Annotated in this window: 55 protein-coding genes, 2 tRNA genes and 3 rRNA genes (2 of these 60 cut by a window edge); 23 read left to right on the forward strand and 37 right to left on the reverse strand. The window is 39.4% G+C overall.

The genetic code is table 11. From position 1 onward, the window contains the following. Nucleotides 1–684 carry the 3' portion of an Lnb N-terminal periplasmic domain-containing protein gene (locus AC2G3J_RS17310; protein ID WP_336954541.1) on the forward strand. The gene continues 378 nt to the left of window position 1, outside the view, so 684 of the gene's 1,062 nt are visible here — the last part of the coding sequence; the start codon falls outside the window, past its left edge; it ends in the stop codon at nt 682–684. Nucleotides 685–761: 77 nt separating this feature from the next. After that, on the forward strand, nt 762–1,202 hold the full coding sequence (locus tag AC2G3J_RS17315; RefSeq protein ID WP_483770368.1) for an META domain-containing protein: 441 nt from the start codon (nt 762–764) through the stop codon (nt 1,200–1,202). Nucleotides 1,203–1,541: 339 nt separating this feature from the next. Here the strand turns inward: AC2G3J_RS17315 and AC2G3J_RS17320 are convergent, their stop codons facing one another. Beyond that, nucleotides 1,542–3,554: an Ig-like domain-containing protein gene (locus AC2G3J_RS17320; protein WP_483770369.1), complete on the reverse strand. Its 2,013-nt coding sequence runs from the start codon at nt 3,552–3,554 to the stop codon at nt 1,542–1,544. A gap of 142 nt (nt 3,555–3,696) precedes the next feature. On the opposite strand from AC2G3J_RS17320, the gene AC2G3J_RS17325 reads away from it, so the two are divergent. After that, nucleotides 3,697–5,070 (forward strand): dihydrolipoyl dehydrogenase, encoded by a 1,374-nt coding sequence (locus tag AC2G3J_RS17325; RefSeq protein ID WP_419328697.1) that lies wholly within the window; start codon nt 3,697–3,699, stop codon nt 5,068–5,070. Between the two features lie 139 nt (nt 5,071–5,209). Here AC2G3J_RS17325 and rrf read toward each other — a convergent pair. The 8 genes from rrf to AC2G3J_RS17365 form a co-directional block, all read right to left on the reverse strand. After that, a 5S ribosomal RNA gene (gene rrf / locus AC2G3J_RS17330) occupies nt 5,210–5,324 on the reverse strand. A 182-nt stretch (nt 5,325–5,506) separates the two neighbouring features. Next, nucleotides 5,507–8,397: ribosomal RNA gene (locus AC2G3J_RS17335) — 23S ribosomal RNA — on the reverse strand. Between the two features lie 336 nt (nt 8,398–8,733). Beyond that, nucleotides 8,734–8,809 (reverse strand) — tRNA-Ala (locus AC2G3J_RS17340). A 44-nt stretch (nt 8,810–8,853) separates the two neighbouring features. After that, nucleotides 8,854–8,930, reverse strand: a tRNA-Ile gene (locus AC2G3J_RS17345). A 59-nt stretch (nt 8,931–8,989) separates the two neighbouring features. Continuing rightward, nucleotides 8,990–10,528, reverse strand: a 16S ribosomal RNA gene (locus AC2G3J_RS17350). The 16S, 23S and 5S rRNA genes sit together here with 2 tRNA genes alongside, the layout of an rRNA operon. Before the next feature lie 471 nt (nt 10,529–10,999). Continuing rightward, nucleotides 11,000–12,085 carry a DUF6670 family protein gene (locus tag AC2G3J_RS17355; protein WP_419358891.1) on the reverse strand — a complete coding sequence of 362 codons (1,086 nt, stop codon included), beginning with the start codon at nt 12,083–12,085 and terminating at the stop codon, nt 11,000–11,002. A 34-nt stretch (nt 12,086–12,119) separates the two neighbouring features. Continuing rightward, nucleotides 12,120–12,947: a CDP-diacylglycerol--serine O-phosphatidyltransferase gene (gene pssA / locus AC2G3J_RS17360; protein ID WP_483770370.1), complete on the reverse strand. Its 828-nt coding sequence runs from the start codon at nt 12,945–12,947 to the stop codon at nt 12,120–12,122. Between the two features lie 164 nt (nt 12,948–13,111). After that, complete coding sequence (locus AC2G3J_RS17365) at nt 13,112–13,969, reverse strand: 23S rRNA (adenine(2030)-N(6))-methyltransferase RlmJ (RefSeq protein WP_004717951.1); 858 nt, start codon at nt 13,967–13,969, stop codon at nt 13,112–13,114. A 116-nt stretch (nt 13,970–14,085) separates the two neighbouring features. Between AC2G3J_RS17365 and AC2G3J_RS17370 the strand changes: the two genes are divergently transcribed. Together AC2G3J_RS17370 and AC2G3J_RS17375 are read left to right on the forward strand one after the other, a co-directional pair. Further along, on the forward strand, nt 14,086–14,688 hold the full coding sequence (locus AC2G3J_RS17370; RefSeq protein WP_483770371.1) for a 2OG-Fe(II) oxygenase: 603 nt from the start codon (nt 14,086–14,088) through the stop codon (nt 14,686–14,688). 104 nt (nt 14,689–14,792) lie between these two features. Further along, the gene (locus AC2G3J_RS17375) at nt 14,793–15,320 is read left to right on the forward strand and encodes a hypothetical protein (RefSeq protein WP_336952147.1); all 528 of its coding nucleotides are present in this window, start codon (nt 14,793–14,795) and stop codon (nt 15,318–15,320) included. 130 nt (nt 15,321–15,450) lie between these two features. Here the strand turns inward: AC2G3J_RS17375 and AC2G3J_RS17380 are convergent, their stop codons facing one another. The 4 genes from AC2G3J_RS17380 to AC2G3J_RS17395 form a co-directional block, all read right to left on the reverse strand. Next, a complete protein-coding gene (locus tag AC2G3J_RS17380; protein WP_336952148.1) occupies nt 15,451–15,705 on the reverse strand; it encodes a DUF2789 family protein in 255 nt (84 codons plus the stop codon). A 232-nt stretch (nt 15,706–15,937) separates the two neighbouring features. Beyond that, the gene (locus tag AC2G3J_RS17385; protein ID WP_004717959.1) at nt 15,938–16,924 is read right to left on the reverse strand and encodes a malate dehydrogenase; all 987 of its coding nucleotides are present in this window, start codon (nt 16,922–16,924) and stop codon (nt 15,938–15,940) included. Between the two features lie 170 nt (nt 16,925–17,094). Then, a complete protein-coding gene (locus AC2G3J_RS17390; protein ID WP_419358893.1) occupies nt 17,095–17,754 on the reverse strand; it encodes a ribonuclease T2 family protein in 660 nt (219 codons plus the stop codon). A 38-nt stretch (nt 17,755–17,792) separates the two neighbouring features. After that, nucleotides 17,793–19,766 (reverse strand): lytic transglycosylase domain-containing protein, encoded by a 1,974-nt coding sequence (locus AC2G3J_RS17395; RefSeq protein ID WP_483770372.1) that lies wholly within the window; start codon nt 19,764–19,766, stop codon nt 17,793–17,795. Nucleotides 19,767–20,055: 289 nt separating this feature from the next. On the opposite strand from AC2G3J_RS17395, the gene miaB reads away from it, so the two are divergent. Genes miaB through ybeY form a run of 3 tightly spaced genes read left to right on the forward strand, consistent with a single transcriptional unit; the run spans nt 20,056 to nt 23,152 of the window. Then, the gene (gene miaB / locus AC2G3J_RS17400) at nt 20,056–21,510 is read left to right on the forward strand and encodes a tRNA (N6-isopentenyl adenosine(37)-C2)-methylthiotransferase MiaB (protein ID WP_004717965.1); all 1,455 of its coding nucleotides are present in this window, start codon (nt 20,056–20,058) and stop codon (nt 21,508–21,510) included. Nucleotides 21,511–21,547: 37 nt separating this feature from the next. Further along, entirely contained in the window at nt 21,548–22,657 is a 1,110-nt protein-coding gene (locus AC2G3J_RS17405; protein WP_419358896.1) for a PhoH family protein, read from the forward strand. A 9-nt stretch (nt 22,658–22,666) separates the two neighbouring features. After that, complete coding sequence (gene ybeY / locus AC2G3J_RS17410; protein ID WP_004818840.1) at nt 22,667–23,152, forward strand: rRNA maturation RNase YbeY; 486 nt, start codon at nt 22,667–22,669, stop codon at nt 23,150–23,152. A 121-nt stretch (nt 23,153–23,273) separates the two neighbouring features. Here the strand turns inward: ybeY and AC2G3J_RS17415 are convergent, their stop codons facing one another. After that, entirely contained in the window at nt 23,274–24,125 is an 852-nt protein-coding gene (locus AC2G3J_RS17415) for a PHP domain-containing protein (RefSeq protein ID WP_336952149.1), read from the reverse strand. Nucleotides 24,126–24,169: 44 nt separating this feature from the next. Between AC2G3J_RS17415 and AC2G3J_RS17420 the strand changes: the two genes are divergently transcribed. The 4 genes from AC2G3J_RS17420 (at nt 24,170) to mnmC (ending at nt 27,667) form a co-directional block, all read left to right on the forward strand. After that, entirely contained in the window at nt 24,170–24,784 is a 615-nt protein-coding gene (locus tag AC2G3J_RS17420) for an inner membrane-spanning protein YciB (protein WP_004717972.1), read from the forward strand. Between the two features lie 26 nt (nt 24,785–24,810). After that, a complete protein-coding gene (locus tag AC2G3J_RS17425; protein ID WP_004717974.1) occupies nt 24,811–25,113 on the forward strand; it encodes a YciI family protein in 303 nt (100 codons plus the stop codon). A 4-nt stretch (nt 25,114–25,117) separates the two neighbouring features. Further along, nucleotides 25,118–25,639 (forward strand): SH3 domain-containing protein, encoded by a 522-nt coding sequence (locus AC2G3J_RS17430; protein WP_336952150.1) that lies wholly within the window; start codon nt 25,118–25,120, stop codon nt 25,637–25,639. Nucleotides 25,640–25,738: 99 nt separating this feature from the next. Further along, nucleotides 25,739–27,667 (forward strand): bifunctional tRNA (5-methylaminomethyl-2-thiouridine)(34)-methyltransferase MnmC2/FAD-dependent 5-carboxymethylaminomethyl-2-thiouridine(34) oxidoreductase MnmC1, encoded by a 1,929-nt coding sequence (gene mnmC / locus AC2G3J_RS17435; protein ID WP_483770373.1) that lies wholly within the window; start codon nt 25,739–25,741, stop codon nt 27,665–27,667. 49 nt (nt 27,668–27,716) lie between these two features. Here mnmC and AC2G3J_RS17440 read toward each other — a convergent pair whose 3' ends face one another. Then, the gene (locus tag AC2G3J_RS17440) at nt 27,717–28,031 is read right to left on the reverse strand and encodes a rhodanese-like domain-containing protein (protein ID WP_336952153.1); all 315 of its coding nucleotides are present in this window, start codon (nt 28,029–28,031) and stop codon (nt 27,717–27,719) included. Nucleotides 28,032–28,122: 91 nt separating this feature from the next. Between AC2G3J_RS17440 and AC2G3J_RS17445 the strand changes: the two genes are divergently transcribed. The 3 genes from AC2G3J_RS17445 (at nt 28,123) to AC2G3J_RS17455 (ending at nt 29,836) form a co-directional block, all read left to right on the forward strand. Then, nucleotides 28,123–28,611 carry a YajQ family cyclic di-GMP-binding protein gene (locus tag AC2G3J_RS17445; protein ID WP_336952154.1) on the forward strand — a complete coding sequence of 163 codons (489 nt, stop codon included), beginning with the start codon at nt 28,123–28,125 and terminating at the stop codon, nt 28,609–28,611. Nucleotides 28,612–28,639: 28 nt separating this feature from the next. Next, entirely contained in the window at nt 28,640–29,143 is a 504-nt protein-coding gene (locus AC2G3J_RS17450) for a DUF4442 domain-containing protein (protein WP_004717985.1), read from the forward strand. A gap of 171 nt (nt 29,144–29,314) precedes the next feature. After that, nucleotides 29,315–29,836 carry a nuclear transport factor 2 family protein gene (locus tag AC2G3J_RS17455; RefSeq protein ID WP_336952155.1) on the forward strand — a complete coding sequence of 174 codons (522 nt, stop codon included), beginning with the start codon at nt 29,315–29,317 and terminating at the stop codon, nt 29,834–29,836. Nucleotides 29,837–29,917: 81 nt separating this feature from the next. Here AC2G3J_RS17455 and AC2G3J_RS17460 read toward each other — a convergent pair whose 3' ends face one another. From AC2G3J_RS17460 to AC2G3J_RS17470, 3 genes are all read right to left on the reverse strand, one after another. Further along, nucleotides 29,918–30,286 (reverse strand): acyl-CoA thioesterase, encoded by a 369-nt coding sequence (locus tag AC2G3J_RS17460; protein WP_419327076.1) that lies wholly within the window; start codon nt 30,284–30,286, stop codon nt 29,918–29,920. Nucleotides 30,287–30,360: 74 nt separating this feature from the next. Beyond that, entirely contained in the window at nt 30,361–30,792 is a 432-nt protein-coding gene (gene trxC / locus AC2G3J_RS17465) for a thioredoxin TrxC (RefSeq protein ID WP_056516933.1), read from the reverse strand. Then, a complete protein-coding gene (locus tag AC2G3J_RS17470) occupies nt 30,793–31,689 on the reverse strand; it encodes an alpha/beta hydrolase (RefSeq protein ID WP_336952157.1) in 897 nt (298 codons plus the stop codon). A gap of 126 nt (nt 31,690–31,815) precedes the next feature. On the opposite strand from AC2G3J_RS17470, the gene AC2G3J_RS17475 reads away from it, so the two are divergent. Further along, nucleotides 31,816–32,154: a protein tyrosine phosphatase family protein gene (locus AC2G3J_RS17475; protein WP_151956787.1), complete on the forward strand. Its 339-nt coding sequence runs from the start codon at nt 31,816–31,818 to the stop codon at nt 32,152–32,154. Nucleotides 32,155–32,406: 252 nt separating this feature from the next. Beyond that, nucleotides 32,407–32,928, forward strand: a complete 522-nt coding sequence (msrA, locus tag AC2G3J_RS17480) for a peptide-methionine (S)-S-oxide reductase MsrA (protein ID WP_419327067.1) — start codon at nt 32,407–32,409, stop codon at nt 32,926–32,928. Nucleotides 32,929–33,360: 432 nt separating this feature from the next. On the opposite strand, the gene AC2G3J_RS17485 is transcribed toward msrA, so the two are convergent. From AC2G3J_RS17485 to AC2G3J_RS17505, 5 genes are all read right to left on the reverse strand, one after another. Next, complete coding sequence (locus AC2G3J_RS17485; protein ID WP_004717995.1) at nt 33,361–33,765, reverse strand: ExbD/TolR family protein; 405 nt, start codon at nt 33,763–33,765, stop codon at nt 33,361–33,363. Beyond that, the gene (locus AC2G3J_RS17490) at nt 33,765–34,388 is read right to left on the reverse strand and encodes a MotA/TolQ/ExbB proton channel family protein (RefSeq protein WP_004818829.1); all 624 of its coding nucleotides are present in this window, start codon (nt 34,386–34,388) and stop codon (nt 33,765–33,767) included. Before AC2G3J_RS17490 ends, AC2G3J_RS17485 begins: the two co-directional genes overlap by 1 nt. 27 nt (nt 34,389–34,415) lie before the next feature. Then, complete coding sequence (locus AC2G3J_RS17495) at nt 34,416–35,243, reverse strand: energy transducer TonB family protein (RefSeq protein WP_336952160.1); 828 nt, start codon at nt 35,241–35,243, stop codon at nt 34,416–34,418. Nucleotides 35,244–35,462: 219 nt separating this feature from the next. Then, nucleotides 35,463–36,329, reverse strand: a complete 867-nt coding sequence (gene purU, locus AC2G3J_RS17500; RefSeq protein WP_336952161.1) for a formyltetrahydrofolate deformylase — start codon at nt 36,327–36,329, stop codon at nt 35,463–35,465. An 84-nt stretch (nt 36,330–36,413) separates the two neighbouring features. Further along, a complete protein-coding gene (locus AC2G3J_RS17505) occupies nt 36,414–37,106 on the reverse strand; it encodes a TetR/AcrR family transcriptional regulator (protein ID WP_034611676.1) in 693 nt (230 codons plus the stop codon). A gap of 111 nt (nt 37,107–37,217) precedes the next feature. On the opposite strand from AC2G3J_RS17505, the gene AC2G3J_RS17510 reads away from it, so the two are divergent. From AC2G3J_RS17510 to AC2G3J_RS17525, 4 genes are all read left to right on the forward strand, one after another. Beyond that, a complete protein-coding gene (locus AC2G3J_RS17510; protein WP_483770374.1) occupies nt 37,218–38,666 on the forward strand; it encodes a coniferyl aldehyde dehydrogenase in 1,449 nt (482 codons plus the stop codon). 165 nt (nt 38,667–38,831) lie between these two features. After that, the gene (rpmB, locus tag AC2G3J_RS17515; protein ID WP_000048256.1) at nt 38,832–39,068 is read left to right on the forward strand and encodes a 50S ribosomal protein L28; all 237 of its coding nucleotides are present in this window, start codon (nt 38,832–38,834) and stop codon (nt 39,066–39,068) included. Nucleotides 39,069–39,080: 12 nt separating this feature from the next. Beyond that, nucleotides 39,081–39,236 (forward strand): 50S ribosomal protein L33, encoded by a 156-nt coding sequence (rpmG, locus tag AC2G3J_RS17520; RefSeq protein WP_003654787.1) that lies wholly within the window; start codon nt 39,081–39,083, stop codon nt 39,234–39,236. A 182-nt stretch (nt 39,237–39,418) separates the two neighbouring features. Next, the gene (locus tag AC2G3J_RS17525) at nt 39,419–41,137 is read left to right on the forward strand and encodes a cation:proton antiporter (protein WP_336952164.1); all 1,719 of its coding nucleotides are present in this window, start codon (nt 39,419–39,421) and stop codon (nt 41,135–41,137) included. Nucleotides 41,138–41,372: 235 nt separating this feature from the next. Here the strand turns inward: AC2G3J_RS17525 and AC2G3J_RS17530 are convergent, their stop codons facing one another. The 5 genes from AC2G3J_RS17530 to AC2G3J_RS17550 all read right to left on the reverse strand — a co-directional run bounded on the left by AC2G3J_RS17530 (nt 41,373) and on the right by AC2G3J_RS17550 (nt 46,138). Then, nucleotides 41,373–41,651, reverse strand: coding sequence for a hypothetical protein (locus AC2G3J_RS17530; protein WP_336952165.1), 279 nt, complete (start codon nt 41,649–41,651; stop codon nt 41,373–41,375). 108 nt (nt 41,652–41,759) lie between these two features. Beyond that, nucleotides 41,760–42,263, reverse strand: coding sequence for a DUF6586 family protein (locus AC2G3J_RS17535; protein WP_004718012.1), 504 nt, complete (start codon nt 42,261–42,263; stop codon nt 41,760–41,762). Between the two features lie 221 nt (nt 42,264–42,484). Next, on the reverse strand, nt 42,485–42,736 hold the full coding sequence (locus AC2G3J_RS17540) for an RNA recognition motif domain-containing protein (RefSeq protein WP_336952167.1): 252 nt from the start codon (nt 42,734–42,736) through the stop codon (nt 42,485–42,487). Nucleotides 42,737–42,822: 86 nt separating this feature from the next. Next, nucleotides 42,823–44,814, reverse strand: a complete 1,992-nt coding sequence (locus AC2G3J_RS17545; RefSeq protein ID WP_419358906.1) for an ATP-dependent helicase — start codon at nt 44,812–44,814, stop codon at nt 42,823–42,825. A 187-nt stretch (nt 44,815–45,001) separates the two neighbouring features. Further along, on the reverse strand, nt 45,002–46,138 hold the full coding sequence (locus AC2G3J_RS17550; protein ID WP_336952168.1) for a glycerate kinase family protein: 1,137 nt from the start codon (nt 46,136–46,138) through the stop codon (nt 45,002–45,004). 99 nt (nt 46,139–46,237) lie between these two features. On the opposite strand from AC2G3J_RS17550, the gene AC2G3J_RS17555 reads away from it, so the two are divergent. Continuing rightward, complete coding sequence (locus AC2G3J_RS17555; RefSeq protein WP_419359053.1) at nt 46,238–46,687, forward strand: carboxymuconolactone decarboxylase family protein; 450 nt, start codon at nt 46,238–46,240, stop codon at nt 46,685–46,687. Nucleotides 46,688–46,875: 188 nt separating this feature from the next. On the opposite strand, the gene AC2G3J_RS17560 is transcribed toward AC2G3J_RS17555, so the two are convergent. The 5 genes from AC2G3J_RS17560 to AC2G3J_RS17580 all read right to left on the reverse strand — a co-directional run bounded on the left by AC2G3J_RS17560 (nt 46,876) and on the right by AC2G3J_RS17580 (nt 51,965). Continuing rightward, nucleotides 46,876–47,439 (reverse strand): HdeD family acid-resistance protein, encoded by a 564-nt coding sequence (locus AC2G3J_RS17560; protein ID WP_336952580.1) that lies wholly within the window; start codon nt 47,437–47,439, stop codon nt 46,876–46,878. Between the two features lie 136 nt (nt 47,440–47,575). Continuing rightward, nucleotides 47,576–48,334 (reverse strand): hypothetical protein, encoded by a 759-nt coding sequence (locus tag AC2G3J_RS17565; protein WP_336952169.1) that lies wholly within the window; start codon nt 48,332–48,334, stop codon nt 47,576–47,578. Between the two features lie 70 nt (nt 48,335–48,404). Beyond that, nucleotides 48,405–51,047, reverse strand: coding sequence for a type I DNA topoisomerase (gene topA / locus AC2G3J_RS17570; RefSeq protein WP_419327063.1), 2,643 nt, complete (start codon nt 51,045–51,047; stop codon nt 48,405–48,407). Nucleotides 51,048–51,073: 26 nt separating this feature from the next. Beyond that, nucleotides 51,074–51,523 (reverse strand): ammonium transporter, encoded by a 450-nt coding sequence (locus tag AC2G3J_RS17575; protein ID WP_419819653.1) that lies wholly within the window; start codon nt 51,521–51,523, stop codon nt 51,074–51,076. A gap of 106 nt (nt 51,524–51,629) precedes the next feature. After that, entirely contained in the window at nt 51,630–51,965 is a 336-nt protein-coding gene (locus tag AC2G3J_RS17580; RefSeq protein WP_336952173.1) for a winged helix-turn-helix transcriptional regulator, read from the reverse strand. A gap of 150 nt (nt 51,966–52,115) precedes the next feature. Here AC2G3J_RS17580 and AC2G3J_RS17585 point away from each other — a divergent pair, with 150 nt between their 5' ends. Next, on the forward strand, nt 52,116–52,862 hold the full coding sequence (locus AC2G3J_RS17585; RefSeq protein ID WP_483770375.1) for an SDR family oxidoreductase: 747 nt from the start codon (nt 52,116–52,118) through the stop codon (nt 52,860–52,862). A gap of 103 nt (nt 52,863–52,965) precedes the next feature. Here AC2G3J_RS17585 and AC2G3J_RS17590 read toward each other — a convergent pair whose 3' ends face one another. From AC2G3J_RS17590 to AC2G3J_RS17605, 4 genes are all read right to left on the reverse strand, one after another. Continuing rightward, nucleotides 52,966–54,003, reverse strand: a complete 1,038-nt coding sequence (locus tag AC2G3J_RS17590; protein WP_419327074.1) for a hypothetical protein — start codon at nt 54,001–54,003, stop codon at nt 52,966–52,968. 140 nt (nt 54,004–54,143) lie between these two features. Beyond that, the gene (locus tag AC2G3J_RS17595) at nt 54,144–55,883 is read right to left on the reverse strand and encodes an acetyl/propionyl/methylcrotonyl-CoA carboxylase subunit alpha (protein WP_483770376.1); all 1,740 of its coding nucleotides are present in this window, start codon (nt 55,881–55,883) and stop codon (nt 54,144–54,146) included. Nucleotide 55,884: 1 nt separating this feature from the next. Beyond that, complete coding sequence (locus AC2G3J_RS17600; RefSeq protein WP_336952177.1) at nt 55,885–57,465, reverse strand: 5-oxoprolinase subunit B/C family protein; 1,581 nt, start codon at nt 57,463–57,465, stop codon at nt 55,885–55,887. Nucleotides 57,466–57,484: 19 nt separating this feature from the next. Continuing rightward, nucleotides 57,485–57,671 carry the final stretch of a putative hydro-lyase gene (locus AC2G3J_RS17605; protein ID WP_336952178.1) on the reverse strand. It continues 620 nt past the right edge of the window, so 187 of the gene's 807 nt are visible here — the last part of the coding sequence; its start codon lies beyond the right edge, outside the window — the gene reads right to left on this strand; it ends in the stop codon at nt 57,485–57,487.

Consider the following 57,671-nt stretch of genomic DNA (forward strand, 5'->3'; position numbering starts at 1 on the left):
AACTTTAATTGGCACTCCCCTGATCAATATGACGAACGCTGGGAAACCAGAAGCTACAACTTAGATGAGATTACAGGCGTCAATATCATCACCTCTTATTGGATGGGACCACAGATTGCCCATACCTTGGTTAGCTTTGATTTTTTAAATCAGCGCCCACTCGTTTTTTCCATTGAAATTCGGAAAGAAAAAAATGAAAACTTTTCTGCAATTGGTGGTTTTTTTAGACAGTTTGAGCTAAGTCTAATCGCTGCAGATGAAAAAGATATTGTTTATACACGGAGTAATATTCGAGGTGAGCAGGTTTATTTTTTCCCGATTCAACTACCAAAAGCAGAAACCAAAGCATTGTTTGAAGAGTATCTTTTGAAATCTTCCGCTTTGGCAGAACATCCAAAGTGGTACAACACCCTAACCAGTAACTGTACAACTTTGGTTTTTGATATGGTTCAGGCGATTTCCCCTGAAAAATTACCAACAGATTATCGTTTATTGGCTTCAGGTTATTTACCCAATTATCTTTATGATTTGGGTGCATTAAATCATCAATGGTCAATCAAAGAATGGTATAAAAAAGCACATATCAATCCAAGAACAGCTGAATATGCTCAGTTTAAATATCAAAATAGCGATAACTTTTCTAAAGTGATTCGTTTTGGTTTACCTGATGAACATGCTCAATAATGTATAGCTTTAGTCAGCTCGTCTTTATGGTTTAACTCAATTTTGTTTATATAATCATTAAAATTAGGAGAATACGCATGTTTAAATCCATACTCGCAACCACATTCATCACAGCAACGCTCTTATTTTCTGGATGTGCATCTACACCAAGTGCTGATCAACAAAGCCAAAATTTAAGTTTGTTGCAAAACAAAAATTGGACACTCACGCATATTAGTGCAACAGAATATAAAGCAACACCAAATGCTCACAACGTGCCAAGTATTCAATTTGGTTCAGATTTACGGGTAAGTGGTGCAGATGGTTGTAATCGTATTATGGGTGCATACGCCATCAAAGGACAGCACTTAACCTTAGGGCAACTCGGCTCTACTCGGATGTATTGTCAGGACACTATGAAACTTGCGGCTGACTATACTGAAGCACTCAATAAGGTGAAAGGTTATCAAGTCTATGACAAAACGTTAAAGTTAGTTGATCAATATGGGAATCGTGTTTTGCAATTTACAACGCCATAACATCGTCTAAGCAGTTATTTATATACACAGTTTAAAAGCTTAAAACGTTAGGCTTTTAAACACCTCAGATTATAGAATCCAATATCAACAATGAAATTGAATAAAAATTTTAACTCAATCAATGAAAGACAATAATTTTACTACACACGCTGTCTTATCATTGGGATTAGAATAACAACAACTTAAAATTTGGATATTTCTATGAAATTCATTGGCCTTATCTTGATCTCATGCCTAATTTTATCTGCATGTAGTTCAATGAATGTAAGACCTACGGTTGGGGTAAGTATGGGAACATCTATTAAATAAAAAAACAGCGCCGAAGCGCTGTTTTCCCTATTAATTCAGGCTATTAACCACATTAATTAACGGTTTCGTTATCGTTCCATTAGGTGTTGTTACTGTTATACGAATCTCATCACCTGCAGCACATTTCAGACTACGAACACTGTAAGTGACAATCTTATTATCTTTCTGAGGGAATGTGCCTGGTAAGAGTAAATCCATAATACCTGGAACAGTAAGCGCCCCACCAACAACTTCTGCCTCACAAGTCAAATTATTATCTGTATTATCTTTTGCAGTAGCTGAAATTGTTGTACCTGAAGGCATTGGGACTGTTTTTAAACTATTACCATACATTTGAAAAGTAAAGATTCCAGGTAAAGCTTGAGTCATTGAACTATTCACTCCACTCAGAGCTACAAATGTAGGGGTTTCACTTGAGAAAGCAAAACGTAATTGTTTACGTAATACTGCATCTAGTTGATTATTACACGTACCCTCAATATTTGGCTGAGCGATTGTAGATGGAATACATGTTGCACCTGATGCCCCACGGACATATTTAAATTCACCTTCATCTTTCTGATTATTCTCATTATCATCTAAAAAGAAATCACCAATATTTTGTGTTAATTTATCAATGCCTATCGTATACATATTATCATTATCTACATCCACATATTCTTTATCACCTTCAACAAAAGCTAAAACACTTACTCGACTATCAAGTGGACGCGGATTTTGAGTAGTCAAATTAACCGAACAAACACCATTCGTTGTTGCACAATTTGGAGTAACACTTCCACCTTCCGAAATAAAACTAATTACGGTTCCATCTGGTACAGGGTTACCTACACGATCAGCCATCCGTGCCGTAATTGTTGAAATATCACCATCGCCATCACCAGCTAAAGCTATTTTACTTACAGACAAACTCAAACCATTCTGTGTTACACGACCAGAAGCAACTGCTACTTCTTTAGACAACACAAAAATATTGGTATTACTTGCTAGTGTAGCTTTAATTTCTACTGGTCCAGGTAAGTTACCTGGATAAAGATTTACATTTACTTTACCTGATGCATCACTTTTCACTATTTTGGGAATTCGATTACCATCCGTAACAAAACTTAAATCACTCGGAGCTTTCGTTAATTCTATGTTGACATCTTGGTTCGCTGCAGGCGTACCGTTTGCATACACAGTAAACTCAATTCTTCCAGAAGAAGCTGAACCACTATTTCTAGTGACTAAGTTTACTTTACCAACAGTTGTATAAACTAAAGAATTGGCTGCAATTGCTGCAATTTGTATATCAACAGATTTAGAAACAGAAACATTACTGCCAGTTGCAATAATCTTTTGTCCGCCTTCACACAACTTACCATTTATATCGATTGCTTTATATGTAACAGCAACATCACCTTGATTTGATGAAACCACAGCGTTGTTATCAAAAGTACCGCAACTTGTACTGAAATTCACAGTAATGTTATTTTGATTATTTTTGGTCACTGAGTCTTGTGTTTTAAGCGTTATGATCGTTGAGCCACCAGAATCAAGTGAGGTATTTGCAGCAACCATGTTTTCAAAGGTTATATTTGCAGCTTGTAGAGAATAATTATAAGGCGTTGTTGTCGCAGTTGAATCTTTATGACTCACTGTTGCCGTCAACTGATAACTACCAGTGTCTGTACTATTTTCAGGCTTAACTGAAATACTTGCTTCTCCATCAGCATTGGTTAAAACAGCACCATTTGAAGTACCAAACACCACTCCTGTGCCTTGAAAAGTAACCAATGCTCCACTAATTCCTTTTCCACTAGCATCAGTAACTTTTACTTTTGCTGTAGCACCAGAAACTGTTATTGTGTTTGTAGCTATAGAATCTGTATTCAACAAAGTAATTGGACTAATATTTACAGCTTCAACTGTAGTTCCACCATTACCATTGCCTGTTCCGTTATCATTCTTATCATAATAACCTCCACCGCCCCCACCACAACTCGCTAACAAAATAGAAATTGCAATAGCACTTAACTTTCCAGTAAGTTTTCTAGTATCCATAATTTTACTCAACCTAAGAATCCCCAAAAATTGTTGTAGATTATTTTGAGTGCTATGTAACCATAGTTATCTATATGTGTAAATATGCTATTTCAAAATGTTTTTTAATGTAATTACTATTATTCACAATTAGGTTTATATCATGTACGACATCATCATCATCGGCGCAGGTACAGCAGGTATTAGTGCATATAAAGAAGCAATCAAATATACATCTAACATACTGATTATCAATAAAGGTCCATGGGATACAACCTGTGTCCGTGTTGGCTGTATGCCAAGTAAAGTTCTCATTTCAACTGCAAATCGAATGTATGACATTCAAAATGCTAAAGAAGTCGCTTTAGAGGTAAAAGCAGAGATCGATACACGTCAAGTTATGCAACATGTCAGAAATTTACGTGACCGCTTTGCTCGTGCGACGCTTAAAGATGTAGAAAGTTGGGAAACTGCACATAAAATTGATGGCGAAGCTAAATTTGTAAATGCAAATACGGTTGAGGTCGATGGAAAACATTATCAATCTAAATCATTTATTCTTGCTGTAGGCTCAACACCGACTTATAACCAGGATTGGAAAAATAAAATAGGCAATAAACTGATCACATCGGATGAAGTATTTGAACTTGAGACTTTGCCTAAATCTATTGCCGTAATCGGTAGTGGTGTGATTGCAATTGAAATGGCTCAAGCAATGCATCGCTTAGGCGTAAATACGACTATTTTTGCAAGAAGCAAAAAAGTAGGGGTATTGAGTAGCCCTAATTTACAAGAAATTGCACAAACGGAATTATCCAAAGAACTTAATATAAAATTTGAAGTTTTACCTGATTCAATTCAAGATCTTGAAAATGGTGTTGAAATATCATTTATCGAAAATAATGAGTCTAAATCCATACAGGTTGACTATATTTTAAATGCGACTGGTCGTGCTACAAACTTATCAACCTTATCCCTCGAAAATATTGATCAGGCATTCTCAGATTTAAAACAATTACCGGTTCATCACAACACTAAACAATTGGCTGATTTTCCAATATTTATTATTGGTGATGCTTTCACTCAAACACCTTTACAACATGAGGCTGCGAATGAAGGAAGAAATGTCATTTCAAGTTGTTTAAATTTCCCCAATGTATACAACTTAAATAACCTATCACCTTTAGGTATCGTGTTCTGTAGTCCTGAAATGGGAATTGCTGGTCAAAGCTTTGCCTCACTATCAAAATCAAACATAGATTTTATTACAGGTTTTGCTTCTTATGAAAAGCAAGGTCGTGCATTGGTTTTAGGTAAAAATAAAGGTGCTGCTGAAGTTTATGTAGATCAGCAAAGCAGAAAACTCTTAGGTGCTGAACTTTTTGTTGAATCTGCTGAACATATGACTCACTTACTCTCTTGGATCATTTCCGAAGAACTAACAATTGATGAAGTATTAGCAAAACCTTTTTATCATCCAACTTTGGAAGAAGGCTTAAGAACAGCATTAAAACATGCCCGAAGACAACTTAAATAACGCTTTTACCTGAAGCTCTATTTTGAAGAATAGAGCTTTTATATTTTCTTCCAAACATTTCTATTTCATTATGCCACTAAACAGCGCACATAAAAAAACACCCCGTTCTCTAACGAGACCGGGGTGTTTTAGATTTAAAAGCTGGCGATGACTTACTCTCACATGGGTAACCCCACACTACCATCAGCGCTAAGAGGTTTCACTTCTGAGTTCGGGAAGGGATCAGGTGGTTCACTCTTGCTATTGTCGCCAGCAAACTGTTATGGACTTGTTCGGGTCTTATTTAAATGCCTTACTTCGTACCAAATGAGTTTAACAGAACATTTGAGTTGAATATTTTAACTAGCTTTACAACTAAATCAAGTATGTTTGATCTTTTATGAATCAAATGATGCTTACTTCTTTCGAAGTTCGTATACAACTGCTTGGGTGTTGTATAGTCAAGCCTCACGAGCAATTAGTATTGGTCAGCTTCATGCGTCACCGCACTTCCACATCCAACCTATCAACGTCGTAGTCTTCAACGGCTCTTTAGAGGACATAAAGTCCTAGGGAAATCTTATCTTGAGGTAGGCTTCCCGCTTAGATGCTTTCAGCGGTTATCCCTTCCGAACATAGCTACCCGGCGATGCGACTGGCGTCACAACCGGTACACCAGAGGTTCGTCCACTCTGGTCCTCTCGTACTAGGAGCAGATCCTCTCAAATTTCCAACGCCCACGGTAGATAGGGACCGAACTGTCTCACGACGTTCTAAACCCAGCTCGCGTACCTCTTTAAATGGCGAACAGCCATACCCTTGGGACCTGCTTCAGCCCCAGGATGAGATGAGCCGACATCGAGGTGCCAAACACCGCCGTCGATATGAACTCTTGGGCGGTATCAGCCTGTTATCCCCAGAGTACCTTTTATCCGTTGAGCGATGGCCCTTCCATACAGAACCACCGGATCACTAAGACCTACTTTCGTACCTGCTCGACTTGTGGGTCTCGCAGTTAAGCGCGCTTTTGCCTTTATACTCTACGCGTGATTTCCGACCACGCTGAGCGCACCTTCGTACTCCTCCGTTACTCTTTAGGAGGAGACCGCCCCAGTCAAACTACCCACCAGACATGGTCCTCGTCCCGGATAACGGGACAGAGTTAGAACCTCAATATTACCAGGGTGGTATTTCAAGGATGGCTCCATAGCAACTGGCGTCACTACTTCAAAGCCTCCCACCTATCCTACACAAGTAAGATCAAAGTTCAATGTCAAGCTGCAGTAAAGGTTCACGGGGTCTTTCCGTCTAGCCGCGGGTACACCGCATCTTCACGGCGAATTCGATTTCACTGAGTCTCTGCTGGAGACAGCGCCCCCATCATTATGCCATTCGTGCAGGTCGGAACTTACCCGACAAGGAATTTCGCTACCTTAGGACCGTTATAGTTACGGCCGCCGTTTACTGGGGCTTCGATCAAGAGCTTCGCTTACGCTAACCCCATCAATTAACCTTCCAGCACCGGGCAGGCATCACACCCTATACGTCCACTTTCGTGTTTGCAGAGTGCTATGTTTTTAATAAACAGTTGCAGGGGCCTGGTTTCTGTGGCTGCCAATAGCTCAAGGAGCAAGTCCTATCACCGTCAGCAGCGTACCTTCTCCCGAAGTTACGGTACCATTTTGCCTAGTTCCTTCAGCAGAGTTCTCTCAAGCGCTTTGGTCTACTCGACCTGACCACCTGTGTCGGTTTCGGGTACGATTCCTGTGTAACTGAAGCTTAGAGACTTTTCCTGGAAGCATAGTATCAGCCACTTCGCTAGTAAACTAGCTTGCTATCAGCTCTCAGCATAGAGCACCCCGGATTTGCCTAAGATGCATGCCTACTGCCTTTCACCTGGACAACCAACGCCAGGCTGACTTAACTTTCTCCGTCCTCTCATCGCATTACACAGAAGTATTGGAATATTAACCAATTTCCCATCGACTACGCCTCTCGGCCTCGCCTTAGGGGTCGACTCACCCAGCCCCGATTAACGTTGGACTGGAACCCTTGGTCTTTCAGCGTGCGAGTTTTTCACTCGCATTGTCGTTACTCACGTCAGCATTCGCACTTCTGATACCTCCAGCATACTTCTCAATACACCTTCATCGGCTTACAGAACGCTCCCCTACCACGTATACTAAGTATACATCCGCAGCTTCGGCATATAGTTTTAGCCCCGTTACATCTTCCGCGCAGGCCGACTCGACTAGTGAGCTATTACGCTTTCTTTAAAGGGTGGCTGCTTCTAAGCCAACCTCCTAGCTGTCTATGCCTTCCCACATCGTTTCCCACTTAACTATAATTTTGGGGCCTTAGCTGGCGGTCTGGATTGTTTTCCTCTTGACTACGGACGTTAGCACCCGCAGTCTGTCTCCCGGATAGTACTCATAGGTATTCGGAGTTTGCATCGGTTTGGTAAGTCGGGATGACCCCCTAGCCGAAACAGTGCTCTACCCCCTATGGTATTCGTCCGAGGCGCTACCTAAATAGCTTTCGGGGAGAACCAGCTATCACCGAGTTTGATTAGCCTTTCACCCCTATCCACAAGTCATCCCCTGGCTTTTCAACGACAGTGGGTTCGGTCCTCCAGTTAGTGTTACCCAACCTTCAACCTGCTCATGGATAGATCACCCGGTTTCGGGTCTATACCCAGCAACTAAACGCCCTATTAAGACTCGATTTCTCTACGGCTCCCCTATACGGTTAACCTTGCTACTGAATATAAGTCGCTGACCCATTATACAAAAGGTACGCAGTCACCGAACAAGTCGGCTCCCACTGCTTGTATGCATGCGGTTTCAGGATCTATTTCACTCCCCTCACAGGGGTTCTTTTCGCCTTTCCCTCACGGTACTGGTTCACTATCGGTCAGTCAGGAGTATTTAGCCTTGGAGGATGGTCCCCCCATATTCAGACAAGGTTTCACGTGCCTCGCCCTACTCGTCATCATTATATGTGCCCTTTCGTGTACGGGACTATCACCCTCTACGGTAGCACTTCCCAGAGCTTTCCGCTAAAACACATATAACTTAATGGGCTGATCCCCGTTCGCTCGCCGCTACTGAGGGAATCTCAATTGATTTCTTTTCCTAAGGGTACTGAGATGTTTCACTTCCCCTCGTTCGCCTCGCATGACTATGTATTCATCATGCGATACCTACCTTATGGTAAGTGGGTTTCCCCATTCAGAAATCTCCGGATCACAGGATATTTGCCGCCTCCCCGAAGCTTATCGCAGGCTATTACGTCTTTCATCGCCTCTGACTGCCAAGGCATCCACCACATGCACTTAATTACTTGACTATACAACCCCAAACAGTCGCTAATCCCTACAAGGAGGATCAACAATATGGATTCAACCACTTCTATTTGTTGCCTGTGAATTTAATCACTATACAGCTTCAATTTAATTCATATACCAAAACGCTTGATTCAGTTTTATCGCTAGTTCTCATTTCATTCAATATTAACAATTGCTTGCTAACATCAACTAAAACGAGTTAAACAATTATTTCAACTCAAATATATTCTGTTAATGATTCACTACCGCCTCGTCAGCGAGTAGTTAACTGTGATAAATCACAGAACTTAATAAGCTATCGGCTTACTAAGTTCTGTAATCACTTAGTCTGTAATTAGTGGTGGAGACTAACGGAGTCGAACCGTTGACCTCCTGCGTGCAAAGCAGGCGCTCTACCAACTAAGCTAAGTCCCCAGCTTAAGATCTTAATATATCTGCTCTTCTGTGTTCAGTAGACTTGGTGGGTCTGACAAGACTTGAACTTGTGACCCCACGCTTATCAAGCGTGTGCTCTAACCAACTGAGCTACAGACCCTCAGATACATCAATGAAGAACAACTTGTTGTGGATTCTTACCAATCGTCAATCTTTCGTTAAGGAGGTGATCCAGCCGCAGGTTCCCCTACGGCTACCTTGTTACGACTTCACCCCAGTCATCGGCCACACCGTGGTAAGCGTCCTCCTTACGGTTAGACTACCTACTTCTGGTGCAACAAACTCCCATGGTGTGACGGGCGGTGTGTACAAGGCCCGGGAACGTATTCACCGCGGCATTCTGATCCGCGATTACTAGCGATTCCGACTTCATGGAGTCGAGTTGCAGACTCCAATCCGGACTACGATCGGCTTTTTGAGATTAGCATCCTATCGCTAGGTAGCAACCCTTTGTACCGACCATTGTAGCACGTGTGTAGCCCTGGTCGTAAGGGCCATGATGACTTGACGTCGTCCCCGCCTTCCTCCAGTTTGTCACTGGCAGTATCCTTAAAGTTCCCACCCGAAGTGCTGGCAAATAAGGAAAAGGGTTGCGCTCGTTGCGGGACTTAACCCAACATCTCACGACACGAGCTGACGACAGCCATGCAGCACCTGTATGTAAGTTCCCGAAGGCACCAATCCATCTCTGGAAAGTTCTTACTATGTCAAGACCAGGTAAGGTTCTTCGCGTTGCATCGAATTAAACCACATGCTCCACCGCTTGTGCGGGCCCCCGTCAATTCATTTGAGTTTTAGTCTTGCGACCGTACTCCCCAGGCGGTCTACTTATCGCGTTAGCTGCGCCACTAAAGCCTCAAAGGCCCCAACGGCTAGTAGACATCGTTTACGGCATGGACTACCAGGGTATCTAATCCTGTTTGCTCCCCATGCTTTCGTACCTCAGCGTCAGTATTAGGCCAGATGGCTGCCTTCGCCATCGGTATTCCTCCAGATCTCTACGCATTTCACCGCTACACCTGGAATTCTACCATCCTCTCCCATACTCTAGCTTCCCAGTATCGAATGCAATTCCCAAGTTAAGCTCGGGGATTTCACATCCGACTTAAAAAGCCGCCTACGCACGCTTTACGCCCAGTAAATCCGATTAACGCTCGCACCCTCTGTATTACCGCGGCTGCTGGCACAGAGTTAGCCGGTGCTTATTCTGCGAGTAACGTCCACTCATCCTAGGTATTAACTAGAAGAGCCTCCTCCTCGCTTAAAGTGCTTTACAACCATAAGGCCTTCTTCACACACGCGGCATGGCTGGATCAGGGTTCCCCCCATTGTCCAATATTCCCCACTGCTGCCTCCCGTAGGAGTCTGGGCCGTGTCTCAGTCCCAGTGTGGCGGATCATCCTCTCAGACCCGCTACAGATCGTCGCCTTGGTAGGCCTTTACCCCACCAACTAGCTAATCCGACTTAGGCTCATCTATTAACGCAAGGTCACAAGTGATCCCCTGCTTTCCCCCGTAGGGCGTATGCGGTATTAGCATCCCTTTCGAGATGTTGTCCCCCATTAATAGGCAGATTCCTAAGTATTACTCACCCGTCCGCCGCTAGGTCAATTACCGAAGCAATCTCCCCCGCTCGACTTGCATGTGTTAAGCCTGCCGCCAGCGTTCAATCTGAGCCATGATCAAACTCTTCAGTTAAAAATCATTAGTGACTTAAGGTCACAATTCTGGCTCATCAATGTACTGACAAATTCTCTCAAATAAACTTCGAGTAATTTAAACCAATCAATCAATGATAATATTTCGATCAATCAATTAGTAAAAATCCACACAAGTTGTTCTTCATATTCTCTTAATGATCTTCTCAATGCTTCGTCAGCATCAAGCTAGGTCGGCTATACTACTCTCTATCTCTAAAAAGTCAATCTATAATGTTAATTATTTTTTCCAACAAACCCAACTCCAATCTCATCTTAAAATCTCAATTCGAAATCTTAACAACTTAATCAAGTGCCTGATTTATCAGAAGTTTTATTTAACATCACCGCCGATGGATGTGCATTCTACAGCATTAACAATCCAACACAACCCCTTTTTTTAATTATTTTTCATTTTTTCTATCACTTGCTTATTTATTATTCTAAATTGATCTTTTTTTTGTTTTTTGAGCTATTTTTTAAGCATTATCAGCACTGGATTGCTCGATTTGTTTGATAACTTATTGTCTTTGTCTATTTCCTGCCATTTTAAAGGACGACAATCTATATATTCACAGTAACCACTCTCACCTTGATAATATTCTTCATTTAGATGTAGTTGATAAAAAAAACTTCCAACATAACCCGCGGCTAAACCAAATTTATAATCCCCACGACTTTGTGCTTGAATATCAATTTTGGTATTTTCATCTTGATATTGCCATTCGAACTCGCGTGGTAAATACATCTCCTGATGATTTACTGTTGTGACTTTAGGGAACACACGGTGAATATTGAAACAGACCTGTCGATCAAGCATTTTTGTTTCATTGTTTTGAATATCTCGAATATAGATACGTGAATGTAAAATATTATTCATCTGATCACGACTATGCATAAAAATAATCTGTAATTCATCATTCACTTGAATCAATTGATATGTATATAGTGCATAAGGTAGATAAGGGAAATTTACTGTTTTCATATATTCAAAAACAGCATTTTGTTCAATTTCATAATTTTGATCTTTGTATTGAATTGTCCCTTTACAGTGCGCAACCAAAGACCAGTGCTGCGCAAATCCAAATTTCAAATGAATAAAATGAGAAATTAAAGGCAATGTCGTAATACTTAAATTCACACTCAATTCGTCATCTAGTCTTTGAAAAGTAAAATGAGGAACTTTTCCAAACACTTTTTCTTTTTGACCAAACGCATAGGTTACATTGCAATTTTCATCGGTGTGAAATTGGCATTCATGCTGAATTGAGTATGAGCTTAGCTGCCCCACCATATGAGGGCTAGAGCTGACCAGCAGGGTTGCTGTATCTAAAGCAGTTGTCGAGATTTCATTGTTATTGCAAAAAACAGGACTATTGGGCTGTCCAATCAAACTAAAAAAATTGAGGTAATGCAATGGTGCAGGTAGATCGGCAAGCACTAATTTTTGATGAATAATTTTATATCTGTCTTGAGGGGGATGACAGCAAAGTTCTATAGGCGTTTGAGCTTGATTCAGCTGTTTAGACTGATCTAAGAAATCTTGAAACAACCGCATATCAAGCCCCCTTACCCTTTTATCTTTTTACACTTTATTCAACATTATTCTTTCTCGCTAAGAATGTTGTCACAAAACCAGAAATCGCATAGATAATCGAAATGACTAAAATCCCTACAGGAATATTATAAGTGATTGCTGCAAGGATAAAAACTGCTATAGGCAATACAAAGAATGGAACACGTTTGCGGTCTACAGTTTTAAAAGAATAATATTTGATATTTGAAATCATCAACAAACCTACTGCAATGATAACAAATGCATTGGTCGCTTGAATCGCAACATCTTTTAAATCAAAAATATAGGTAAAATCTTGTCCAACCCATACCCATGCAATAATAATAATCGCTGCTAATGGGCTTGCGACACCAATGAAATAACGCTTATCGACCACACCAATTTGTACATTAAAGCGTGCTAAACGAAATGCAGCACATGCGGTATAAACAAAACAAGCAGCCAAGCCAATCCGCCCTAGATCATGCAAACTCCAGCTATACATTAAAATCGCAGGGGCAACACCAAATGCCAACAAATCTGAAAGTGAATCGAATTGTTCACCAAAAGCACTTTGTGCACCAATTGCACGAGCAACACGACCATCCAAACCATCAAATAGTGCTGCAAGGAATATTGCATAAACAGCTTGAGTGAAGTCACCATTCATACTAGCAATAATCGAATAAAAGCCAGATAACAACGCAGAAGTTGTAATCAGGTTTGGCCACAAATAGATTCCGCGACGTTTGACCTTCTGCCCTTCATGGGTATGCTCTTCTTCTTCCACTTCAAAAGTAATGCCATCAAATCCATGGTCTTGATTAGAAGAGTTTGGGCTTTCTGGTTTATTTATATTTGTCATTTTTTGAATCCTATCTATGGCTCTGATAGAGCTGTTGATATCTCACTTAAATATTTTATCACATTCATTTTTAAGTGAAATTGATGTGAATTACTCAATTTATTTCGTCTTAATTTGTAATTCACACCATCGTTCATGTTTCTGTTGATATCCAATCGAATGGATCATTCACCCACTAACCAGCGAACAGCAGCATGTCCACCATTTTCACTCATACGTAAATGTGGGAACAACCATTGCAATGCCTCATCAGCATCGTTAGAGAATTTCCAAGGTGGGTTAATCACCAACAAACCACAACCATTCAACCCAACTGGTGTGTCATCTGGCCAAACACAAACTTCACAGACCAACTGACGGCGAATCCCTGTTTTCATCATTTTCTTTTCAAAACGATCAATCATGGCACGGTCTTTAATTGGATACCAAATTGCAAATACACCTGTTGGCCATTTTTTATGTGCAGTGGCAATCAACTCGACCAGTTGCGGAAAGTCCTTACGTTCTAATTCATAAGGTGGATCGATCATCACCAAACCACGTTTTTCTTTGGGTGGAATAACCCCCAAAAGGCCTTCATAAGCATCACGCTCATGTAAACCCGCGCGTTTATCACGAATATTAAAATACAATTGTTGAAACACATCACGCTGCATTTCAAAAATAGTCGCTTTATCAATATCACGCATGCCTTCAAGCGCAAACCAAGGTGAACCTGGATAAGCACCTTTACCTGAACCTGCACGCATATCTTCAACAATTTTAAGATATTGTTTTACACCTTCAGGCGCATTACGTTTAATCGACTCATCAAGCTTAACCAGACGATGAATACCGGTTAAGAATTCTCCTGATTTTTGTGCTTCAGAAGTAGATAAATCATATTTACCTGCACCACCATGTGTATCTATATAGCGATATGGTTTGTCTTTAGTATTTAGACGTGTCAAAAGTTGCAGCAATAACACATGTTTCATGACATCGGCAAAGTTGCCTGCATGGAAATGGTGACGGTAATTCATGTTTCGATTAATTCCTGAGTTCAATAATCATTTTAACACGAAAAAATATTTCTTCACTGTCCATCGTTTGTTCTAATATAACAACATATCTTTATTGCACTATTTTTTGGTAATTTATGGAAGCCCTGCTACTCCCAAAGTCATGGAATGTTGATCAAATTCTTGATGATTTAGATCAACATGGATTTACCATCATTGATAATGCTTACTCCGCTGAATACGGACTTGAACTGGTTGCAGAATGTACTTCAAATTTAAATCGCTTTCGTGAAGCAGCAATTCAAAATGGTGTGATCAGCAATATTCGCAGCGACCATATCTTGTGGATCAATGAAGAGCTTACGATCGCACAACAACATATTGATGCACTTAAACAACTCTCGCAAATTTTAAACTACTCATTTTATTTAGGCATTCAGGATGTAGAAGCACATTTTGCCTGCTATAACGCTGGGGAATTCTATGCACTTCATCGTGATAATCCACATGGTAAAAATGGCCGTATGATTTCTACGGTGTATTATTTACACCAAGAATGGCAGGATGACTGGGGTGGAAAGTTACACTTACAGGATAAAAATAATGTGTGGCATATTATAGAACCCCAGCCTAATCGTATTGCTATGTTCCAAAGTGATTTATTACATGAAGTGCTAGAAGCCAAACATCAGCGATTATCAATTACCGCATGGCTAAGAAGTGACAATACAGTGTTGTAATATACTCAGTTTTCGAATTTGCAATGCTGTATCTCTATGCGCCAAGCTTTAAATTATTGAAATAGGCCTCATAATACTCTTCATAAATTCAGAGGATTCAGCACATGTTTGATAATACAAAACAAATCATCTCGCGTATTGGGGAAACAGATCAATTGTATTTGTCAGGCAATACACCTGAACTTGCACTTGAACGTGGGGACTTACGCTTACAGCTGGTCACTAAAAGTCATTCAAAGCAGGAACAAATCCATTTTTTGCAAGAAGCAATTGTGTTGCTTGAAACTGCACGATTTGAATATGAAGAAATGCCAATGTCAGTGTACATTCAGCTTTCTTTGCATTTGGCCAAAGCCTATATGATTTACTTTGAATTGACTAAAGAATCACGTTATGCATTGATTACTCAGCAGATATTAAAACCACTGGCGCAACATCATCATGCTGATATTTACTTTATGTTGGCTTATGCATCTGTGAGTAAAAATGAATTTGCATTGACTCGTCACTGGCTGAGTAAATATATCAAGACTACTGATTTTGATTTAACATTACTGCAACAACATACTGCATTTAGACCTGTTCGCAATGAGACATGGTTTAGTCAAATGATTCAGTCTAAATTGCATTGATCAGCAGTATTATGCCCATTCAAAATGACACTATTTTTTATTGATTTTGATCAATACTAATTTGATCGATGCGAAATAGAAAAGATGGCCATTTGGCCATCTTTTTGTTGCTCTGGGGAAAACTAAATCATTAAGCTGTTAACTTATACGCATCTAGATGCAATTGTTGGTTTAACTCATCAATCCAAATCGCCCAATCATCATCTTGTACCAAATGACTAATTAACAAGTCACGCTGAGATCTATTCCAAAATGGCGCTTCATGTAATGAAAGATTTGCTGGCAATTGATGAGTGCGTACATATAACTCAATTGCTGCTGGACTATTTGCCAAACCAAGTTGAGAAAATAGTAATTCTAAGGATGGTGTGTTCGTCCTGATCATATTGCCTCCTTATATAAATTTATTTGTCATGTTTTATTCAATTAACTTATAAGAAAATAATTTTAAAAGATAGTCTAGATTTTATTTTTCTTGTTTCAATTTGTGATTAAAAAACAAACAAAAGTTGGCTTAAGTTAAATTATCGATTCTCAGAATGTTTGACTTGAATCTAAAAAAAGCACCCTAAATAGAGTGCTTTTTCAAATTTAATCTTTAAAAGATTAAGTTTTAATTATTTAAGCATATCAGCAATAGCTGCGCGCTCTTCTTCAAGCTCTTGAAGTGTTTTGTCCATACGTTCACGGCTGAATGCATCAATTTCTAGGCCTTCAACACGTGTGTATTCGCCATTTTCACAAATCACAGGAACACCGTACATCACACCTTCAGGAATTCCATAAGATCCATCAGAAGGAATACCCATTGTTACCCACTCGCCATTGGTGCCAAGCGCCCAATCACGCATATGGTCGATCGCAGCATTTGCAGCTGAAGCAGCTGAAGAAAGACCACGCGCTTCAATGATTGCAGCACCACGTTTACCAACAGTTGGAAGGAATACATTTGCGTTCCAATCAGCATCGTTGATTTTGTCTTTTAAGCTTACGCCATTTGCAGTTGCAAAACGGTAGTCCGCATACATTGTTGGAGAGTGGTTACCCCAAACTGTAAGATTTTTGATATCCGCTACAGCAACACCTGCTTTTTGAGCAATTTGAGTCAATGCACGGTTATGGTCAAGACGTAACATTGCTGTGAAGTTCTTCGCTGGAAGATCAGGAGCAGATTTCATTGCGATATAAGCATTTGTATTTGCAGGGTTACCTACAACAAGTACTTTAACGTCACGGCTCGCAACTTCGTTAAGTGCTTGACCTTGACCAATGAAGATTTCACCGTTCACTTTTAACAAGTCAGCACGCTCCATACCAGGACCGCGTGGACGTGAACCAACCAATAACGCGTAGTCAGCATCTTTAAATGCAACTTTTGGATCATCAGTACCGATCATGCCAGCCAATAATGGGAAAGCACAGTCATCTAATTCCATCATTACGCCTTTAAGCGCAGCTTGAGCTTTCTCAAATGGAACTTCTAACAATTGCAAAATAACGGGTTGGTCTTTACCAAGCATTTCACCGCTAGCGATACGGAATAATAAGCTGTAACCGATTTGACCAGCTGCGCCAGTAACGGCAACGCGAACAGGTTGCTTCATGTAATTATCTCCAATGAGGATCGTTAATGTGATTAAACGGTTAAATCCGTTTTAATCGAATTATCATAAACGGCAAAGATTGTACTCCAATCCTTTAACAGTTGCATGTAAAAGAGAATGCTTTTCAACAAAAGTATGATAGGAAATATAAATAAAATACCTCAGAAGAATTAATAAGTCCCTTTGATTGAGAATGTATTTGGGCAGTTTGAAACAATGTGATTTGAACATTGTTTATACTGACCATTGACCCGATAACACACTTGAACCTCGGTTAATACAGGGTTTGATGATGAACTTTGACAAGTAAAACGGATACTATCGTTATTCATTCCCGGGTTTAATCTAACGAATTGAGTTTTTAACGCATTATGTTGTACATTCTTATTTTCAGAGCTGGTTAAATCTGTAGGAATCTTCAAACGATCTGCTAAATTAATCACTGTTCTAAAATATTGACTCGCGTTCATTGGAACACAGCCACCCACACTACGCCACAATTGAATACGCGCATTTTCCTCAGGCATTACCCGTGCAACGACCTTGGCTTGTAGAGGCGTTAAACTTGCAGATGTATTGGTGGTGCAATTCCGCTCTGTCGTTTCAGGCAATAAACCTGTGATTGTTAATGAATAACCTTCGAGACATTTGCGTTGTTTTTGTTTAGAGGAATCTAATGCACATACAGCAGGTGTCATCTGGACTTGCATGACATAGCCTTGTAATTGCGGTGCAGCATGTAACTGCATATTGAGCCCAAAAAATCCCACAAAGCATAAGGTCCATGCTAAGCAAAATTCTTTCAATTTACGCAAAATTTTGAAAATCATTGATTTACCAACAAAGTTTCATCCAAGTCTAAATAGTTTTATTGTGAAACACGGGTTGGAATAACAGGCATACGACTTTCAATCGCTTGAGGCCCTTGTCCCAACAATATTCCATAATGTGCTGCATTGGTCATCACATTTTTTACATAGTCACGTGTTTCATTCAGAGGAATAGATTCCGTATATTGATCAGCTGAAAGATTTTGATAATCTGGCTGCCAACGTTTCGCACGATTTGGCCCAGCATTATATCCTGCTGTTGCCAAGACAGGGTTACTGCTTAATTGACCATGAATCATGGAAAGATAGAAAGTACCATAGCGAATATTGGTATTGGCATCACTGAGTGCAGCAGGATTATAAGTTTCACCCATTTGTTTTGCCACCAACTTTGCAGTGCCTGGCATGATTTGCATCAAACCACCTGCACCAACATGTGAGCGAGCAGCAGTCACAAAACGACTTTCTTGGCGCATTAAACCATAGGCCCAAGCTGGATCAATACCCGCATTACGGCTATGACTTACCACCAACGACTGATGAGGTGTGGCATAACGATAAACATAGTTATGTTTTTTCTCAGTACGTTCTGCTGCGTAAATTGCACGATCATACCAACCCATATCAGTTGCACGTTTTGCGGCAGCAAGCAGCAGCCCATCATCATGTTTTAAGTATGCCTGACGTACCGCCCAGTTCCATTCCCTATTGGTATATGTTGCAGGCGCATTAATATTTCGCAAAGTAAATGCACGACGGAAATGAATATCACTATTTAAGCGTTGCTGATCATCAGTTGAAGGCTGTTCTCTGGCAGGGCTATCATTATATTTTTGCCCCAAATGATCTTTGGCAAGCAAATTATGATAATCATCACCCGACATTGCCAATCGTTGATAGATATCTTTGGCGGTTCTTTTAGATTGTGCATCATTGCGTTGTTCTGAAGCACGTGCCAACCAATATTGCCAACGGTCTTCTTGCTTTTGTGTCACACTCATACTGTCTATTGCACGAATTACACTTTCCCAAGCCCCAAATCGAATGGCTTGTCGTGCGTAAACTTCTGCTTCTTCTGCACTGAATGGCACACCATAGCTTGCATCAAAATTTTGCAGTACTTCACGATTAAAATTATTTTTCATAACGGTCGTTCCGCCGATATAACCGACAGTACGATAAATATATTTTTGTACATCCGCTGGTACACCCTGAACCAACTTAGGTACTGACTGCAAAGCGCTGGTTAAATCCGTATCTGCTGCACGACCCAGTGCATAAACCAAATAAGCATAATCTTCTACATTGTTTTTTGGTGCAGACCATAAATAATTTAATGGATTGGCTTGGATTTGGTTCAATTGGGTTAATGATAAATTAACCCCAATCGTTTGTGCGGTAGCGATAGCTAGACCAGACTGCCCTGCTCTCAGTTGTGCATATAATCGTTGTTGACGATCTTGAGCAGTCATGAGTGGGCTGCTAAGCATCATGCGGCCTAAACCATTGCATGATTCAGGTTGAGAATTGGTTGCCAACCAAACATCTTTAAATTCAGCATAGACCAAAACGTCACCAGTTTTCGCACGAACTTGAGCAACGGCACAACGTTCTGCTTGATCTGGATTAGAGACATATTGCAATACAGGCTGCGCACTGGCGTAATCTGCTTGTTTAACCTTTTCTTCGACATAATCCGCAGCTAACTTTTCCGCCATCGCCGATTGAGGATAACGTTGCGCAAAGCTAATGATATTTGCAGAAGGTTGAAAAGCGAGATTTGAATTCAGTGACCAATACTCAGGATAATAGCCCAAAGCATCATTTTGCATTGAAGAACGGTATTGTTCTAAAGCGCTTGGATTATTTGCATTACGTAAAGCATCATTAAACTGCTCTTCAGCAGCATGAGCCACTTGCAGGCTTGTACATGCAACTGTTCCTAAAAGGTAAAGTTTTAATTTATTTTGCTTAAGTTGCTGCTTTAACACCGTTTCTCTCTCAACCTGCATGATGTGCCTTTAACATACTGATGCACTTATTTGTGCCTAGTTTAATTATTCTAATCCATTTCTACTGTTGTGTTATGTAACCTTATGATTCATCATTAATATTGTTCTCTATTTTTTCTTCATAATTTTCATTTTCAATGCCCTACAATTCAATAAATGGCAATAGACGCTAAATATTTTCCTGAGTTCACTCTAAATACTATAAAATGGCGCGCCTTTTATGAGTCTGTTAAAATAGCAGGCTTAGTACACATTCAAAACTCCCTTTATTCATAGGAAAGACGCCTCCATGACGGTTCAAACCTTCATTCCCAATGGTGCCAAAGCTGCCTCAGAAAACACTGTAACCCAGCCACAGCACACCCCAGCCGACGGTGCAGTAAAAAAACTGTATATCGAAACGCAAGGGTGTCAGATGAATGAGTATGACAGTCATCGTATGGCAGATCTTTTAGGCGACTCACACGGTTATATTTTAACCAAAGATCCAAGTGACGCAGATATCCTGTTAATGAATACCTGCTCAATTCGAGAAAAAGCCCAAGAAAAAGTATTTTCTGAGTTGGGTCGCTGGCGCAAATTAAAAGAAAAAAATCCTGATCTCGTTATCGGTGTTGGTGGATGTGTTGCTTCTCAAGAAGGCGACAACATTCAAAAACGTGCACCGTATGTCGATATGGTTTTTGGCCCTCAAACATTGCACCGTTTACCACAAATGCTGGATCAGCATGTTGAGCAAATTGAAAAGCCGAAGAAAGATAAAATTAAACTTGTAGATATTTCATTCCCTGATATTGAAAAATTCGACTTTTTACCTGAACCTCGTGTTGAAGGTTACAAAGCGTTTGTTTCAATCATGGAAGGTTGCTCGAAATACTGTTCTTTCTGTGTGGTTCCTTATACTCGTGGTGAAGAAGTTTCTCGTCCTTTGGATGATGTCTTGGCAGAAATCGCCGGTTTAGCTGAAAAAGGCGTTCGCGAAATCAGCCTTTTAGGACAAAATGTAAACGGCTATCGTGGTGAAACTTTTGAAGGTGAAATTTGTACCTTTGCAGATTTATTACGTTTGGTTGCAGAGATTCCAGGAATCGGTCGTTTACGTTATACAACATCACATCCGCTCGAATTTAATGAAGATTTGATTCAATGCTACCGTGACCTACCACAAATGGTTTCACATCTGCATTTACCAGTACAAAGTGGCTCAAATGATGTGTTACAAGCGATGAAGCGTAACCACACCATTGATGTCTATATCGAAAAAATTGCCAAACTGCGTAAAGCTCGTCCAGATATGCATTTATCTTCAGATTTTATTATCGGCTTCCCCGGTGAAACTGATGCACATTTTGAAGAAACCTATCAGTTTATCCAAGATTTAGACTTTGATCATTCTTATAGTTTTGTTTATTCAAAACGTCCTGGCACACCAGCGTCTGAATTACCTGATGACACCTCTGATGCAGTCAAGAAAGAACGTTTAGCCAAAGTTCAACACTGGATTAAGCAATCAAGTATTCGTAAAACCGATGCGATGTTAGGCACCATTCAACGTGTGCTGGTTGAAAATGTTTCTAATAAAGATCCAAATTTATTGGTCGGTACAGCTGACAATACACGTTTAGTAACATTTGTAGGTGACGCCTCTTGGGTCGGACGCTTTGCAGAGATTGAGGTTACAGAGATTAAGACCCTAAATTTAGTTTATGGAGAACTCTTGAATCTTGAGCCTGACGTGGCGTAATGTAAGGGTATAGACTTTACTTTAAAAAGGATATCTCTTGACTGCAGCGATTCGACGTACAGTAGCTTTTCCAGGTATTTCAGTTGAACGTTTAAAAAGCATGTTAGGTGCTTATAACGGTCATCTGAAACAAATCGAACAACGTTTAAATGTCAACATTTCTCATCGCAACGATAACTTCTATATCGATGGTGATTTAGAAGCCGTTGAGAGAGCTGAAGGTTTATTGCAGCGTTTGCATGCAGAAGCTGAACTCTCTCAGCAAATCAGTGCTGATACGATTCATTTGATGATTCAAGGCAGCCAAACTGACCGTGAGTTACAAGACGACCTTTCAGACAATGAGCATACCGGTTTAGATGATGTCTGGTTGCAAACGCGTAAAGGTCGAATTAACCCTCGTGGTGCCAATCAAAAACGTTATGTACAACGTATTCTACAAAGCGATATTTCTTTTGGAATCGGCCCTGCAGGTACAGGTAAAACCTATCTTGCAGTCGCTGCTGCGGTAGATATGCTTGAACGTAATGAAATTCAACGTATCCTTTTGGTTCGCCCTGCTGTTGAAGCTGGGGAAAAACTCGGTTTCTTGCCGGGCGATTTAAGCCAAAAGATCGACCCATATCTACGCCCGCTTTATGATGCATTGTATGAAATGCTGGGCTTCGAAAAAGTTGCAAAACTGATTGAGCGCCAAGTGATTGAAGTTGCACCACTTGCTTATATGCGTGGTCGTACATTAAATCACTCCTTTGTAATTCTCGATGAAGCACAAAACACCACCCCTGAACAGATGAAGATGTTTTTGACCCGTTTAGGTTTTGGTTCTCGTGCAGTGATCACTGGGGATATTACACAAGTCGATTTACCACGCGGGCAACAATCGGGTCTTGCTCACGCATTGCGTATCATCGAAAAGATCAAAGAAATTCACATCACTCGCTTCCATTCCCGAGATGTCGTTCGTCACCAGCTGGTACAAAAAATTGTAGAGGCTTATGAAGGATGGGACAGTGAACAATACCGTTTAAGTGCTGAAGCTCGTGCAGAACGTAAAGCACGTCAAGAAGCCTTAATTTCTGAAAATGATTCTGCCGCAGATGCTCAACATGAAGAACATTCTGCTGCAAATCAAGAAAATGTTTAAGGACTGTTTTTGAAACTTAGCTTATCGTTACAACAAGCGTTTGAAGCACCAGAATTGGTGCTCAAACGTGTCTATGTAAAAAAAGTCATTGAAACAACACTACGTCATATTGATGTAGACCAAGATTGTGAAATCGGAATTGCTTGTGTTGATGAAGATGAAAGTCACAAATTAAATTTTGAATATCGTGAAAAAGACAAACCCACCAATGTATTGTCTTTTCCAAGTGAGATTCCTGAAGAAGTTCTACCCATGCTTGATGCATTACCCATCGGTGATTTAGTCATTTGCATCCCCGTGGTTTTACAAGAGTCGATTGAACAACAAAAGACACCTATTGAGCATTTCACTCATATGCTGGTTCATGGCACCTTACATTTAATGGGTTATGACCATGAAACTTCTGATGATGATGCTGAAGAAATGGAAGCACTCGAAATTGAAATCTTGAAAAAACTAGGCTTTGAAAACCCTTATACTGTTAAAGAAAGCTGATTTTATAATCAACCCCAAATCCCTCTGCTCTAGAGGGATTTTTTGTTTCATTCAAATGAGATGTCTTTCAAAAACAGATCTCATTAAAAATCTAAGTATTTGAATACATCATCAAGGTGTATTATCTGAAACTCTCCCAAATCCCAACTTGCCCTTCTTTGACACGTGGAATATTGCCTAATTTAATCCAAGGCATATTGTCACCATGGAAATCACTCCCCACAGACACTTTTAAACCGTGTTCAGCAATCATTCGATCAACCATTTGTCGTGTTGAAGCAGGTTCCATTGCTGGTGGAAGCTCAACAGCATCACCACCATATTGTGCAAAGATTTCAATTAAATAACGGGTATTTGTTGCTGATAAATCATAACGTGTTGGGTGTGCCAATACTGCAAAACCTTGACTTTCATGAATCACCTGAATGGTTTCTGCCAAACCTAAACCATCAAATTTTACATAGGCTTTTTTACCTTCCTTAATGTATTTATCAAATGCCTGCTGTGCGCGTTGAACAAAACCCTTTTCTACAAGGGTTTTGGCAATATGCGTCCGAGTAATCCGATCAGGTTCACCATCCACCTTTGCCACAACTTCTGCATAAATATCCTGATGAATCAAAGGAATTAACAAATCACAGATTTGCTTGGCTCGCTCAGCACGAATTTTCTTCTGTTGCATTAAAAGCTGTTGTAATGGTTCAGGATTTTGCATATTGAGTGCAACAATATGCACACCATAACTTTTTTTAGTCTCAGGTCTAGACCATTGACTAGAGATTTCCACACCTGAAATGATTTGAATTGGTTGATTTTTTGCAAATTGTTCAGCTTGTATTAAGCCATCCATGCTATCGTGGTCCGTCAATGCAAGTGTATGTATGCTTTTCTCGATGGCAGCTTGAACCAATAACTCTGGAGTCAGAGTTCCATCAGAAATATTACTGTGAGTATGTAAATCTATGCCTTGCATCTTTTATACTATCCCATCAACCTGAACAGACTAGATACTTTAACATGAAAGCACTTTTAGACTTTGTGCCACTCATAATTTTCTTTTATTTATACAAAACGGTTGATCCTAAAAACACCGATCATCCATTATTACAATTGATCGGTTCAGCAGGTGGTGTAAACAACAACAACATCCTTGTTGCAACTACAGGTCTGATTATTTCAATGCTTGTGGTCTATGGTGCGCTATTTATTTTCCAAAAATTCCGTCTGGATAAACAACAATGGTTTGTTTTGTTCATGACCGTCATTTTTGGTGGAATCACCTTGATGTTGAGTGATGATTTTTATATTCGTCTCAAAGCTGCAATTTTGAATTTAGCCTTTGCTGGCGCTTTCTTGCTCTCTCCTTATTTTGGTAAAGAAAAGAAGCCACTCATTCAAAGGTTATTTGGTCCAGTCTTAAACCTGACTGAAAAAGGTTGGAAAAATCTAAACTTTGCATGGGCTGCGATGTTCATTGTCATGTCTTGTTTACATATTTTCTTCGCATTTTTATTTGCAGGTGGAAAATATTGGGGCGAATTTACAGCATTTGGTGACATGATTGTCATGTTTTCCTTTATTATTATCCAGTTTGTTATATTACGAAAACACTTTAAATCTACCGACGAATAAAGTGTTTTAGAAAATCGAGAAATATCATGCCATTATTTGTAATTACTTGTACCGATCAAGCAGGTACAGTAGAAAAACGTCTTGCTGTGCGTCCACAACATTTAGCTCGACTCGAAAAGTTAGATGCTGAAGGTCGTGTCATCGTGGCCGGCGCGATGCCGATTGATCGTGAAAATCCACAAGCAGGTTTTTATGGCAGTACTTTAATTCTCGATTTTGACAGCCGTGAAGCTTTGGATGAATGGTTAAAAGACGAACCTTTCTTAAAAGAAGGAATTTATAGTCATATTGATGTTAAACCATTCAATAAAGCATTGCCTAAGGGATAACATAATGCGCGTTGTCGTCCAAAGCTTACTTAGTCTGACTTTAAGTTCTTTTGTACTTTTATCCCCCCTTGTCTCGGCTGAGCCTACTCAATCTTCAGCGACTCAAGCAACGACGGCAGCGCCTACTCAGGTGGCCCAACCTGTTGCACCGCCAAAACCGAGTATTATTCCTGCTGTAGCAGGTGCAAATTCCAGCATCCAAACGCAGGCTCAAGCGCAAGAAAATAAACCTTTAACGGCTGAACAAATTAGCAAAGAAAAAGCATCTCAAGATGCCAAAGCTAAAGCTTTGGTTAAAGACCAAGCAACACGTTTACAGCAACTTGAAAAGGCCAATTTAGAAGCCCTTTCACAGAACCAAGAATTACAACTCAAAAATGACAATCTGGGTGTACAAGTTCAAGTTCTACAAAGTGAACAAAGTGCGCAAATGTTCTTATATGGTGCTGCGACCATTGCTGTTGGTGTTTTACTTGGCTTTTTAATCGCAAGCTATATCTATACCAAACGTCGTCGTCAGTGGTAAGCCCACTGCTTTGACTTTGTGCTTAGAAAGTTTCACGCTTTAACCTGATACTGCGAAATGTCAGGTTTTTTCATTTTAATTATCAAAAGGTAATCTGCTTTGTCAAATGCCATTCAAACTGCCGATTTAGACTGGCAATGTATTGATGGAATTGAAGTTCCAATTTCCAAACAATTTGGTGATGTCTATTTTTCTAAAGACAACGGGTTACTTGAAACCCGACACGTATTTTTGAATGGTAATGATCTTTCAACACGACTTGCAGATTTAGATGATTTTGAATATTTCTGTGTTGGTGAAACTGGCTTTGGTACAGGATTAAATATTTTGGCATTGTGGCAACTTTGGCACAATGTTCGTCCAAAGAATCACAGCCACTTACATGTAATCAGTGTAGAAAAGTTCCCCTTGTCTAAACAGGATTTAACCCGTGCGTTAAAGGTGTGGACTGAACTTCAACAATTTTCTGATCAGTTGATTCAACACTATCCATTGCCCATCGCAGGTTGTCACCGTTTAAGCTTTCCAGAAGCACGTTTTTCAATTGATCTGTGGTTAGGTGATGCACATGATGTATTTCCAGCAATGGTTAAATCTCAACAAGTGAACGCATGGTTTTTAGATGGATTTGCCCCCTCTTGTAATCCAGACATATGGGAAGACAAAGTTTTAAACAATATTGTCAGACTGTCAGATTTTGGAACAACTTTTGCCTCATTCAGCGTAGCAGGTGTGCTTAAACGGGGTCTAAAGCAGCATGGAATCACTATTTCACGTCCGCGTGGTTTTGGTCATAAACGTGAAATGCTAAAAGCCATTTGGAGTGCGCCTGAACAAGCAGTCGAAGAAAATCAATTGCAGTCAATAGATCTTACAGCACAAAACATTCAAAAAAAAATATGGAAAACTCAAAACAATTTACATCAACGCCACATTGCCATCATTGGCGCTGGAATTGCAGGTTTAAGCTGCGCATGGGGATTTGCCCAAAGAGGACATCAAGTTACAATTTACGACCAATCAGCGCCTTTAGCAGGTGCTTCTGGCAACCCTCTGGCCTTATTAAATCCGAAACTCTGCCCTATCGAGCAAAGTTCGGAACATTTAATGACCTTGGCTTGGCAACATGCTTTGCAGCATTATCCAAAATTTCAGGCTTTTCGTCCTATTGCCGTTCAACAATTAGCACAAAAAAATACTGAGCATTTATTGGATTTAGCAGTGCAGTATCCCCAAGGTTTACTTAAAAACCAAACATCCGATGATTTAGAGCTACAAACCACACTAGAGAGTTTACAGCTCACTCAAGCAGGTTCAATTTATCCTCAGCAACTCAAAGACCAAATTCTTGAACATCCGCTGATTCAATTTAAACATGCTCACATTCATAGTATTGCTCAATCGAATCACCATCAATTAACACTACAAGATAGCCAACACACAGATCTTGGTGATTTTAATCATGTGATTGTATGTTGTGCCAAAGAAAGCCATGCTTTTTTTGAGCAGTTCCCGATACTCAACCCGATCCGTGGACAAGTCAGTTGGCTCAACAATGTTAAACACCGATTAGATCCGCAATATGCCTACAGTTATGGAGGCTATTGTATGCAGCTTGATGAGCAGCATTTGATTTTAGGTGCTTCTTTTTATCCCAATCGTGATGACACTAAAGTTTTGCTTGAAGACCATGTGCATAACTATGAACTTATCCACAGTGTGTTTCCACAATACGCAGAATCGCTCTGCAAAGTAGATGAATGGCAAGGTCGTGCTTCAGTACGTGCTCAAAGTCTGGACTATTTTCCATTACTGGGAAAAGTTGAAGCTGAGAAAGAGGTTTATACATTTTCTGGGCTGGGCTCTAAAGGTTTTTTATTTGCGCCCTTGTGTAGTGAAATCTTGGTAGCTTTGGTCCTTCATCAAGCTTGCCCGATTTCTCAAAATTTATTGCAAAAATTAAATCCAAACCGCTTTCAAAAGAAAGTAAAAGAGAAAAAACCTTATTTTAAACCGATACAACCATGATTCTTTTTTATTGATTATTTGTAATAAAAAAGCGCCTTTCGGCGCTTTTTTACGAACCCTGTTCTAATGGGAGGCCTGCATCACGTGCTGCACGTGTTCCCCCCATAAGCACAACGTAATCACGAGAACCATCTAAACTCTCTAATTTTTCAGCAGCTCGAGGCGCTTTACTTCCACCACCACATAAAATGTAAATGGACTGATCCGAATTCACTTGAGTTAAGCTCTCAGCACTTAAACCATCTATAGGCTGATTTACAGCACCTTTAACATGGCCTTCGGCAAAGGCTTTTGCATCACGAACATCCCAGATAACGGCATTTTCTGGGAACTCAAATGTTGTAATTTCTAATTTACGGATCATTGTGCACTCCTTTGATGTAAACAACACTTGGCAAATGAAGAAAACATCCCTAGCATCTCAGATATTCTTTCCATTTGTAAAGGTCTAAACTATGCCATCTTTCGATATTGTTTCAGAATTAGAGATTTTTGAAGTAAATCACGCTGTTCAAAACACCCAAAAAGAAATTGCAACACGCTTTGACTTCCGTGGTCAGGACGTTTCAATCGAAATTAATGAAAAAGCCAAAGAAATTAAAATTTCAACTGAAAGTGATTTCCAGTGCGAACAAGTCTATAGCATGCTCGAAAATCATTTCTTTAAACGTAAAGTTGATATTCAAGCCCTTGATCCACAAAAAATGACGGCTTCAGGTAAAAACATTGTTCAAGTGATCAAGCTTAAAGACGGACTTGACTCAGATACTGCAAAAAAAATTAATAAAGCCATTAAAGAAAGTGGTGTCAAAGTGCAATCTTCTATCCAAGGTGACAAGATACGTGTAACTGATAAAAAGCGCGATACATTACAGCAAGTTATGGCATTTTTAAAAGAACAACAATTCGGTGTACCTTTACAATTTAATAACTTCAAAGACTAAGCTCTTTAGCAGCACTATAGGTTAAGACATGACTCAGACCAACCGTTTATCTAAACTTGTGAAAGCGACCTCTAAATTCCCTAAAGGCATTCGTAGTACGCTCTGGAGTAAGGCGTTTGGTCGAGTTGTGCCTATGGTGGGTACAGCCAATATTAAATACCTAGAGGTCAGCCATTCAAAAGTTGTGGTTGAAATTAAAAATCACCGTGCTATGCAAAACCATATTGGACAATTACACGCTGTTGCAATGGCGCTGATTGCTGAAACAGCAACAGGCTTTGTCACAGGTATGAATGTTCCTGATAGTTCAATTGTATTGATCAAAAGCATGCATATTGAATATAAACGACCGTCTAAAGGTGATATGACAGCAACAGCGACATTGAGCAAAGAACAAATTTTAGAAATGCAAAGCTCTGAAAAAGGTGAAACGCTAGTTCCAGTCACCATTATGGATGAGTCTGGAAAAGAGCCTGTCGAATGCCAAATGGTGTGGGCTTGGGTGTCAAAAGAACGCCTGAAAAAGAAATAAGTAAAAATCTGCAAATGTAAATAAAACTTACTGTTTAGTTAGTATAAAATTTACCAAAGTACAAATAATGAGTGACCATTATTCACTATATTCATGCTTACTTCCTCATCAAGATGGTGTTATTTCCACCACCATCTTGAACTATTGAGACTTGAACTATAGAGGATAATCATGCGATCAGCTACGCCAAGAAAATTTATTGTACTCAGCCTAACTCTAAGCCCTATTATATTTCTCACTGCATGTGCCCAAAATCCAAGTCACGTTGCTACTACTACAATGAACAACACATTACCAGCAAATTCAACAACCCAACAAGCGCAACAAAATAAAGCTATTGTGACTGATTTTTATGAGGGTGTATTTCAAAAGCATCAAGTCAAAACATATGCAGATCGTTATATTGATGATCGGTATATTCAACACAATCCACGTGTTCCAGATGGCAAAGCACCTTTTGTAAATCACTTTACTCAGTATTTCCAAAACAATCCAGAAGCAAGAAGTGTAATCAAACGTGCAGTAGCTGAAGGAAATTTAGTGTTTTTACACGTTCATTCAGCTCAAAATCCACATGATCGTGGTGTTGCAATTGTCGATATCTTTAGAGTCGAAAATGGAAAAATTCTTGAACACTGGGATGTACAACAAGCTGTTCCCGAATCAAGCGCTAATAGTAATACCATGTTCTAATAAGATATTTGCATAAACCATTCAAAACACATATTCCATAAAAAAATCCCAAACAATGTTGGGATTTTTTATATCGAGTATTTATGCACTTTGCGAAGCTAAATACTTCTGTTTTACATCTTCAGATATTTGACGTTTATTTCCCGCAACATCTACAGCGACAAAGGTAAATACACCAGCAGTCACTCGTTTGGCAGCACGAGAGCTGTCATGACTATCCCAAACTTCAATCTGCATTTGAATCGATGTATTACCGACCTTTAACAGCTTGGTATAACAGCTGATCACATCCCCCACTTTTACAGGAACAAGAAAAGTCATCTGATTAATCGAAATCGTTGCACAGCGCCCTTTACTAAAGCGTTCTGCATGAATTGCGCCAGCCAAATCCATTTGTGAAACAATCCAACCACCAAAAACGTCACCACTCCAGTTTGTATCTGCTGGCATTGCGATGGTTTGTAAAGACAGTGTACCTTCAGGTTTTACATGAGAATCTGACACAATAACTCCGAGCCCCTAAATTACTTATGGGCATTCAATTGTTGATCTAACCATTCTTGTAATTGGTTAGCACGTAACGCACCACTTATTCTAGCAACTTCCGTGGTTTTATTCATTAAAACCAAAGTTGGAATGCTGCGAATATTAAATGCACTACTTAAGCGTGGATTCGCTTCGGTATCAATTTTAGCAAAAACCACATGAGGGTTATTTTTTGCAACCTCAGCAAAATGTGGTGCCATCATTTTACAAGGACCACACCACTCGGCCCATAAGTCAATCATAATTGGCAAATCACTATGACTAACAAAATTACTGAAATTTTGTTCATTTAACTCAATAGGAGCAAGTGCAATCAAATTTTGATGACATTGACCACAAGTGGGTTGAGCATTTAATTTATCTTCGGGAACTCGGTTTTTTGCGCCACATGATGGACATACAATAATCATCTAGCTCACTCCAATATGTTGATGTAAAAACTCTAATTGGGTCAAAATTGATTTTTCCAACCATTTCCCATGATAAATATCAAAATGCGCCATATCCCATTCATGATATTGCACAAAAGGTGCAATATTTGTTGCAGTTTCTCGGCTAGATTCAATAGGGATAAAACTATCTTTTTTAGCCGCAATAAATAGCACAGGAATATTAATACTTCTAACGGTCTGAATGGGTCTAAAGCGAATTAAATTAAAAAATACACGTGCTGGAACTTCACCACTCCAAAAGTAGTCTGGATTTACAATTGACATATAGCCGTTATAACTATCTTTAGTCGGAATAAAGCATAAATCAAAGGGGTGCACCACAGGTAAAGTTCGTGGAAGTATCCCAACTTTTGCCCCCATATAATCTTGACTGGATATTTTTAATGCCTTGGGTAACTGTTGAATTGGAAATAATTTTGCAGTTTCTGCCCCATCCACATAAGGCACTTGCACCATAATGGCTTGGACACTTTTTAGCTCACTTGCAAGACTAAGTACATAGCCGCCACTCAAAGAAGTCCCCCAAAGCACTATTTTTTTTGGATTAATTTTCTTTTGTGTTGCGACATAACTCACCACGGTTTTCCAATCATCCAACTGATTTTGCAATGAAATGAGTTCACGAGGAAAGCCTGTACTTCCTCCCCAAAAACGATAATCAAACAGCACAACCGCGTAGCCTGCCTGTGCAATTTTTTGCGCATAGCTCACCAACTTAAATTGTCTTAAACATGCAAATCCATGAGCCATAATAATAACAGCAGGTTTTTTTAGATTTTTAGGTCGATAAAAATCTGCCGCTATGACTTCTTGTCCAATGGGGATATATAGTGGTTCAACTGTATATGCGTACATACACACTCCATTGCGTTATCTTTTATAGATATTTCTTTTATAAATCTTTTATCGTTCAAACTCAGTTCTGAGCTTAATGCTATTATATATAGCATATTGGATTTTAAATCATATAGGAGTGACGAAATGAGTGAAAATGTTGGTTTTGCTGGTCAAATTGGTCCAGAACATATTGCTCAAGTGGCAGAAAAAGGCTTTAAGTCTGTAATGAATAATCGTCCTGATTTGGAAGGCGGAACTGAACAGCCCACAAGTGCTCAAATTGAAGAAGCTGCACGTGCAGCAGGTTTGGACTATGTATTTCTACCTGTCGTTGCTGGTCAAATCACAGAAGTTGATGTCAGAAGCTTTGCTAACCGCTTTAACGAGCTTCCAAAACCAGTACTTATGTTTTGTCGTACAGGGAATCGTTCAAATAATCTCTATCAAATTGCAAAACAAATGGATTTATTAGACGACGAATAAATTATCATGAGTAAAAGGCATTCTATTGAATGTCTTTTGATTCGACTTAAATATAAAAGTTTAAGTTGTTAACAGCAATTTAAGTAGATTGCTCTTTTAAAATTTTGCAACAATTTAAACAGATCTCTTTAGTGAATCAAACAGGTATTGTACCTATGCTTAAATGGTTATATGACAAACTAAGCAAGTTCACGATATGATCTTTAGTATCGTTTCATCTTTTCTATAATTTAAAAATAAAGGGATCTTCACATGCAACAGGCTCTATTTGGTGGTGGCTGCTTTTGGTGTACCGAAGCCGTATTTTTACAGCTCAAAGGTGTCAATCACGTAGTCAGTGGTTATGCTGGCGGGCATACTCCCAATCCAACTTATGAAGCAATTTGTAATGGGGATACCAATCATGCTGAAGTGATTTTGATTGAATTTGATGAACAGCAAATCAGTTATCAGCAATTACTCACGGTTTTTTTTGCAATTCATGATCCAACCACATTAAATCGCCAAGGTAATGATATTGGAACACAATATCGTTCGGTGATTTATTACTTTAATGAACAGCAAAAACTTGAATCGGAGCAATTTATTGAACAGCTCAAAGCAGATGGCTTAAATATTGTGACTGAACTCAGTTCAGCACCCGCCTTCCATCCTGCCGAAGAATACCATCAAAACTTCTTTGCCCGTAATCCTGCACAAGGTTATTGTAATTTTGCCATTCCGCCAAAATTACTCAAACTCCATAGCCAGTTTCAAGACTTACTCAAAGATTAAGTATTTTAAATACTCAAACTATTAGACTTCTTGTCAAACTAAGTTTTTGAATAATTTCTAGGAGTGCTTAAGCTTTATCAAGCATGAAACTTTTACTATTGCAGAAAGATAAATCTCTAAAGATCAAATTTATAATGCCTTGCTTTACATTTATAGTTTAAATCACTTTTCGTAGTGGGATGGCAAACCTTGCATTGCAAACAAAGCAATACTTTGTTTTTGCTCATGTTGGATAGGGTACGTCTGTACCCTCCTCTAACTTAGCGACATTTATGTCGCCTCACGATAGAAATACCATCTATGTTTTATCAAAATTTAAATGCATATCAATTTTTAATGCTCAATTTTTGGTTCACACAAAAGTCTGTTTTTAAATCAACATAAAAAAAACCTCCTTAAAAGGAGGTTTTAAAATATTTGTAATTATTCAAATTAATTATCACTCATAAATGCAAGATCATTTAATCCTGCTTCACTTGCACGAGACATCACTTGTGCAACGGTATCATAGCGAGATTCTTTATCCGCTCTTAACTGAACAGCTGGTTTTACTGGCTTTTGACCTTCTTCATCAAATCGTTTAGCCAATTCATCTAAAGTGATGACTTTATCATTCCAAGCCACATCACCATTCTGATTGATACTGATGGTAATTGCTTCAGGTGGAGGCGCAATCACTTCAGCTGTGGTCTTTGGTAAAGTTAATGGTATCGATGGGTTAGCAACGGTGGCTGTCACCAAGAAGATGATCATCAATACCAACATAATATCGATCAGCGGAATGAGATTCATCTCATTCATGCCAGAATCGTTGTCTTCTCCCAATTGAAAAGCCATTAAGCTTGACCTCCAACTAAACCTTTATTTGTAGATTCAGATTCAACTTTTTGCGTTGAAGAATCTTGTTGTAACATCGTATCAATTAACAAACCATGTGCTTGATCTTGCAACTCATTTGACAATGTCCGATTAAAACGTACGCAAATGTTATATGCCAATACTGCTGGAATCGCAACAGCAAGACCTAAACCCGTCATGATCAGTGCTTCACCAACTGGTGTTGCAACTTGAGCTAAACCGGCTTGACCACTTTTACCTACAGCAACAAGCGCATGGAAGATTCCCCATACTGTACCAAACAAACCTACAAATGGTGCAAGTGAAGCAATCGTTCCTAAAACTGAAACACCTTTTTCTGCATTGGCTTTTTCAGCTGAAATTTGACGTAGTAACGCTTGTTCTGCAACTGCTTTACGTTGATCAAAGCTTAATGGCGCAAGCTTGGCTTTTAAGGCTTTTAAAGCCTGAGCAAGGTGATCCTGAGCAACCTGCTTGAGTTGACGCGTGCCTAGAATACGCAAAATGAACACAGTCCACGTTGCAATAGACATTGCCAATAAAACAAAATACAGTGTCTTACTGACCGCATCAGCATGTTGCCAATAAACTGAAAAGTTCATATGCACATTTCCTAATTCTTAAAAAAATTATTTACCTTTAGAGACCGACAACGCAAAATCTTGCCTAATTTTAAACGGCACACCCGCACCATTTTCTTTATAAGCTTTAAATTTTGCAGATTGAGTCTGCTTAACAACATAACTATCTAAACTTGAATTACCGCTGGATTGAAGAATACGAACATTGGTAATATTTCCGCCCGCATCCGCAGTAATTTCTAGATTTACAACCTTGGTTCCATCTTCTGGAGACATCAGTTTAAGTAATTGCTCTTTTGCGATACGTGGACTACGACTCCAAGACACCTGACCTTCGTTTACATTACGCGGCGTGTTTCTTTGCTCTTGATCACGACGTTGGCGATCGCGCTCATCTTGTTCACGTTTTTGACGGTCACGTTCATCTTGTTCACGTTTCTGCTGTTCCGCACGCTTTTGATCATCTAGACGTTTTTGCTCATCTTGACGTGCCTTATCCTGCTTCTGTTGCTCTTCTAAACGCTTTTGTTCTTCAAGCTTTCTTGCCCGATCATCATTTTCTACAGGTTTTTTCTGCTCAATGATTTTTGGCTTAACCACTGGTTTAGGCTCAACTTTCTTCTCTATAGGTTTTGGTTGAACTTTAGGTTTGATGGGTTCAGATGGAGGAGGTGGCGGCGGTGGAACATCTTCTTTTAACTTTAAAAACTTGATTTTTAAAGGTTCTTTCTTTATTTGAGGCAGTTCAAATGGTTTCATATGACTTACCCCCCACAACACACCTGCGTGCCCGACAACAACTGCTAATACTGCAGCAAGGACTTTTTTCTTCATCGGTGGTGGCGTTTGAAGTGGTGCAATGGAAGACTGACTCATAAGAATCTAAATACCTAAAATTGAGCAAACTACAAAAATATGATTTTATAGATTAAGCTCATCGGATAGAACAATTAAAGTGCAACAATGATAAATGAGAAGTGTTTTCATTTGCAACTGGTTTTTCAATATTTTTAATCGATTTTACAAATTAAAAATAAAAAAAGGATGCATAAAGCATCCTTGTTTTACGACTCATATTAAATGTATATTCATATGCTACTGAAAAACAACAGTCTTATTACCATCGACAATAATACGGTCTTCTAGATGCCATTTTACCGCTCTAGCAAGTACATTACGTTCAACGTCTTGGCCTAATTCACGCAGTTGATCCACAGTAAAATCATGGTTTACTCGCTCTACATCTTGCTCAATGATTGGACCTTGATCCAGATCTGCAGTCACATAATGCGCTGTTGCCCCAATCAATTTAACGCCTTTTTCATACGCCTGTTTATATGGATTTGCCCCCACAAAAGCAGGTAAAAATGAGTGATGAATATTGATCACTTTCATTTCCCATTTTTGTACAAACTCTTCATCAAGAATTTGCATATAACGTGCGAGAACTAATAAATCATTGCCTTGCATCAACTCATCGATCTTTGTATAGGCTTCACGTTTATTTTCTTTATTAACAGGAACCACATAAAAAGGAATACCAAAGTTTTCTACAGATTCACGTAAGTCTTCATGGTTTGAAACCACTTGGGTAATTTCACAAGGTAAGCCACCTCGAGAATGACGCCATAACAACTCAAGCAAAGCATGGTCAACTTTAGACACCAAAATACCGACTTTTTTAATGTCACTGACCAAAGCCAAACGCCAATGCATACTATAACGTTCAGCCACATTGCTTGCGAAAGTTTGAATGAGACTCTCTCGACGAGATTGCAAATGATCGAGTTCGAACTCAACACGCATAAAATAACGCCCGCCTTGAGCTTCAGTTGCGTATTGATCAAGCGCAGTAATGTTCGCGCCCTGATGATACAAAAAGCTCGATACAGCTTGCACGATTCCTGGCTTGTCTTCACAAGTAATCAGTAGACGCGCTGTGTTGGCAGTAGTCATGTTCATGTTGATGGATATCACTTATAAGTTAATTTAAAAACAGCCAAATATTTTAACGCTTTTTCATCAGCTTTCAATCTTGATTCAGCCTCAATCACGTTTTACAGCAGATAAACTGGCAAATAATTCCGAAGAACCGAAGCTTTCTAGCAAGCGTTCATAGGTTTCACGACTTTCGCCACGTAAATAAGGGCCTTCCAAAAACACCATCTGGCGCAATGCTTGCCAAATCCATTTTTCATCTAAATGGTTCGAATCACTTAAATGCCCAGACATATAAAGAAAATTTGTCCAGTTGGTCAGCACGATCCAAATATTGATGATGAGTGCTTCAATTTCAGAAGGTGTCATCTGCATAAGTCCCGCCTCAACAAAGGCATGATAAATTTTTTGCCCTTGTTGCATCACCTTGCCAGCGAAGCGAGGGTAAATTTTTCTAAAGTCATCATTATTTTCAATTAAATGATAAACATCACGATGTAGAAAGCGATATTCCCATAGCTGGCTGCTTAAAACTTGGAAATAACGGATTTTATCATTCGCATTGACTCCACGGTCATCGGGTAATGACAGCATATCTAAAGTTTCTTTTTGGTATTGTTCCATCAATTCTTTGATGATTTCTTGTTTGTTTCGAAAATGATAATACAAATTTCCAGGACTGATCCCAAGCTCTGCTGCAATATGATTTGTTGTAACTGCACGTTCGCCGCGCTCATTAAAAAGTTGCAGACTAATCTGCAAAATTCGGTCTTTCGTTTTCAAAGTTTTGGAGCTCGACATCCTATTACCATTTTTAACCGTTAGCACAAGCTAACATAAAGTGACTTGACTATTTAGAGTATTTACTCTAAAAATTATATTATATTAACCTATTCGTAAATGGTGTTTGTCATGAACAGTCATACAAAAACAAATTCAATGACTTCTTACTCACCTGAAGTTCAACGTATGCATGACATTCTTGAACAACAGAAAGTCGCTTATCAACGCTATCCTGTTCCTACAGCAAAGGAACGTATTGAACGTTTAGCTCGCTTAAAGAAAGTTCTCGTAAAATACCAAGATCAATTTGCAGAAGCAATCAATCAAGACTATGGGAATCGTTCGATCAGCGAAACTAAAATTGGTGAACTACTCACATGTTTAGAACAAATTAAATATTATAGCAAGCATTTAACAGCATGGATGAAACCATCTAAGCGCCATGTGTCTATCTTACACCAACCAGCCAAAGCTTGGGTGCAATATCAGCCTTTAGGTGTGATTGGAATTATTGCACCATGGAACTATCCATTGTTACTTTCTGTTGGTCCACTGATTTGTGCATTGGCTGCAGGAAATCACGCAATACTCAAAATTTCAAGTTCATCTTCTAATTTTGGCTTCGTACTTGAAAATGCACTCTCAGAAGCTTTTCCACAAGAATTGGTTGCCGTGGTGAATGGTGGTGGTCAAATTTCAGATGCATTTTCACATTTAGCATTCGATAAAATCATTTTTACTGGCTCTACCAATGTCGGTAAAACCGTCATGTCTGCTGCTGCCGAAAATCTAGTGCCTGTTATTCTTGAGCTTGGTGGTAAATCACCTGTAATCGTACATCCTTCAAGCGATCTCAATCTGGTCGCTGAACGTATTGCTTTTGGTAAATTATGGAACTCTGGTCAAACCTGTGTAGCACCAGACTATATGTTCCTCCCTAGAGGAAAAACTACCGAGTTTATTGAAAGCTTTAAACAAGTTGCAACATCAATGTATCCAACGATTCGTGACAATCAAGATTATACTAGTATTATCAACGATAAGCAGTATAACCGTGTTCAAGGTTATTTAGAGGATGCACGACAGCAAGGTGCTGAGCTGATTGAAATCAATCCTCAAAATGAAGAATTAGCAAGTGTACGTAAAATTGCGCCCACATTCTTAACAAGCGTCCTACCAACAATGGACATTATGAAGAATGAAATCTTTGGCCCAGTTCTTCCTATTATGGAATATGATCAAATTGACGATGTGATTGACTTTATTAATGGCAGACCGCGTCCACTTGCTTTATACTACTTCGACTTTGACAATGCCCGCGCAGAATACGTTTCCCAACGTACCCATTCTGGGCATTTCGGTCAAAATTCCGTAGTTACCCATGTTGCACAAGACGATTTACCATTTGGTGGCGTTGGCGCATCTGGTATGGGCAAATATCATGGCCCAGAAGGTTTCTTTGGTTTATCACATGAGCGTTCGGTAATGTCTATTCCTAAGCTATTTAGCTTAAAATTCATATTAGCGCCTTATGACAAAGCCCTAAATAAGATTTTAGAGAAAACTTTCTTACGTTAACTGATCAAGGCATGATCTATCAAATTGGATCATGTTGCGTTTTGACGAATTCCGCTTGTCTTTTAAGCGGAATTTTGGTATAAAACGCCCCTTGAATGAATTCAATCCGTTTTATTTTGACTGGCCATACAGATTTGCTGTTGGCTAAATCAATGGAGTTACACCATGTCTAAGGTTTGCCAAGTTACCGGCAAGCGTCCAGTCGTTGGTAACAACGTCTCACACGCCAACAACAAAACTAAACGCCGGTTCGAGCCGAACCTGCATCACCACCGTTTCTGGTTAGAAAGCGAAAAACGTTTCGTACGTCTTCGTTTAACCACTAAAGGTATGCGTATTATCGACAAATTGGGCATTGAAAAGGTTGTTGCTGACCTTCGTGCTCAAGGTCAAAAGATCTAAGGAGTCTGAACCATGCGTGATAAAATTCGCTTAGTTTCTACTGCTGGTACAGGTTATTTCTATACCACTACTAAGAACAAACGTACTATGCCGGAAAAAATGGAAATCAAAAAATTTGATCCAAAAATCCGTCAACACGTAATCTTCAAAGAAGCTAAAATTAAATAATTTTAGTTTTCTTAAAAAATACGATCCATTTGGATCGTTTTTTTTGCCTTTTTTTTCTTCGACTTGTTAAACTCTTTAACGAATTTGGCACTGATTGTGCATTTTATATGGCTTTATACAAAGTCATTACCTTAAGAAATGATTTTTTGAATGATTTCTCCTGAAGATTTAAGGAGTATTTAGTGCCTCATGATGTAGATCTGATTATTTTACTTGCAGTTGGTTTTGGTATAGCACTGATTTTTGGCTATATCGCTGCACGATTACGCCTACCACCTTTGATTGGTTATTTAATTGCGGGAATTATCATCAGCCCCAATACCCCAGGTGTTGTTGCAGATATCGCGCTGGCCAATCAGCTTGCTGAATTAGGTGTCATGTTCTTAATGTTCGGTGTTGGGATGCATTTTTCACTGAATGATTTAATGCAAGTCCGAAAAATTGCCCTTCCTGGTGCGATTTTACAAATTGCAGTTGCCACATTACTCGGTATGGCTGTTTCCATTTTTTGGGGTTGGAGCTTTGGCTCTGCGCTGGTCTTTGGCTTAAGTTTATCTTGTGCAAGTACTGTGGTTTTACTCAAAGCATTAGGCGACAAAGGACTACTTAACTCTGTAAATGGTAAAATTGCCGTTGGTTGGTTGTTGGTCGAAGATCTGGTCATGGTTTTAGTCCTCGTTCTACTGCCTGCAACAGCAGTACTTTTAGGCGGACACACCATTGCAGGGCATGAATCTGATCAAAATATTTGGTTAACACTCGGTATTACCCTATTAAAAGTGACAGGTTTTATTGCATTTATGCTGATTATTGGGAAACGACTTGTCCCAATGATTATGCAATATGTGGCACGTTTAGGCTCTAGAGAGCTTTTTACATTAACTGTGGTCGCAGCAGCAGTATCCATCGCATATGGCTCATACGCAATCTTCGGTGTTTCTATGGCACTTGGAGCATTCTTTGCCGGGATGGTGGTTAAGGAATCAGATTTTAGCCATCGTGCAGAAGAGGAAACCTTACCTTTACGAGAAATTTTTTCGATCCTATTTTTCGTTTCTGTCGGAATGTTATTTGATCCGCGTATCCTTGTGGAACAGCCTCTGCATATTTTAGCGGTCATCGCCATTATTATGATTGGTAAGACGTTAGCTGCAATGGCATTGGTATTATTTTTCCGTTATCCCATCAACACAGCATTAACAGTGGGTGCCAGTCTGGCACAAATTGGTGAGTTTTCCTTTATTCTCGCAACTTTAGGCTTATCGCTGGGATTGCTTAGTCCTGAAGCACAAAACTTAATCTTAGCGGGTGCTTTATTTTCCATCACGCTCAATTCATTCCTATTTTCTGCGATTGAACCAGTACAAAACTGGATCCGTGAGCGTTCGCATTTAGCACGCTTACTTGAACGTAGTGGTGACCCATTGGCGATGCTTCCAGATGAAGTCGATCAAGCGTATTTACGCGATCAAGTGGTGATTGTTGGTCATGGTGAAGTCGGACGTCGTATAACCAAAACATTGATGGATGATGGCATCAAAGTGGTTATCGCTGAAGAGAACCGCGAGATTGTAGAGAATTTGCGTGAAAAAGGCATTGCTGCGGTTTCTGGTCGAGCAACTGAACCCAGTGTATTGATTCAAGCCCATATCCAACATGCACGACTATTGGTGATTTCACCGATGGATATTGTAGATATTCATAAAATTGTCGATACGGCCAAGCTACTTAATCCAGAAATTCAAGTGTTAGTCTGTGCTGAAAATAAAGAAGAAGCTGAAGTGATCCGTAAAGACAATGTTGGTGAAGTGTATTATGCAAAAGAAGAAATGGCGAAAAACATGAGTAATCATATTTTAAACCAAATCCAAATTGCTCATCATCATGAACCCACACATTGAAATAGGGCTATCGTCAAAACTCACTTAAAGCAACTGAACATTTATTTGTGAAAGTTTGCTTATTCGTGGTGTTTACCTCCAATAGTGGCATGAATGCCACTATTGGACAAAGATATAGCTTTTATAATTTGATATCTTCTTTTGATATCCTCTATGAATATCATGCTATTGACATACAAAGAAAAACGCACTCGAAAGTGCGTTTATTGTATTTATTCTAGAATAAATGAAATCACTAGCTCATAAATTTTGGTTGTTCATCTACAACTTCAGCGTGCCATTCATCTGCCTGTTTTTCAAGTAACGCAAATAATGCAGCTTGAATCATCTGTTGCGCAATCGCTGGCGTTTGATCACCCAGTAGTGCTTTCACTTCTTCATTAAATTGAATAGTGACCAATGGCTCTTTTTCAGAACCTGCATTACGCAGTGCCAGCTCCCCACCTTCGAGCTGTACCAACTCCAAAATAGCTTCCTGATTTCCAAATAACTCTTTTAACTGTTCGATAGACATAAATCCTCCATGCTCAACATGGGGCAAGGTGCTGAATGCACTTTGCATCTTGTAGATATTTTATATAGTCATTTAAAACAAAATTTCAAGTATATCTGATCAAAAAGATCAGAATTCAACCATTTCATTACGAAAACCATCAATAAGCTGCGATAAATCTCGGTGCCACTCTCTTAGAATCTTTGTATCAGGCAACCAAGCTTGTGGTGTTTGAGTCACTTTGATAATTAAGTTTGATGATGTTTCATCTTCTGGTTCTGGTGCACTTGGCTCAGGTGCATACTGACAAAGTCGATATGCTCTTTTGAGTTCGGCAATAAATCCTTCTTTGGCTAATTTTTGCATCACTAAAACTTCTGGTGATACTTGTCCTTTAGCCGCCATATTTTCTTCGATTGACTTTAAGGTTGGGGAAAAATCATTTAAACGGTAATAACGTACCAACTCTTGCAGAAAGGCTAAAACCGCACCATGTAAATGAAATACTGCTGCTTCACGATGTGCTTGAGCTTGTTGAACATTTTCAGTTTGTTCTCCTTGCATACATGCAAGACGAGCAAAGTAAAGTTTTTGATTGGTACGGTCTGCATGAAAGCGAGCTACACGTGACATGGAAGTTCCCTAAGATTTTGGCATTCTTTACAGTCTTAGCTTAATCTTTATTGAACAAAAATCACAATGAATTTTATCCATGTTGTATGTCAATAAAATAGATAGCGCTCGTTTTTACAAAAATATCAGTTTAAGTTTTTATTTTTATCATGATTTGGCGAGATCATTTAAATACTAAAATAAAAAAAGGAGCAATAAATGCTCCTTAGAATATCTGCCAATTATGCTTCTGGCTTATCTTCCGCTGCTTTTACACGAATTCCATGACCATGTAAGCGCAAAGTATTCAAAGCTTTAATCGCTTTGACTGCTTCTCTACCATGTGGCATTTCAACAAAAGCAAAACCTTTCGATTTTCCTGTTGCCGTATCAAGCACTAAAGTACAAGTATCTACTGTACCATATTGCTTAAATAACTCTAACAATTCAGCTTCAGTTACAGTACGTTCTAAATTACGAACTAAAATTTTCATCTCACAACCTTAAAATATAAACGAGGCAAAAAACATCAAAAAGCACTCGCCTACCTACTTTTTGAATGAAAAACGATTGCTATAGTTTAATCTAGATCTATACCAAAATCTAAATTAATCGCCCGACGTTCGATTAAGGCACTTTTTACAGTTTGCTCTCGCTGTCTGTAGTGGGTTTCTGTAGTACATAAATTTCGAGTTAAGTCATTGAGAAAATAACTTTCAATCTTACGACCTTGTTCATCCGTTTGCGTATGGGCCCAAAAACTTAAATTTTGTTTGGTTAAAATAAGTTCATTTTGGGCGCGTGTTAAAGCCACATAAAGCACACGACGCTCTTCCTCAACTTCATCGAAATTTCCTTGAGCACGTGCATTAGGATATTGCCCCGCAGAGACATTTGCCACATAGCAAACCTTTTGTTCTGTACCTTTCGCAGAATGGATCGTAATTAAAGTCACCACATCATCTTGCGACTGACGTTCAATTTCACTGATTGAAACAGGATCAAGCACATATTCTTCTAAGAACTCGCTCAGTTGGGTATGTTTAGATGCCAATTGCTTAACCAAATCAAAATCACCCACCCGTTTATGCCAATCTTTTTTGGCATAATTTTCTTCAAGTTGATTGAGAATAGCCTCTACACCGAGTTTTACACAGGCTTCAACTTCAGTTTTCAATACACTCATTTGCTTCATAATCAGCAATGTATTGTCAGGAATGCGTCCAAACTTTTCTAATTTTTCTGTGATTTTCTCAATATCTGCATCAAGTAACAGTTGTTGCGCCAGCTTACTCGCACCGACATCGCCCACGCCATTCCACAAGGTTAAAAACCGCATCCATGCAATATCATCCAATGGATTGGCAATAACACGCAATAAGCTCAGTAAGTCTTTAACATGCGCTGTTTCAAGTAACTTCATCCCACCAATAAATCGGTAAGGAACATTGGCTTGGATAAAAGCAGCCTCAATATGTCTTGCCGCAAAGGCTGAGCGCACCAACACCATGTGGTCATGCCAAGCTGAACCTTCTAATAAATGTCGCTCTTTGATGTCGATCGCGATCCATTTTGCTTCATCAAACTCGTTTGGAAAAACATGCATTCGCGGTTTAATGCCTTCACCACGATAAGCTTCAAGTTTTTTATCGTAATGAATATCGCTTTGATCAAGCAACCAGTTTGAAAAATCTAAAATTTCTTGAGTAGAGCGATAATTTTTTTCTAATTTAAAAATCTCTGCATCTGGTACACGTTCTTTAAAATGGTGGATATTTTCAAAATCCGCACCACGAAAACCATAAATTGACTGTGCATCATCCCCCACACAGAACAATGATGTTTTGTCTTTTAATGGTTCAAGAATCGCCCATTGCAAAGGATTGGTATCCTGCATTTCATCAACTAGCATGTACTGACATAAGCCCGCGACATAATCTGCTAAGCCATCCGACTGAGCCAAAGCAGAAGCAACCACGGCGAGAATATCGTCGTAATCTAGAAAACTACGTGCCCGCTTTCGGGTTTCGTACTCTTTCATGATTTCAGCAATTTGGTCTTTATCATCTAAAAACTCAGGCAATTGCTTTTCTAAAGCCAAACTTAGTTTTTGTCGGGTATTACGCGCAAAGGAATATAAATCACAAAGCTGTTGTGGTTTGGGTAAAGCGTTGGGATTCTTTTTATCGTCTTTTCCACGAATCAAACGAAACAGCATCAATTGATCATCACGATCTATAATCGAAAATTGATCTAATCCAAAAGCTTTTGGCACGCGTCTGAGTAAATACATGCAGAAGGTATGAAATGTAGATGCTCGTAACCCTTTGGCCTGATCACCTAAAGCAAGTTCTACTCGCGCCACAATCTCGCTGGCAGAACGGCGGGTAAATGTCAGAATTTGGATTTGATTGGCAGGAATGCCCTGATCAATGAGATATGCAGCTCGTGCCACAATGGTTTTGGTTTTGCCACAACCTGCCCCAGCAAGAACTAGACTATGTTTTTTTTCAGTCGTAGCAGCTTGTTTTTGTTGAGGGTTTAATTCATTAATCAGGTTGGCTAAACTCATTTTCACTCATCATTTTATGGATGGCTGCTAGTTTAGCAGAGCTATAGTGAAATTATGCATTTTAACCCAAGAATCAAGTCGTGAATTGACGCTTAAATCAGGACATAAAAATGAAGAAAAACTCAAGACAATAAAATTCCCCTATCTTTTGGAGAGATTAAAGAAAGGCTTCAACAATAAAAACAGCTTATAACCTTAACAACCGTGTCACATTTTCACTACAGCGTTCTAAATTTTGCTCACCGTGCTTTAATGCCGTGGCTAAATCACATGCACCATCAACAATACCAAAAATTGCGCTAAAGCCTTCTGCATAAAGCTCCTCGGCGCCTTCACCGATATGCCCTGCAAAAGCAATCACAGGTTTATTCAACTGCTTAGCAACTTGTGCTACCCCAAAAGGTGTTTTGCCAAACTTAGTTTGAAAATCAATCCCGCCCTCACCAGTAAACACATAATCTGCTTGGGCAATTTTTTCCTCAAGTTGGGTTTCTTTAATCACGATTTCTATACCAGAGCGTATTTTTGCTCCTGTAAAAGCCATAAGTCCGAAACCCAAACCGCCTGCAGCACCAGCACCCTGAATATTTGCCACATCCACATGCAATTGTTGTTTCACCAACATAGCAAAATGATCAAGATTTTGATCTAAGATCCCAACCATCTCAGCAGTTGCTCCTTTCTGTGGTGCAAAAATAAAAGAAGCACCATTTGGACCACATAATGGATTGTTTACATCACTGGCAATAATAATCTCAGTCGCTTTTAAACGCACATCGAGTTGTGAAAGATCAATGCTTTTGATCTGTTGAAGCTGCCCACCACCCACATCTACAGGATGGTTGTTTTCATCTAAAAATTTTGCCCCTAAAGCCTGTGCCATCCCAGCACCAGCATCATTGGTGACGCTCCCACCTAGACCAATAATGATTTTATCAACACCCAAATCTAAAGCGGCTTTAATCATTTCCCCTGTACCCAGAGTTGATGTCACCAAAGGATTACGTTGGGATTTTTCGATCAAATGAATACCATTTGCCATCGCCATTTCTATAACAGCCGTTTGACCGCCATCAATTAATCCCCAATAGGTGGATATTCGTTGCTGAACCAATGGACCAGTGACCTCAATATATACTTTACGACCACTTCGTGCAGCGACCAAAGCATCGACTGTTCCCTCACCACCATCTGCCATAGGTACATGAATAAACTGTGCATCAGCAATGACTTTTTCAATGCCACGTTGCATTGCAAAACAAGCTTGTTCGGCTGTCATACTTTCTTTAAATGAGTCAGGCGCAAGAACAAAAACTTTAGACATGAGCAAATGCATTTTGATGAGATTCAAAAATTAACATAACGATTTTTCGAGTATAGATAAACTAATAAATTCATAATTAAGACTAAAGAAATGACAACTATGCAACGTGTAAACCTTGGGAAGACCGCCCCAGAACTATATAAAACGGTCATCGAGCTTGAAAATTTATCTATGCAAAAAGTTCAGCAAGCTGGGCTTGATGTTGGATTCTCTCATTTGCTCAAATTAAGAGCCTCGCAAATTAACCAATGTGCTTTCTGTGTTCGTATGCATACCCAAGATGCAATTAAAGCGGGCGAGTCAACCGATCGTATTGCCTTGATTAGTGCTTGGCGTGAGAGTGAATACTTTACTGAAAAAGAACGTGCGGCCTTAGTTTTAATTGAAGAGATTACTTTAATTGCCAATCAACATTTTCCAGATAACGCTTATGAGCAAGCTGCACAGCATTTATCTAGTGATGAAATTACAGCGATTGAATGGATTGCGATTGTGATCAATACATGGAACCGTATCGCCATTTCTAGCCAGTATAAAGTTGCAAAGTAAGCTGCGTTTTAGCACTTTAATCAATTTATCTAGGCAACACTTCGCTTTTCAAGCGTGTTAATTAAGATAAGATTTAACTGAATACTGCTCTAGTTGCATAAATATTTACGCCAAAATGCAAAATGCCTGATGTCATTCATCAGGCATTTTATTAAAAGCGTATACGATTTCAAATATCAAGTGAAACCTTAATGACTCGCTGGAGGGATGTGTTTAATTGCTGCTGCGAAGGTAAGATAGTTCACTCCTTGGAATAAAATATCCACACCTAAAAATAATCCGAGTACCCAAAAAGGAGAATCAGGTGATGCCAAAATAATTGCGCCTGTTGCCAATGTTAAAAGCCCTGAAAATAATGTCCAACCCCATCCAGACATTGGTTTCAACATAAAAGCATTAAAAATACGAATAAAACCGCCAATCAATAAAGCAATTGCCAGTAAATTGGTTAATACCACTGCAGTGGTAATCGGAGATTTAAAGGCATAATAACCCGCTGCGATATACAACACACCAAACAACGCCCAAAGCCAACGGAAACCGCCATCAAAAATTTTAAATGCTGCAATCAGGTGTAAAGCCCCACCGATCATCATTAAAGCACCAAACAATGCAACAACTGTCAATGTTGCCATACTCAGTGAAGCCAATAGCACTAATCCAAAAATCACCAATAAAGCTCCAAGCAGAAGATACCATTTACGGTTTTCATGGAGTTGATGACGAACTAAATCATTTCCTACAGTACGCATATTCTTCTCTTGGTTGTTATTCATTGATTTTATTGTTGATCTAATTCAGTTGTTTGTCTGTATAAAATCTGCATCTATACGAAAATAAAGCTTTATTTGAGCAGAATCTTAGCGATAAATTGCACAGGTCTATATGCTACTTCACCCATCCCATTTCTTGTGCAGTGAGTCGACTGATCATAGTATCTGCTAGTTCTTCAGGTGTTTTGCTTTTACTTTCTGAAAGCGGAATATATCCACCCATGATTTCTGCACGTGGTTGCGGGTAGCGTGGTTGTTGCTCAGGATTTGCATAGCCTGTTGGATAGAGTGGCTGCCCTGTTTTAAAATCATATTTATCTTTGGCGCCAAAGGTATGTAACAACTCATGTACAAGAACAACCTTATTACTCGAACTTTGCTTTCGCGATGCAAATAGATTCACCGAGCCAATACGTCCTCGTTCCAATGCAGTGGAGTGCTTCAATACTTTCAGCAACTTCGGATCATAATAATTTAAATACAGGGTCACCGATGGTGAGCCATCTTCTCCTTGATGCTGTTTCCATGCATAAAATCTAAATTTTAAGCTCCACAGAACTGTATCCAATATACGGCCTGATTCTGGAAACTTAGGTGGCAAAGTATCTAATTCACGTCCAAGTTGAAAATGGAACGAAATCGGTTGTCCACGAAATACTTGAGACTGCAAACTTAAATAATGTTTAATTTCTTCAAGATCATCTGTTGAAATTTGCTGAATATAGACTGATGTGGAGCGTTGACCATCTGCATTAATTGGATGTAATAAAACAAAGATGGGCTTGCTCCAATCTTGGTTCATATCACGCCAAGCATTCACTGCAACAATCAGCAGAATGATCAGTAAAATACCAACTCGAATCTTTTTCCACATTGATTATATTCTCAATTTTTAATTGCAATAAAAATGCTGACCTAGGCCAGCATTTTTAAATATCTATGAATTAAGCTTCTACCCATTTCCCATCTTGGTAGACCAAAGACCATTTGGTTTGTTTACCTTCTGGGGTCTCTGAACCAATATATTGCGCTTGGTTTTTACGGCTAAACTTAACCAATGTTGGATTACCATCTGGATCTTGATCAGGTGCTTGCAAGATAAACTGATACTTAGGATCAAGTTGATCTGCAACTGAACGTAACTCCGCAACCTTCGGTGCACGTGTTTCGCGTACTTTAGGGAATTTGCTTGCAGCCAAGAATAACCCCGCTGCTCCATCACGTAGAACAAAGTAATCATCATGTTTGACTGAACGTAAATGTTCCATTTTGATTGGGTCGACACGAGGTGGCGCTGGCTGACCATTTTTCAGAACTTTACGGGTATTGTCACAACTCATACAAGCGAAATATGGACCAAAACGACCTGTTTTTAACTGCATCTCGCCATCACATTTATCACATGGAATGGTTGGACCATCATAACCCTTGATTTTGAACTCGCCTTCTTCCAGCTCGTAACCATCACAATCCGGGTTATTACCACAAATATGTAACTTGCGACCACCATCAATCACATAGCTGTCCATTGCCGTACCACATATTGGACAACGTTTTTTCGACATTAAGTCAGCAGTTTCAGCACTGTCATCATCAGAAAGTATAGCCAACGACTCAACTGGTGTTAAATTCAACGTCCCTTTACAGCGTTCTTTTGGTGGCAAGTTGTAGCCAGAACAACCAAGGAAGACACCCGTTGTACCAGTACGAATCTGCATCGGACGTTCACATTCTTTACAGTGAACAGCTTCAACTTCTACAGGTTGATTACGGCGCATACCGTTTTCACCCTGTGCTGTAGTTAAACGCTTTTTAAAATCACCGTAGAAACTATCTAACAGCTCTTTCCAATTACGTTCACCATCTGCAACTTTATCCAATTGACCTTCCAAATCTGCAGTAAATGCATAATTCATCAGGTTATTAAAATTCTCGTCTAGACGATCGGTAACAATTTCTCCCATCTTCTCTGCAAAAAGACGCCGATTGTCGAGTTTGACATAGCCACGATCTTGAATCGTAGAAATAATCGCAGCATAGGTAGATGGACGACCAATACCACGTTTTTCTAATTCTTTAACTAAAGATGCTTCAGTAAAACGTGCAGGGGGTTTAGTGAAATGTTGAGAAGGATCAAGTTTCTCAAGTTTTAGAATTTCACCCACTTTGACTGCTGGTAATAAAACATCATCATCAGACTTGTTCTGACCACGCACTTTGGTAAAACCATCAAAAACTAAAGTACGACCTTTGGCCTTGAGTTCTACACCATTGGCATCAACCAAAATCGTTGAGGATAAATACTCTGCTGGAGTCATTTGACATGCAACAAATTGACGCCAGATCAAATCATATAAACGTTGTGCATCACGCTCAACACCCGCCAAACTATCGCCTTTTAAGGCAACATTGGAAGGACGAATCGCTTCATGGGCTTCTTGCGCATTGGCTTTATTCCCATAACGATTTGCTTTAGCAGGTAAGTACTTTGCACCAAATTCAGTTTCAATATGATTACGCACCATACTGACAGCATCATCACTCAAGAATGTTGAGTCAGTACGCATATAAGTAATAAAACCAGCTTCATATAAGCGCTGTGCCAGCATCATGGTTTTCTTCACTGAGAAACCTAAGCGAGTACTAGCAGCTTGTTGCAAAGTTGACGTTATATAAGGCGCACTTGGATTGACCTTAGTTGGCTTATCTTCGCGTGTTGCAACTTTATATTCAGCATTTTTTAAAATTTTCAATAAAGCATCAGTTTGCGCTTTATTTTGTAATTTTAATGTTTTGCCAGCTTGCTTGACTGCTTCTAAACGAATTTCATCTTTTGCAGATTGGGTATCTGCAAAAACTTGCCAGTATTCTTCAGGAATAAAGGCACGAATCTCACGTTCACGCTCGACCACCAATTTTACCGCAACCGACTGTACACGCCCTGCAGAGAGGCCACGCGCAATCTTTTCCCACAGTAATGGTGAAACCATAAAGCCAACCACGCGGTCGAGAAAGCGACGAGCCTGTTGCGCATTCACACGGTTTAAATCTAGTCGTGTAGGTTGCTTAAATGCTTCTTGAATGGCATTTTTGGTAATCTCGTTAAAGACTACACGATGGTAACGGCTATCATCACCACCAATCACTTCTCTTAAATGCCAAGCAATCGCTTCCCCTTCTCTATCCAAATCCGTTGCGAGATAGATTTCATCTGCATCTTTGGCCAGTTTTTTCAGTTCAGCGACGACATGTTCTTTGCCTGGAAGCACTTCATATTTAGCTTTCCAGCCATGCTCAGGATCAACCCCCATACGATTGACTAAAGCGGATTGTGCCTTTTCAGCCTTCTGTTCATCCGTCAATTTGGTACGTGTTGCTGGTTTTTTTTCTGTCGATTTACTTGAACCACCTGTAGGCAAGTCACGAACATGACCTACCGAAGACTTCACAATGTAATTTGAGCCTAAATATTTATTAATCGTTTTCGCTTTTGCAGGCGACTCCACAATCACTAGTGCACGTTTTTTCCCAGCATCAGGAGAATTTGCTGTTGTGCTTTTGGATGTGGACCGAGGAGCGTTCGCCATAATAAACCACTGTTCCTATTATTAAGTTAAATTTCAGCCAATGTAAGTAAATATGCCTTCATATCATCAAGCTGTGTTGCTCTGAGGTCAGATTCTTCATCCCAATAAAGCCCTACACAGTTGGCCTGCATATCAATAGCATAAATCCCTTTTAATGCAATGGGAAAATCTTTAAATTTCTCATCACCGAGGACCACTTGAAGCTTTTGCTCTGCTACACGGGCGCGCATCAAAGCTAAGCGTGCATCTGGAATAAGTACACTATAATAAGCCACCATACTCGCACGAGACTCTGTTGCCATTGGGATTTTCGTCCACTCTGGTGCAGCCACTAAACGTGGGTGTAAGCCCATCTTACGTGCTTTCTCTCGCATTAAACCTAATGCTTTTTCTCTAGGGCTTACGCGTAAGCCAAAAATCGAGCCCAATACAAAAACAATAATAACGAGCGCAACCCAAAGACCAGTGTGTTCCATAGTTCACCTTTTAATTCCTATATTAGAGTTGCATAAGCTGAATATAAAACGCAAGTTTAAAATTAAAATTACCTGCAATTACTCATTTTGAGGTCAGTTTAATCTCTTATTTTTCATTCATATTTTTTTCATAAAACTCCATCCAGATTCCCAATGACTGAATAGAGTTTTCCAACGTTTGTCCCAATTCGGTGATTTGATATTCCACTCTAGGTGGTACTTCTGGGTAAATCTGCTTTGTTATAAGTTGGTATCGCTCAAGCAATTTTAAATGTTTCGATAGCTCTTTTTGGGGAATAGGCGCTAAAGCCTTTTGTAATTGGCTAAACCGAACAGGATGTTTTGCTTCAATAAGATGATAGACAATCGGCAACACCCATTTTCCTGAAAATAATGCAACAAATCGCATAATCGAACAATTTTGCTCATATTGCAGTGTCATTATTTTTCACCTTACATAAAGCTACATTTTATAGTATATGAGTTTAGTCTATTTCAAACCAAACAACGACTAAGTCACCAATTGGTAAGTACTTACTTTCGCAAATAAATTTCCACAATATAAGAGTCTTTAGACAATTTAGTGAACAATATGCGATTAAAGAATAAAACGGTTTTAATTACAGGTGCAACCAGTGGAATCGGTTTTGTAGCCGCACAACGAGCAATAGAAGAAGGTGCTTTTGTTGTATTTACAGGCAGAAATCAAGACCAAATTTTGCAAACACAAAATCAACTCGGTACGCAAAGCTTGGGCATCTCATGTGATCATTCCAATTTAGCATCTCAAGATAATTTCACTCAAAAAATACAAGAATTATCAATTAAATTCGATGTAATTTATATCAATGCTGGTAATGTCACACATGAGGCATTTGGTCAATGGACAACTGAACAATTCGATGTGATTTTCAACACCAATGTAAAAGGCCCATTTTTTCTTATTCAAAATTTGCTTTCAATGATCAATCCCCATGCCTCAGTCATTTTATGTGGTTCGACCAGTATTCATATTGCCTTAGAGAAAAGTAGCGTTTACGCCGCATCTAAAATCGCTTTACGCTCTTTAGCCAAAACATTATCTAGAGAGCTTTTAGCGCATCAAATACGTTTTAACTTACTCTCCCCAGGACCAACTTTAACACCAGCCCTTAACAAAGTCGCCAATACCCCCGCTAAGACCGAACAACTTAAAGTCAGTATTGAAAATCTGGTACCAATTAAAAGATTGGCAGATCCTATAGAAATCGCCAATGCCTTTATTTATCTTGCTTCAGATGAAGCTAAATTTATAGTGGGTAGCGAACTATTAATAGATGGAGGTGTCGCAAATTTATAAGAACGTACAGACTTATCAAAACAGGATCTATAACTCAATAAAAAAGCGTTTAACATTAAATCTAATCGCTTTTTTGTTTTGCTCTGATAACTTCAAGTTTGGTCTAATTTAAGTACATTTCATGACTATAAACAACTTCATGACCATTCCAGTAAATATAGCCTTTTTCAATCAACTCTTTAAGCAATAAACGAATATCTGACTTTGGAAACATTTGTTCCAATAAATCTCGTAACGCATAAATATCTTTAGGTTTATCTGTTTTTAGATCATTCAATTTATGGATGACTTCGATTTGTACAGGATCTATTTTTTCAAAGTTTTTAAATAAAACATTGTGTACCAAACTCACCGAATCTTGCTGATCAACTTCTTGTAAAACTCGATCCGAGTCCGCACATAATTTTTCTAAAAATTGATCAATTTTTTCAATTTTAATATTAGCTTGTGCTACGGATTCTGTCTCAGTTAGGTTTACTAAAACAGGAGATTCAATATCAAGAGCTGTCCATTGCTTCAACACTTTTTTACGGTAAGCAACTTGATCATCAAAGCGTTTGACAATTTTCAAATTGATTAACATTCCAACAAGATGTTGAGCTTTTTCTGGAACAATTTGCAAAATATTAACAATAGAATTTTTTAATTTCTCAATCGTATTTGGTTTGCCAGTCATTTCTCCCAAAGCATCACAATACTTCTTCACCATGATTAAATATGGCTTATTTTTAATCGCTTGTAGACTTGGTATTGAGTATTTGTTGCGTTGACGCTCTAGCGTCGACTGAACTTGAATAAAACTGCAATCAAGATCAGCACTACGCATTAGATCTAACAATAAGCGACAGCTTGGCACTGCAGAAATTACGTCAATCTTAATTTCAGGTTCTAATAATGCCAATAGTTGTCCCACCACAACTGCATATTCATATTCTTTTTCAGATGCATTCGGTACCTCTAAAATCACCACCTGGCCACTGCTCACCCAGCCTGAAAACTCAGTTAAGTCTTCTAGAGAGTACTGAAATTGCCCTGTGCAATTGAAAAGATAGAGTGTCGGGTAATGTTCAATAATCTCCCTCAGGATATTGGCTGTAGGCATATTATTTTCAAGATCGAGAAGAACAGCTTTATTCGGCATGGTCAAAAATTTTGCGACTGAACAGTGCCAAGCATTACAACTAGCTTTCAACAAAAGGTCAAATAAAATTGGAAATTTAATCCTAAACTCCCAATTCCACCTGATTTAAATTTATAAGTTTTAAATTTTAAAGATAAATATCATTGGATTGTTGCAATCACTTGATCTGCATAACAGGTTGCACCTACCTCTTTAAGCAATTGAATTAGACCATCTTGATGAGCCAAAACTTGAACTTCCATTTTCATTGCTTCCATAATTGCTACAACCTGCCCAGCACTTACGTGCTCGCCAGCTTGGACTTTCCAAGAAATGATTGCCCCATTAATGGGTGCTTGTACATCTTCAGGTTTAAGCGCTAACTCTGGTGTTTGCGTCTGTTGTAGATCAGCCTGAACTGCACCTTGAGCAAACATCCCTGCAGGTAACCCTAGACGATGTAATTTTCCATCTATTTCAATATAACTCAAAATCATAGGCTGTTGATGCTGAGGAATCGCACGTCGAGTTGATTTTAAGTCTTGTTTAAAGTCATTTTCAATCCAACGCGTATGTACTTTAAATTCGTCGATAAAATCAGGCTCATTCAGCACGGCTCGATGAAAATCTAAAACTGAAGCCACACCCTCAATTTTAAACTGCTTTAAAGCACGTTTTGCGCGGCGTATTGCGATTTCACGCGTTTCCCCCGTCACAATCAGCTTTGCCATTAAAGAATCGAAATGGCTGGAAACCAGAGAGCCTGTGCGCACGCCAGTATCGACACGCACACCATGACCAAAAGGTGCTTCAAATAAACTTAGTGTACCAAATGCTGGAATAAAACCACGGCTAGGGTCTTCTGCATTGATACGAAACTCAATGGCATGACCTTGTGCTTTAGGGGTTTCTTTGATCGATAACTCTTCGCCCAAAGCCACCTGAATTTGCTCAACCACCAAATCAACGCGCGCTGTTTCCTCCGTCACAGGATGTTCAACTTGCAACCGCGTATTGACTTCTAAAAATGATAGCGTCCCGTTTTGACTCAATAAATACTCGACTGTCCCTGCTCCAACATAATGAGCAGCCTGACAAATATTTTTTGCTGAAGTTAAAATCTCTTGGTAAATCTTGTCACTGATAAATGGTGCTGGAGATTCCTCAACTAATTTTTGATTACGACGCTGTAAAGAACAATCGCGTGTGCCTAAAACCACAACATTTCCATGTAAATCAGCAATAACTTGCGCTTCAACATGACGTGGATTATCTAAGTATTGCTCAACAAAACATTCACCTCGACCAAATGCAGCTTGTGCTTCACGTACAGCAGAGTCATAAAGTTCTTTCACTTCTTCAAGTTTCCAAACCACTTTTAAGCCACGTCCACCACCACCAAAGGCTGCTTTAATTGCAATTGGCAATCCATATTGTTTTGCAAAAGCTAAAGCCTCATCTGCATTGTTCAAAGGGTCTTGTGTGCCTTGTACCAATGGAGCACCTACTGAAGCAGCGATTTTACGTGCTTCAATTTTGTCACCCAACTTGGTAATTGCTTCAGGAGATGGACCCACCCACTTCAATCCTGCGTCAATCACGGCTTGTGCAAACTCAGCCCGTTCTGACAAAAAACCATAACCCGGATGCACCATCGTGGCTTTTGATTTTTTAGCAATATCAATAATGGCATCAATATTTAAATAGGTTTCTTTTGCAGTTGCCCCAACCAAACCCCACGCTTCATCTGCAAGTTCGACATGCAAACTGCCAATATCGTCATCTGCATACATCGCCACTGAAGCAATGTCCATATCCCGACAAGCATGGATAATACGCACAGCAATTTCACCACGATTGGCAATCAATAATTTTTCATTTACATATTTTTGCTGGTTCATCTTAGTTCTCGATATCTACAAATTCGGCGATTTTTCTAAATTTGATATGGCAATCCGCAGGTATTTGTGCCACCAAATCCCAATGATGCTTGGCAACCGAAGCAATCACAGGATAACCACCTGTTAATGGGTGATCATTCATAAACAATACAGGTTGACCATTGGGTGGAATCTGCAAAGCACCAATACATGTGCCTTCGCTTTCCAATTCATGGTGAATCTTACGTGTTAAGGGTGCTTTCCCAGATAAACGTAATCCCACTCGATTACTTTCATGAGTCACTAACCATGCTTGATTGCACAGTTTTTCAATACTGCTTTGCTCAAACCAATCCGTTCGAGGTCCCATCACAATATCAAGTTCAATCGTATCGCCAAGGGACGGGAGATTGGATTTTGGCACTTCGTTGATGCTGATATTGGATGGGACAACTTGACCTTGGTAAATGACATCACCCGTTTTTAAAGGGGCTGGACCAAGAATGGCTAAACTGTCAAAAGAACAGCTATTTAAAATGGGTTGAATATCCAAACCACCACGAACCGCAAGGTAATTGCGTAACCCTGCACTCGGCGTTTGAATTTGAAATTCATCTCCCTCATCCAGTGCAATCGCTTGATAACTGTCAAAATCTACTTTTTGACCATCTGCAAATTTCACATGGATATTGGAAATTGCACCTGCCACGCTAATGACAGCTGAATTTTGCATGACTGCTTTTAAACCACCATTGAGTACCTCAATCACAGGCGTATCCGTTGGATTCCCCACGATTCGATTGGCACAATGCATCGAAACCACATCCATCGCACCTGCTGTCCCCACACCGATATTGCTGTGCTGAAAACGTCCTTCATCTTGAATCGAAACTTGCAAGCCAGATGCCGTGATTTTAAATAAGGGGTGTTTTAAAGTTAAATCTTGTCGTGGCGTGATTTGCTTGGGCACATCCACAGATACAGGCCGATGAGTTATATCCTCAAAATGCACCCGCATTCCTGGTCGTAAAAGCGCAGGATTTTGACGCTCCAAATCCCACATTTTTTCTGACGTTGTTCCAATCAATTGCCAACCACCTGGACTATCTTTTGGGTAGATACCTGAGTATTGCCCAGCAAGTCCAAGTGAACCTGATGGAATTTTTTTACGCGGTGTCTTTAGACGAGGAACGTCTGTAAAGGGCAGATCAAGGCTACTCATATAAGCAAAACCTGGAGCAAAGCCAATAAAGGCAACGTCCCAAGTACTTTGATGATGTTTTAATATCAGATCGGCTATAGAGAGGCCTTGCAGTTCCGCCACTTGTACTAAATCTTCGCCATCGTAACGAATCGGAATAATCACTTCCTGCGTATTGCGATCAAAACCTGAATCAAGGTTTAACGTACCAATCAAAACACTCAAGGTTTTAAAGTCAGTCTTGATTTCGTTAAAACAAATTAAAATTGTTTTTGCAGCAGGAATTAAATCTTTGATTCCATTCAAGTGTAAATTTTGCAATTTACTGTATAACGCCAAAGTTTCTTCTAAACTAGAAAGCTCAATCAAGAAACTGTCGGAATTTACCGATAAAAATCGCATTTACTGATCCTTTCTTGTCTTAACGCATCCACGCACGATCAGGTATGTCTGTAATCAACATATGTCCTGGTGCATGGCTAATGGCAAATGGGATTTTCGAGTTCATGATTGCCGCTTGAGGCGTTACACCACATGCCCAAAATACTGGAATTTCACCCTGTTCAATACGTGAGGCATCACCAAAATCTGGCTGATTGATGTCGCGT

The sequence above is a fragment of the Acinetobacter legionensis genome, from assembly GCF_057165765.1.

What these genes read in the sequence shown, in the direction of transcription:
- AC2G3J_RS17315 (WP_483770368.1), top strand. Translation starts at nt 762, where the DNA reads ATGTTTAAATCCATACTCGCAACCACATTCATCACAGCAACGCTCTTA.
- AC2G3J_RS17320 (WP_483770369.1), bottom strand. Translation starts at nt 3,554, where the DNA reads ATGGATACTAGAAAACTTACTGGAAAGTTAAGTGCTATTGCAATTTCT.
- AC2G3J_RS17325 (WP_419328697.1), top strand. Translation starts at nt 3,697, where the DNA reads ATGTACGACATCATCATCATCGGCGCAGGTACAGCAGGTATTAGTGCA.
- AC2G3J_RS17355 (WP_419358891.1), bottom strand. Translation starts at nt 12,085, where the DNA reads ATGCGGTTGTTTCAAGATTTCTTAGATCAGTCTAAACAGCTGAATCAA.
- pssA (WP_483770370.1), bottom strand. Translation starts at nt 12,947, where the DNA reads ATGACAAATATAAATAAACCAGAAAGCCCAAACTCTTCTAATCAAGAC.
- AC2G3J_RS17365 (WP_004717951.1), bottom strand. Translation starts at nt 13,969, where the DNA reads ATGAATTACCGTCACCATTTCCATGCAGGCAACTTTGCCGATGTCATG.
- AC2G3J_RS17370 (WP_483770371.1), top strand. Translation starts at nt 14,086, where the DNA reads ATGGAAGCCCTGCTACTCCCAAAGTCATGGAATGTTGATCAAATTCTT.
- AC2G3J_RS17375 (WP_336952147.1), top strand. Translation starts at nt 14,793, where the DNA reads ATGTTTGATAATACAAAACAAATCATCTCGCGTATTGGGGAAACAGAT.
- AC2G3J_RS17380 (WP_336952148.1), bottom strand. Translation starts at nt 15,705, where the DNA reads ATGATCAGGACGAACACACCATCCTTAGAATTACTATTTTCTCAACTT.
- AC2G3J_RS17385 (WP_004717959.1), bottom strand. Translation starts at nt 16,924, where the DNA reads ATGAAGCAACCTGTTCGCGTTGCCGTTACTGGCGCAGCTGGTCAAATC.
- AC2G3J_RS17390 (WP_419358893.1), bottom strand. Translation starts at nt 17,754, where the DNA reads ATGATTTTCAAAATTTTGCGTAAATTGAAAGAATTTTGCTTAGCATGG.
- AC2G3J_RS17395 (WP_483770372.1), bottom strand. Translation starts at nt 19,766, where the DNA reads ATGCAGGTTGAGAGAGAAACGGTGTTAAAGCAGCAACTTAAGCAAAAT.
- miaB (WP_004717965.1), top strand. Translation starts at nt 20,056, where the DNA reads ATGACGGTTCAAACCTTCATTCCCAATGGTGCCAAAGCTGCCTCAGAA.
- AC2G3J_RS17415 (WP_336952149.1), bottom strand. Translation starts at nt 24,125, where the DNA reads ATGCAAGGCATAGATTTACATACTCACAGTAATATTTCTGATGGAACT.
- AC2G3J_RS17420 (WP_004717972.1), top strand. Translation starts at nt 24,170, where the DNA reads ATGAAAGCACTTTTAGACTTTGTGCCACTCATAATTTTCTTTTATTTA.
- AC2G3J_RS17425 (WP_004717974.1), top strand. Translation starts at nt 24,811, where the DNA reads ATGCCATTATTTGTAATTACTTGTACCGATCAAGCAGGTACAGTAGAA.
- AC2G3J_RS17430 (WP_336952150.1), top strand. Translation starts at nt 25,118, where the DNA reads ATGCGCGTTGTCGTCCAAAGCTTACTTAGTCTGACTTTAAGTTCTTTT.
- AC2G3J_RS17440 (WP_336952153.1), bottom strand. Translation starts at nt 28,031, where the DNA reads ATGATCCGTAAATTAGAAATTACAACATTTGAGTTCCCAGAAAATGCC.
- AC2G3J_RS17445 (WP_336952154.1), top strand. Translation starts at nt 28,123, where the DNA reads ATGCCATCTTTCGATATTGTTTCAGAATTAGAGATTTTTGAAGTAAAT.
- AC2G3J_RS17450 (WP_004717985.1), top strand. Translation starts at nt 28,640, where the DNA reads ATGACTCAGACCAACCGTTTATCTAAACTTGTGAAAGCGACCTCTAAA.
- AC2G3J_RS17455 (WP_336952155.1), top strand. Translation starts at nt 29,315, where the DNA reads ATGCGATCAGCTACGCCAAGAAAATTTATTGTACTCAGCCTAACTCTA.
- AC2G3J_RS17460 (WP_419327076.1), bottom strand. Translation starts at nt 30,286, where the DNA reads ATGCCAGCAGATACAAACTGGAGTGGTGACGTTTTTGGTGGTTGGATT.
- trxC (WP_056516933.1), bottom strand. Translation starts at nt 30,792, where the DNA reads ATGATTATTGTATGTCCATCATGTGGCGCAAAAAACCGAGTTCCCGAA.
- AC2G3J_RS17470 (WP_336952157.1), bottom strand. Translation starts at nt 31,689, where the DNA reads ATGTACGCATATACAGTTGAACCACTATATATCCCCATTGGACAAGAA.
- AC2G3J_RS17475 (WP_151956787.1), top strand. Translation starts at nt 31,816, where the DNA reads ATGAGTGAAAATGTTGGTTTTGCTGGTCAAATTGGTCCAGAACATATT.
- msrA (WP_419327067.1), top strand. Translation starts at nt 32,407, where the DNA reads ATGCAACAGGCTCTATTTGGTGGTGGCTGCTTTTGGTGTACCGAAGCC.
- AC2G3J_RS17485 (WP_004717995.1), bottom strand. Translation starts at nt 33,765, where the DNA reads ATGGCTTTTCAATTGGGAGAAGACAACGATTCTGGCATGAATGAGATG.
- AC2G3J_RS17490 (WP_004818829.1), bottom strand. Translation starts at nt 34,388, where the DNA reads ATGAACTTTTCAGTTTATTGGCAACATGCTGATGCGGTCAGTAAGACA.
- AC2G3J_RS17495 (WP_336952160.1), bottom strand. Translation starts at nt 35,243, where the DNA reads ATGAGTCAGTCTTCCATTGCACCACTTCAAACGCCACCACCGATGAAG.
- purU (WP_336952161.1), bottom strand. Translation starts at nt 36,329, where the DNA reads ATGAACATGACTACTGCCAACACAGCGCGTCTACTGATTACTTGTGAA.
- AC2G3J_RS17505 (WP_034611676.1), bottom strand. Translation starts at nt 37,106, where the DNA reads ATGTCGAGCTCCAAAACTTTGAAAACGAAAGACCGAATTTTGCAGATT.
- AC2G3J_RS17510 (WP_483770374.1), top strand. Translation starts at nt 37,218, where the DNA reads ATGAACAGTCATACAAAAACAAATTCAATGACTTCTTACTCACCTGAA.
- rpmB (WP_000048256.1), top strand. Translation starts at nt 38,832, where the DNA reads ATGTCTAAGGTTTGCCAAGTTACCGGCAAGCGTCCAGTCGTTGGTAAC.
- rpmG (WP_003654787.1), top strand. Translation starts at nt 39,081, where the DNA reads ATGCGTGATAAAATTCGCTTAGTTTCTACTGCTGGTACAGGTTATTTC.
- AC2G3J_RS17530 (WP_336952165.1), bottom strand. Translation starts at nt 41,651, where the DNA reads ATGTCTATCGAACAGTTAAAAGAGTTATTTGGAAATCAGGAAGCTATT.
- AC2G3J_RS17535 (WP_004718012.1), bottom strand. Translation starts at nt 42,263, where the DNA reads ATGTCACGTGTAGCTCGCTTTCATGCAGACCGTACCAATCAAAAACTT.
- AC2G3J_RS17540 (WP_336952167.1), bottom strand. Translation starts at nt 42,736, where the DNA reads ATGAAAATTTTAGTTCGTAATTTAGAACGTACTGTAACTGAAGCTGAA.
- AC2G3J_RS17545 (WP_419358906.1), bottom strand. Translation starts at nt 44,814, where the DNA reads ATGAGTTTAGCCAACCTGATTAATGAATTAAACCCTCAACAAAAACAA.
- AC2G3J_RS17550 (WP_336952168.1), bottom strand. Translation starts at nt 46,138, where the DNA reads ATGTCTAAAGTTTTTGTTCTTGCGCCTGACTCATTTAAAGAAAGTATG.
- AC2G3J_RS17555 (WP_419359053.1), top strand. Translation starts at nt 46,238, where the DNA reads ATGCAACGTGTAAACCTTGGGAAGACCGCCCCAGAACTATATAAAACG.
- AC2G3J_RS17560 (WP_336952580.1), bottom strand. Translation starts at nt 47,439, where the DNA reads ATGCGTACTGTAGGAAATGATTTAGTTCGTCATCAACTCCATGAAAAC.
- AC2G3J_RS17565 (WP_336952169.1), bottom strand. Translation starts at nt 48,334, where the DNA reads ATGTGGAAAAAGATTCGAGTTGGTATTTTACTGATCATTCTGCTGATT.
- topA (WP_419327063.1), bottom strand. Translation starts at nt 51,047, where the DNA reads ATGGCGAACGCTCCTCGGTCCACATCCAAAAGCACAACAGCAAATTCT.
- AC2G3J_RS17575 (WP_419819653.1), bottom strand. Translation starts at nt 51,523, where the DNA reads ATGGAACACACTGGTCTTTGGGTTGCGCTCGTTATTATTGTTTTTGTA.
- AC2G3J_RS17580 (WP_336952173.1), bottom strand. Translation starts at nt 51,965, where the DNA reads ATGACACTGCAATATGAGCAAAATTGTTCGATTATGCGATTTGTTGCA.
- AC2G3J_RS17585 (WP_483770375.1), top strand. Translation starts at nt 52,116, where the DNA reads ATGCGATTAAAGAATAAAACGGTTTTAATTACAGGTGCAACCAGTGGA.
- AC2G3J_RS17590 (WP_419327074.1), bottom strand. Translation starts at nt 54,003, where the DNA reads ATGCCGAATAAAGCTGTTCTTCTCGATCTTGAAAATAATATGCCTACA.
- AC2G3J_RS17595 (WP_483770376.1), bottom strand. Translation starts at nt 55,883, where the DNA reads ATGAACCAGCAAAAATATGTAAATGAAAAATTATTGATTGCCAATCGT.
- AC2G3J_RS17600 (WP_336952177.1), bottom strand. Translation starts at nt 57,465, where the DNA reads ATGCGATTTTTATCGGTAAATTCCGACAGTTTCTTGATTGAGCTTTCT.